Here is a 57,671-nt window from a genome sequence, read left to right as displayed (position 1 = left end):
ATCGCGTTCTTCGCCGACAGGCCGATGATGGTGATCAGCCCGACCTTGAAGAATACGTCGTTGGGCATCCCGCGCAAGGTCACCGCCAGCACCGCACCGAGCACCCCCAGCGGCACCACCAGCAGCACCGAGGTCGGGATCGACCAGCTCTCGTACAGCGCCGCCAGGCACAGGAACACCACCAGCAGCGACAGCGCCAGCAACATCGGCGCCTGGGCGCCGGACAGGCGCTCCTGCAACGACAGCCCGGTCCATTCCAGGCCCAGGCCCTGCGGCAGTTGCTGCACCAGCCGCTCCATCTCCTCCATGGCCTGGCCGGTGCTGTAGCCCGGTGCCGATTCGCCGGAGATGGCGATCGCCGGGTAGCCGTTGTAGCGGGTCAACTGCGCCGGGCCCTGGGTCCAGCGCGCCTGGACGAAGGCCGACAGCGGGACCATCTTGCCGTTGCTGTTGCGCACGTGGATCTTCAGCAGATCCTCGACCTGGGCACGCTGGTCGCCTTCGGCCTGGATCACCACCCGCTGCATGCGGCCCTGGTTCGGGAAGTCGTTGACATAGGCCGAGCCGACGGCAGTGGAGAGAATGCCGCCGATATCGGCGAACGACACGCCTAGGGCATTGGCCTGCTTGCGGTCGACTTCCAGTTGTACCTGCGGTGCTTCGGCCAGGGCGCTTTCGCGGACGTTGGCCAGCACCTTGCTCTTCTGCGCCGCTTCCAGCAGTTCGGTGCGCGCCTGCATCAGCACCGGGTGGCCGACACCACCGCGGTCCTGCAGGCGGAACTCGAAGCCGCTGGAGGTGCCGAGGCCATCCACCGGTGGCGGCAGGACGGCGTAGGCCACCGCATCCTTCAGTTCGCTGAAGGCGATGTTCGCCCGCTCGGCGATGGCCGCCGCCGAATCCTCGGCACTGCGTTCCGACCAGTCCTTGAGGGTGGTGAAGGCCAACGCGGCGTTCTGCCCGCTGCCGGAGAAACTGAAGCCGAGAATCATCGTGGTGTCGCCCACGCCCGCTTCGCTGGCGTCATTGGCCTCGATCTGCTCGACCACCTTGACCGTGCGGTTCTTGCTCGCACCCGGCGGCAACTGGATGTCGGTGATGGTGTAGCCCTGGTCCTCCACCGGCAGGAACGAGGCGGGCAGGCGGCTGAACAGCAGCCCCAGCAGCACCACCAGCAGGCCGAACAGCAGCAGGTAGCGGCCGCTGCGCTTGAGCGCACTGACCACCCAGCCCTGGTAGCCGTCGCTCATCTGTTCGAAGCGCCGGTTGAACCAGCCGAAGAAGCCGCCCTTGGCGTGGTGCTCGCCCGGGGCGATCGGCTTGAGCAGGGTCGCGCACAGCGCCGGCGTGAGGGTCAGCGCGAGGAAGGCCGAGAACAGGATCGAGGTCGCCATGGACAACGAGAACTGCTGGTAGATCACTCCCACCGAGCCCGGCATGAAGGCCATCGGGATGAACACCGCCACCAGCACCAGGGTGATGCCGATGATCGCGCCGCCGATCTGGCCCATGGCCTTGCGGGTGGCTTCCCTGGGCGGCAGGCCTTCATGGGCCATGATCCGCTCGACGTTCTCCACCACGACGATGGCGTCATCCACCAGGATGCCGATGGCCAGCACCATGCCGAACATGGTCAGCACGTTGATCGAGAAACCCAGGGCCAGCATGGTGGCGAAGGTCCCCATCAGCGCCACCGGCACCACCAGCGCCGGGATCAGCGTATAGCGGATGTTCTGCAGGAACAGGAACATCACCGCGAACACCAGCACCATGGCTTCGAGCAGGGTGTAGATCACCTTGGTGATCGACACCTTGACGAACGGCGAGGTGTCGTAGGGGATCTTGTACTCCACGCCGGCCGGGAAGTAGCGCGCCAGTTCATCCATTTTCGCCCGTACCAGGGTCGCGGTCTTCAGCGCGTTGGCGCCCGGCGACAATTGCACGCTGAAGGCGGTGGTCGGCTTGCCGTTCAGGCGCGTCGAGTACTGGTACTCCTGGCTGCCGATCTCCACCCGGGCGACATCGCCGATGCGCACGGTGGATCCGTCCGGGTTGGCCCGCAGGACGATGTCGGCGAATTCCTGGGGCGTCGACAACTGGCCCTTGACCAGCACCGCCGCGGTGATTTCCTGGGTCGACGGCCCCGGCAGGTCGCCGATGCTGCCGGCCGAGACCTGGGCGTTCTGCGCCGCGACGGCGGCACTGACATCGGCGGCGGTGAGGTTGAAACCGACCAGCTTCTGCGGGTCGATCCAGATCCGCAGGGCGCGTTCGGCCCCATACAACTGGGCCTTGCCGACGCCGTCCAGGCGCTTGATCTCGTTCATCACGTTGCGCGCCAGGTAGTCGCTGAGCGCGGTGTCGTCGTACTGGCCGTCACTGGAGGTGAGGGTCGCCAGCAGCAGGAAGCCGGCGGACACCTTTTCCACCTGCAGGCCCTGCTGGGTGACGGCGGCGGGCAGCCGTGGCTCGACCGCCTTGAGGCGGTTCTGCACGTCGACCTGGGCCATTTCGGGGTGGGTGCCGGGCTGGAAGGTCGCGGTGATGGTGGCGCTGCCCAGGCTGCTCTGGGACTCGAAATACAGCAGGTGGTCGGCGCCGTTGAGCTCCTGCTCGATCAGGCTGACCACGCTTTCGTCCAGGGTCTGGGCCGAGGCGCCGGGGTAGGTCGCGACGATTTCCACTTTCGGCGGCGCGACGTTGGGGTACTGTGCCACCGGTAGCTGCGGGATGGCGAGGACGCCGGCCAGCAGGATGAACAGGGCGACCACCCAGGCGAAGATCGGGCGGTCGATAAAGAAGTGCGGCATGCTCACTGTCCTTTGGACTGGGCGAGGGAAAGGGGGCTGTCATCGATCTGCACCGGCTCGCCGGGGCGGGCGTGCTGCAGGCCTTCGACAATGATCCGGTCACCGGGCTTGAGGCCGGCGTTGACGATCCAGCGGTCGTTCTGCGCGGCGCCGAGGCTCACCGATTGCAGGCTGACCTGCATGTTCCCGTCCACCAGCAGCACCTGCGGCACACCGGCGCTGTCGCGCTGGATAGCCCGCTGCGGGATGCTGATGCCTTCGCGGTTGACCGCCTGTTCGACGCGCACCCGCACGAAGCTGCCGGGCAGCAGGTCGAGTTCCGGGTTGGGGAATTCGCTGCGCAGGATCACCTGGCCGGTGCCCGGGTCGACACTGATGTCGGTGAACAGCAGCTTGCCCGGCAGCGGGTAGGCGTTGCCGTCGTCCTGGATCAGCGTGGCCTTGGCCTGGTTCTGCCCGACCTGCTGTAGCTGGCCGGCGCGGAAGGCCCGGCGCAGGTCGTTCAGTTCGCGGGTCGACTGGGTCAGGTCGGCATGGATCGGGTTCAACTGCTGGATCAGCGCCAGGGCGGTGGTCTCGTTCTGGCCGACCAGCGCGCCCTCGGTGACCAGCGCACGGCCGATACGCCCGGAGATCGGCGCGGTGACGGTGGCGTAGCCGAGGTTCAGCCGGGCCCGTTGCACCGCCGCCTGGTTGGCGGCGACGTCGGCGGCACTCTGGCGGGCGGCGGCCTGGGCGTTGTCGTAGTCCTGGCGGCTGATGGCGTTGCTCTCCACCAGTTCGCGGTAGCGCTGGTGCTGCAGCCTGGCCTGGAAGGCATTGGCCTCGGCCTTCTGCAGGGCGGCCACGGCGCTGTCCAGGTCGGCCTTGAACGGTGCCGGATCGATCAGGAAGAGCACGTCGCCCTGCTTGACGTCGCTGCCTTCCTGGAACAGGCGCTTGAGCACCACGCCGGCGACCCGCGCGCGTACTTCGGCGATCCGCGGTGCGGCAATGCGGCCGCTCAGCTCGCTGCTGATCGACAGGGGCTGGGTGTGGATGGTCTCGACCCGGACCTTGGGTGCGGGCATGGTCTCGGGCTCGCCGGCGGACCGGTCACAGGCGGTCAGCGCCAGGGCCAGCGCCGACAGGCAGAGCGGGGCAAACAGCTTCTTCAACATAATCGAGTCCCAATGATGACCCGGGCATGCTAAGGGCGGCCGTCAAGCGCTGCTGTGAAGCAATGTAGGTGGTTGGTGAAAAAGTGTGAAGCGAATGCTCGCGCACGCGTAAGGGCGTATATCCTTCACCTTTTCCTTCATTTCGTAGTTATTTATGCCGACGATTCTCCTGGTCGAAGACGACACCGCCCTTGCCGAACTGATTGCCAGCTACCTGGAGCGCAACGGCTATCAGGTCAACGTGCTGGCCCGTGGCGACCAGGTGCGCGAGCGGGCCCGGCAGGAGCCGCCGGACCTGGTGATCCTCGACCTGATGCTGCCGGGCCTCGACGGCCTGCAAGTGTGCCGCCTGCTGCGCGCCGATTCGGCGAGCCTGCCGATCCTGATGCTCACCGCCCGCGACGACAGCCACGACCAGGTGCTGGGCCTGGAGATGGGCGCCGACGACTACGTCACCAAGCCTTGCGAGCCGCGGGTGCTGTTGGCGCGGGTCCGCACCCTGTTGCGCCGCAGCAGCCTCAGCGAACCGCAGGTGGCCAGCGACCAGATCCTCATGGGCAACCTGTGCATCGACCTTTCCGAGCGCACCGTGACCTGGCGTGGCCAGCAGGTGGAACTGTCCAGCGGCGAATACAACCTGCTGGTGGTGCTGGCCCGGCATGCCGGCGAAGTGCTCAGCCGCGACCAGATCCTGCAGCGCCTGCGCGGTATCGAGTTCAACGGTACCGACCGCTCGGTGGACGTGGCGATCTCCAAGCTGCGGCGCAAGTTCGACGATCACGCCGGCGAGGCGCGCAAGATCAAGACCGTCTGGGGCAAGGGCTACCTGTTCAGCCGTTCCGAATGGGAATGCTGAGCCGATGCTGAAGATCCTCATCCGGCTCTACCTGATGACCATCATCACCTTCAGCGCGGCGATCTACCTGGTGCCGGACCTGGTGGTCGGGGTGTTTCACGAGCGCTTCCTGAACTACAACATCGACCAGGCGCGGGGCATGCAGGACCTCCTGGTCAAGCAGTTCAAGACGGTGCCGAACACGCGCTGGCCGGCGGTGGCGGCCGAGCTGGACCAGAGTTTCGCGCCGCTGCGGGTCTCGCTGATCCGCATCGACGACATCAGCTTTAGCGAGCCGGAGCAGAAGCGCCTGCGCCATGGCGAGAACGCCATCCGTGTCGGCGACTGGGGCGCGCCGGACCTGGTGGCCTCGCCGCTGGATGGGCAATTGGCGGTGCAGGTGGTGATACCGCCGGACCCGCTGGACGTGAAGCTGCTGTACTGGAGCATGAACGTGCTGGTCGGCGCGGCGCTGCTGGGCTGCCTGTTGTTCTGGCTGCGCCCGCACTGGCGGGACCTGGAGCGCCTCAAGCAGACCGCCCGGCAGATCGGCCAGGGCCAGTTGAGCGAACGCACGCGGATCTCGCCGCGCTCGAACATCGGCGAACTGGCGCAGGTGTTCGACACCATGGCCAACGACATCGAATGCCTGCTCAACCAGCAGCGTGACCTGCTCAATGCGGTGTCCCACGAGTTGCGCACGCCCCTGACCCGGCTGGATTTCGGCCTGGCCCTGGCGCTGTCCGACGAGTTGCCGCCGGCTTCACGTGAGCGACTGCAGGGATTGGTCGGGCACATCCGCGAGCTGGATGACCTGGTGCTGGAACTGTTGTCCTACAGCCGCCTGCAGAATCCCGGGCGGCTGCCGGAGCGGGTGCTGGTGCCGCTGCACGAGTTCGTCGACAGCATCCTCGGCAGTTTCGACGAAGAACTGGAGGCGCCGGATATTGTGCTCGACGTGTTGATGCAGGGTTCCCAGGAGCATTTCTCCCTGGACCCGCGGCTGACTGCGCGGGCGGTACAGAACCTGCTGCGCAATGCCATGCGCTACTGCGAGCGGCGCATCCAGGTGGGCATCCAGGCGACGACCGAGGGCTGCGAGTTGTGGGTGGATGACGATGGGATCGGCATTCCCGAGCAGGAACGCGAGCGGATCTTCGAGCCGTTCTATCGGCTGGATCGCAGTCGTGATCGTTCCACGGGCGGCTTTGGCCTGGGCCTGGCGATCAGCCGGCGCGCGGCGGAGGCCCAGGGGGGGACGCTGACGGTCGAGCAATCGCCGCTGGGTGGAGCCCGATTCCGCCTCTGGCTACCGGTAACCTGATCGTTCCCACGCGGAGCGTGGGAACGATCGGTTGTGAGGGCAGGTCGGTAGAGCTCTACAACCCCTGGCTCGCGCGGATCAGGTCATAGGCCCGGCGCACCAGCGGGTTGACCGTATTCGGCCGGATCCACAGGTGATAGGTCACATCCGGCAACCGCGGCAATCCGTCGTTCTCGCCCAGCACGCGCATATCCGGCCCCAGCAGTTCCATGCTGCGCGGCGTCACCCCCAGCCCCGCGCGTATCGCCGCCTTGATGCCGATCAGGTTCGACGCCAGGTATGCCTGGCGCCAGGCGATCCCGGCGCGTTCCAGCGCCTCGATGGCATAACGCCGATAGATACTCGGTTCCTCCACCAGAATCAGCGGCAATGGCTCGCTCGGCACATGGATGTACTGCGCCGAGCAGATCCACCACACCGGTGAGGTGCGCAGGGCAAAACCCTGCAGCCGCGAGTCCTCGCGGGTGGAAATCACCATGTCGATCTTGCCCCGGTGCAGGTCTTCCATCAGGTAGGGGCTGCGGCCCACGTCGATCTCCAGGCGCAGGCGCGGGGCCGAGCGGGCGATGTGGCTGAGGATCGGCGGCAGGATGGTGTCGGCGATGTCGTGGGGCGAACCGATGCGCAGCACCCCGCTCAGATGGCTCTCCTGCAGCGAGTTGAGCACTTCATCATTGAGCGAGAGCATTTGCCGGGCATGGCGCAGCAGCTGCCGGCCCGGCTCGGTGAGCTGTTTCTGCCGCCCCTGTTTCTGGAACAGGCTGACCCCCACCTGGTGCTCCAGGCGCTGCATCTGCTGGGTCACCGACGACTGGGTGCGGGCCAGGTGCTGGCCGGCTTCGGCAAAGGTGTGGTGGTCGACCACCGCGACGAAGGTGCGCAGCAGTTCCAGATCGAGGGTGGGCGAGGGCATGGGCGGCTCGAATTCATATCAAGGGTGGTTCGCAATAGATTACGGATTTTTATGTATATGGCGAGATAAAAATGCAAGTCCCCAATAAAGGCCCTGTAAATACGGGTTATGCCATTTTTTCAAAAACCTAATAACCAGAAAGTTATAACAATATTAGATATTTGCATTTCCGTTCGTGGAGGGCCGTCCCTAGCATGCGGGGCAACGAGGCCGGGAGACGCCGGCCGCCATCGAGGGGATAACCATGCAGTTCACGCGCACACCGATCCATCGCTTCCTGCCCACCGTGCTCGGCGCCTTGCTGGCCTGTGGCGCGAGCGCCGCGGCCCAGGCCGACGCCACCCTGGACAAGATCCAGCAGCGGCACAAGCTGGTGGTCGGCGTGGTGCTGTCCGGTGGCCCGTTCGGCTCCATAGACCCGGCGACCCAGGACCCCAAGGGGCTCAACGTCGACCTGGCGAACGCCCTGGGCAAGGACCTCGGCGTGGCGGTGGAACTGGTGCCGGTGCTGCCGGCCAACCGCGTGCAGTTCCTGCAGCAGGGCAAGGTCGACCTGCTGATCGCCAACATGGAATGGACCCAGGAACGCGATGCGATCCTCGGCCATGTGCCGACGCCGTTCTACAGGATCGGGGGTGCCGCCGCGCTGCCCAAGGACAGCAAGGTCGCCCGTTGGGAAGACCTCAAGGGCCAGCCGGTGTGCACTTCCCAGGGCAGCAGCTACGTCAAGCCGCTGACCGAACTGGGCGCCGACATCAAGGCGTTCAAGAGCTCGTCGGAGTCCCTGCTGGCCCTGCGCGGCAACAACTGCGTGGCGGCGGTGCACGACTCGACGCTGATCAACCCGCTGGTGGCCGGCAACCCGGAGTGGAAGGACTACCGCGTGCTGACCCCGGAGCTGAACCCGGCGCCGTCGGTGATCTGGACCCGCACCGGCGAGACCGACACCCAGAAGCGCCTGGACAGCGTGGTGCAGGGCCTGCACCGCAGCGGCTGGCTGATCGAGGCCGAGACGCGCAACCACATCGCCCCGGCGTCGCCGGCGCTGGTGGAGTTGCACGAGAAATACAAGGGCTGATGTTCAGCCGCTGAGTGTTTGTGAGGTTTGGGGGCCTCCCCACCATCCAAAGGACATACCGCGATGCTCAAGTACATGCCGCTGGCCCTGGCGCTGCTCACCGGCCTGGCCCACGCCGACGCCACCCTGGACAAGATCCAGCAACGCCACAGGATCAGTGTCGGGGTGATCCTCAGCGGTCCGCCGTTCGGCACCATCGACCCCGCTACCGGTGCCCACCTGGGCTACAACGTCGAACTGGCCAAGGGCATCGCCGAACGCCTGGGCGTCGAACTGGAAACCGTCTCGGTTCTGGCCCCCAACCGCGTGCAGTTCCTCCAGCAGGGCAAGGTCGACGTGCTGGTCGCCAACATGCAACTGACCGAAGAACGCGCCGAAATCCTCGACTACGTGCCCACCCCCTACGAGGAAGTCGGCGGCGCCGCGCTGATCCGCAAGGGCGCCGGCATCGCTCGCTGGGAAGACCTCAAGGGCAAGCCGGTGTGCGTGTCCCAGGGCAGCAACTTCATCAAGCCGCTGCAGGAAACCTACGGCGCGCAAATCAAGGCCTTCCGCAGCCAGTCCGAGTCGCTGCTGTCGCTGCGCGGCAACGGTTGCGTGGCGGCGGTGCACGTCAGCCCGACCATGCACAGCCTGCTCGACGAGGCCGAGTGGAGCGGCTACGAGATTCCCTTGCCCGACGACCTGATCCCGTCGCCGTCGGTGATCTGGGTCCGCAAGGGTGAGCGGGACACCCAGGCCCGCCTGGACGCCATCGTCCGCGACTGGCATCGCAGCGGCTGGTTGATCGAACTGGGCAAGCGCACCGGCATGCCGCCGTCCCAGGCCCTGCTCAAGCTGCATGAGCAATACCGCAACAGCGCCCCCCTGGCGGCCGCGCCATGAGCCTGCTGTTCAGCCAGTTGCAGCAGTTGCTGGGCGCCGCCCATGTCCGCGACGGTGCCGACGGGGCGGCCTGGTTGAGTGACAAGCACCGGGTCTATCACGGCAAGGTGGTGGCGGTGGTGCACCCGGCCAGCACCGAGGAAGTCGCCGCCGTGGTGCGTGTGTGTGCCCACCATGGCGCGCCGCTGGTGGTGCAGGGCGGCAACACCGGGCTGATGGGCGCCGCCACGCCGGACGACAGCGGCCGCAGCGTGCTGCTGCGCCTGGACCGGATGAACCGCATCCGCCAGCTCGATACCGACAACGACACCGTCACCGTCGAGGCCGGTTGCATCCTGCAGCACCTGCAGGATGCCGCCCGCCAGGCCGACCGTCTGTTCCCCCTGAGCCTGGGCGCCGAAGGCAGTTGCACCCTGGGCGGCAACCTCGGCACCAACGCCGGCGGCACCGGGGTACTGCGCTACGGCAATACCCGCGAGCTGACCCTGGGCCTGGAAGTGGTCACCGCCGACGGCGAGATCTGGAACGGCCTGCGCGGCTTGCGCAAGGACAACACCGGCTACGACCTGCGTGACCTGTTCATCGGCAGCGAAGGCACCCTGGGTATCATCACCGCCGCGACCCTCAAGCTGTTCCCGCTGCCCAAGGCCCGGAGCACCGCCTTGCTGGCCTTCGACTCGCTGGCCCAGGCGGTGAGTTTCCTGTCCCATGCCCGCGCCGGTTTCGGCGCCGACCTGACCGCCTTCGAACTGATGTCCGCGGCCTGCCTGGCGTTGCTGCGCCAGCAGTTCCCCGACGGCCCGCAGCCGTTCGCCACGGCGCGGCAGCCGTGGTTCGCGCTGCTCGAACTGTCCGACAACCACAGCGCCGAACACGCCCGCGTGGCGTTCGAGCGGGTACTGGGCGAGGCCTTCGAGGCCGGTCTGCTGGCCGATGCGCTGATCGCCGAGAGCCTGGCCCAGAGCACGGCGCTGTGGCAGTTGCGCGAGAACATGAGCGAGGCCCAGGCCCGCGAAGGGCGCAACATGAAGCACGACATTTCGCTGCCGATCTCGCGCATCGTCGAGTTCGTCGCCAGCACCGATGCCTTGTTGCAGGAACATTTCCCCGGCGTGCGCAACCTGACCTTCGGCCACCTGGGCGACGGCAACCTGCACTATAACGTCGCCGCACCCCTGGGCCAGCCGGTTGAGGCGCACATGGCCCACTACGCCGCCCTCAGCGAGCTGGTGCACCGCAACACCCACGCCTTCGGCGGCTCCATCAGCGCCGAACACGGTATCGGCCAGCGCAAGCGCGAGCTGCTGGCGCAGGTCAAGAGCCCGGTGGAGCTGGACCTGATGCGTCGGATCAAACAGGCCCTCGACCCCCGCGGGCTGCTCAACCCAGGCAAGGTGCTGCCATGACCGTTCAACTTTCCCGGCGGGTACAGAAGGTCTCGCTGTCGGCCAATGCCGCCGCCAAGTCCCGCGCCACCGAGCTGCGCGAGGCCGGGCGGGACATTCTCGACCTGACCACCGGCGAGCCGGACTTCGACACCCCCGGGCACATCAAGCAGGCCGCCTGCGCGGCGATTGCCGCCGGCGCCACCAAGTACACCGCCACCCCCGGGGTGCGCGCCCTGCGTGAAGCGGTACGGCGCAAACTGGCCGAGGAAAACCGCCTGGACTACCCGCTGGCCGGCATCGTCATCGCCAACGGTGCCAAGCAGATCATCTTCAACGCCTTCGCCGCGACCCTAGACGAGGGCGATGAGGTGCTGGTGCCGGTGCCGTACTGGCCGTCGTTTCCCGACAGCGTGCGGATCAACGGCGGCGAGCCGGTGTTCGTGCAGTCGAGCCTGGAGCAGGGCTGCAAGCTGACGCCCGCGCAGCTCGAAGCGCTGATCGGCGAGCGTACCCGCTGGCTGATCCTCAACAGCCCCGGCAACCCCAGTGGTGCGGTGTACAGCGCCGCCGAGCTGCAGGCGCTGGCCGAGGTGCTGCGCCGGCATCCCAAGGTGCTGGTGCTGCTCGACGAACTCTACGAACACATCCGTTTCGACGGCCAGCCACCGCTCAACCTGCTCAATGTCGCGCCGGACCTGCAGCCACGTTGCCTGCTGGTCGGTGGGGTGTCCAAGACCTACGCCATGACCGGCTGGCGCATCGGCTTCGGCGCCGGCCCGCAGGTGCTCACCGCGGCCATGGCGGTGGTGCAGTCGCAGTCGGCTTCCGGGGCGTCCTCGGTGAGCCAGGCTGCGGCCTTGGCCGCCTACCAGGGCGGGCTGGATTTCCTGCCGGCGCAGGTGGCGGCCTATCGCGAGCGGCGCGACGTGCTGGTGGCCGCGTTGAGCGGGGTGGACGGCTTGCAGGTGCTGGTGCCCGAAGGCGGTTTTTTCCTGTTCATCCGCTGCGCCGGCCTGATCGGCTGGCGCCGTCCCGACGGGGGCCTGATCGCCAGCGATAACGACCTGGTGGATTACCTGCTGGAGGCGGGCGTGGCCGCCGTGGCCGGTAGCGCCTACGGCCTGTCGCCGTGGCTGCGGCTGTCGATCGCCACCGCCACCGACAGCGTCCGTGAAGCCGGCCGGCGGATCGCCGCGGCCTGCGCCCGGCTGGTCGAGGATCGCGGTTGATGGAAACGTTCGTGCAATGGGCCGCGCAACTGGGCCTCAACTATCGCTTCCTGCTCGACGCCTACCAGCGCGGCAGCCTGCTGGAGGGGGCCTGGACCACCTTGCTGCTGTGCGGGCTGACCCTTGTCGGCAGCCTGCTGGCCGGGGTGGTCCTGGCCGCCATGCTCACCAGCGCCAGCCGATGGCTGGCGCGTCCGGCGCGGGTCTTCGTCGAGGTCACGCGCAACACGCCGACCCTGGTCCAGCTGTACTGCGCCTTCCTGGTGCTGAACATGCTGCTGACCCAGGCGGTGGGCGCGGCCAACCCGCTGACGCCGTTCGCCTGGGTGGTGATCGTGATCTCCCTGCACAAGGGCGCCTTCCATGCCGAGGCGCTGCGTGCGGGGATCGAGGCGGTGCCGCCGGTGACCCTCGAAGCCGCCAGCTCCCTGGCCTTCAGCCGCCGGCAATTGCTGTGGAACGTGCAATTGCCGCTGGCCCTGCGCTTCGCCTTGCCGGCGCTGGTGAACAACCTGATCGACCTGGTGAAGATGACCGCCGTGGCCTCGGCCATCGCTGTCGGCGATATCACCTACGCCTCGATCATGATCTGGACCCAGAGCGACAACGTGCTGGAACTGATGATCCTGATCCTCAGCTTCTTCGGCCTGCTCAGCTTTATCGTCAACTGTGTCGGCCGCTACCTGGAAGCGCGCCTGAGGATGCCCGGCTATGGCCATTGAAACCGCGGTGGTCGAATCGTTGCTGCGCTGGAGCCCGGCGCTGGCGGCGGGCTTCGGCCAGAACATCCTGATCAGCCTGCTGGCGATCGCCCTCGGCTCGCTGCTCGGCCTGTTGATCGGCGCCCTCGGCCTGTCGCCGTTGCGGCTGTTGCGCCTGCCGGCGCGGCTGTGGGTGCAACTGTTTCGCAACGCGCCGTGGCTGGTGCTGATCTACTTCACCACCTACGTGTTCCCGTTCGAGATCCACGTCGGCGGCTACTACCTGCCATTCCCCGACTGGGTGAAGGTCACCCTCGGCCTGGCGTTGCCGGCCAGCGCCAACGTCGCCGAGATCTTTCGCGGTGCCATCGGCTCGATTCCGTCGACCCAGTGGGAAGCGGCGCGTTCGCTGGCGTTCAGCCGCGGCCAGCTGTTTCGCTCGATCATCCTGCCGCAGTGCTTCAAGCGCATGCTGCCGCCGTGGATGAACCTCTATGCGGTGATCACCATGGGCACCGCGCTGGCCTCGCTGGTGGGCGTGCACGACCTGATCGACACCGCGCAGATCGCCAGCAACACCGTCAACCGGACCGGCTTCACCGTGCTGATCTACTTCAGCGTGCTGGCGCTGTTCTTCGCCTATTGCTACCCGATTTCCCGCCTGACCCAACGCCTGGAGCGCCGCTATGCCTTCTACTGAACCCCTGGTCAGCCTGCGCGACCTGCACCTGTCGTTCGGCGCCAACCCGGTCCTCAAGGGCATCGACCTGGACGTGCAGCGCGGCCAGGCGGTGTCGGTCATCGGCCCGTCCGGCTCGGGCAAATCGACCATTTTGCGCTGCATCACCGGGCTGCTCAAGCCGCAGCGCGGCAGCATCCGTGTCGGTGACACCGAGGTGCACCGCCTGCAGCGCGAGGCCGAACTGATCGAGCTACGCAAGCGGGTCGGTTTCGTCTTCCAGCAGTACAACCTGTTCCCGCACCTGTCGGTGCTGGAGAACCTGCTGATCGCCCCCTGCAAGGTGCTCGGCCGCAGCCGTGCCGAGGCCGAGCGGCAGGCCCGGCAACTGCTGGCCAAGGTGCGCATGGAGCACAAGGCCGAGGCCTACCCCGGCCAGCTCTCCGGCGGCCAGCAGCAGCGGGTGGCGATTGCCCGCACCCTGGCGATGCGCCCGGAACTGATCCTGTTCGACGAAGTGACCTCGGCCCTCGACCCGGAAACCGTCGGCGAAGTGCTGACGGTGATCCGCGAGCTGACCGAGGAAGGCATGACCTGCGTGCTGGTGACCCACGAAATGCGTTTCGCCGAGGAGATCAGCGACGTGGTGTATTTCACCGAGAACGGCCGGATCGTCGAATCCGGCAGTGCGCAACGGATTTTCCAGCAGCCGCAAAGCGAGCGGACCCGCGAGTTCCTCCGGCATGCCCTGGGCGACAACCGTCGTCCGGTACAGGCCGACCCGTACCGCCTGACCAATATCAGCCCCTTCAGCCTGTCCATCTGACGCACCTACAAGGAACCTGCCATGAGCACCACCGAACGCGCCAACGTGATCGAAACCTTCCTGGTGAAGATCCGCGCCATCCACCAGCGCGGCGTCGACCGTGCGGCCCTGCAAGCCATCGTTGCCCTGCTGGAAGAACTGGCCGAGCGCCGCGATCTGTTCAACTTCGATCATTTCCCGGCGCCGGTGGCGGGCGAGGGCAACACCGCGTTCCGCTACCGCCTCAACGACGACGGCGAAACCCCGACCCTGTACCTGAACTCGCTGCTGCCGGGCAAGAGCACCATCGCCCACAACCACGAGACCTGGGCGGTGATCAGCGCCGTCGAGGGCCAGGAGCTGAACCGTGTCTACACCCGCCGCGACGATGGCCGCGACCCGGCCCGCGCGGTGCTGGAACTGGAGCGCGAGGTGGTGGTGCAGCCCGGCACCTCGATCGCCTTCCTCGGCGAGGACCTGCACAGCATCCGCGTCGACGGCGAACAGGCGACCCTGCATTTCCACCTCTACGGGCGCCCTCTGGAATCCCTCGAAGGCCGCTACGGCGTGCAGGACGACGGCACCGTCCTCAACTACAACAAGTCGCAGATGGCGCCTTCGATCAAGGCCTACGCCTGATGATCGACCTCTACTACTGGCCGACCGCCAATGGCCTGAAGATCGGCATCCTGCTCGAAGAGCTGGGCCTGGACCACCGCCTGCAACCGGTGAACATCCGCGCTGGAGAGCAGCGCGCCGCGGCATTCCGGCAGATCAGCGCCAATGGCCGCATTCCGGCGATCGTCGACCACACGCCGAGCACCGGCAGCGAGCCGCTGAGCCTGTTCGAATCCGGGGCTATCCTGACGTATCTGGCGGACAAGGCCGGGCGCTTCCTGCCCGCGGCCGGCAGCGTCCAGCGCCAGCGCGTGCAGGAGTGGCTGTTCTGGCAGGTCGGGCATGTCACCCCGTACCTGAGCCAGTGGCAGTTGTTCCGGGAAAAGGCCCCGGAGCCGATTCCGTTCGCCCTCGACCTGCTGCAGGGCGAGGCGACCCGCCTGTACGAGGTGCTGGAGCGGCGCCTGGACGGGCGCGACTACGTGGCCGGCGACTACAGCATCGCCGACATGGCGATCTTTCCCTGGATCCAGCCGCGCCGCCAGGGCTTCGACCTGGCCGACTACCCGGCGATCCGGGCCTGGCGCGAGCGCATCCAGGCCCGGCCGGCGGTGCAGCGGGCCTATGTCCGCGGCCGCGAGGTGGCGCCGGCCGAACGGTCGCTGGTGCTGGAATGACATCTTTATCCCGAGACGAGGCTTTCGTGAGCACAACCATTACCCCGGCACAGTTGCAGACGTGGCTGTTCGATGGCCGGGAAATCGCCCTGTTCGACCTCCGCGAACACGGCCAGTACGGCGAGGCGCACCTGTTCCATGGCGTGCACCTGCCTTATAGCCGCCTGGAACTGGAAGCTCGGCGCCTGGCGCCGAACCCGGCGGTGCGCCTGGTGATCTACGACCAGGACGGCGGCGAGCTGTCGTTGCGCGCGGCCCGGCGCCTGGCCGACCTCGGCTACCGCCAGGTGCATCGCCTCGAAGGCGGCGCCGATGGCTGGCAGGCTGCCGGCCTGCAACTGTTCGCCGGTGTCCACGTGCCGTCCAAGGCCTTTGGCGAACGGGTGGAAGAGGCCTGCCATACGCCCCATCTCAGCGCCGGCGAACTGGCGGCCTGGCAGGCCGAGGGCAAGCCGCTGGTGCTGCTCGACGGCCGGCCGTTCGACGAATACCGCAAGATGACCATCCCCGGTTCCATCTGCTGCCCCAACGGCGAGCTGGGCTACCGCCTGCACGACCTGGTGCCGGACGAGTCGACGCCGGTGGTGGTCAACTGCGCCGGCCGCACCCGCAGCATCATCGGCGCGCAGACGCTGATCAACCTGGGGGTGAAGAACCCGGTCTACGCCCTGGAAAACGGCACCCAGGGCTGGTACCTGGCCGACCTGCCACTGGAACATGGCAGCACCCGGCGCTACCGCGACGAGCAGGCGCCGGCTGGCGTCGAGCAACAGCGCGCCGCCGCCCGGCATCTGGCGCAGCGTGCCGGCGTGCCGAGCGTCAGCGCCGCCGAGGTCGCAGCCTGGGCCGCCAGCGCCGCGGGCAGCCTGTTTCTCTGCGATGTGCGCAGTGCCGAGGAATTCTCCCGTGGCAGCCTGCCCGGCGCGCAGCACACGCCTGGCGGCCAACTGATCCAGGCCACCGACCTGTATATCGGCGTGCGCCAGGCGCGGCTGGTGCTGTTCGACGACGATGGTGTGCGGGCGCCGATCGTTGCCAGTTGGCTGCGACAACTGGGCCACAATGCCCAGGTGTTGGCGGAGGGCTTGCACAGCGGCCTGCAACTGCCGGTGACGACGCTGCCGTCGTTGCCCGAGCTGCCGCGGATCGAGCCCGAGGTGCTGGTGCGTGAGTGGGCCGAACGGCGGGTGGCGCTGATCGACCTGCGGCCGAGCATGAGCTTTCGCAAAAACCATGTGGCCGGTTCGCAGTGGTCGATCCGCCCGTTGCTGGCCGCCGAGCTGGCCGGGGAAGGGCGGCCACTGGTGCTGATCGCCGACGACCCGGCAGTGGCGCGCCTGGCACTGCTGGAACTGCCGGCGGCGCAACAGGCCGGTGCCCGATTGCTGGCGGGCGACCTCGCCCGTTGGCAGGCGGCCGGCCTGCCGCTGGTGAGCGACGCGGCGGCCTTGCCTGATGAGCGTTGTATCGACTTTCTGTTCTTCACCCACGACCGCCACTCGGGCAACAAGGACGCGGCGCGCCAGTACCTGGCCTGGGAGACCGGCCTGCTGGGGCAGATGACCGCGGCCGAAATCGCCAGCCTGAAGCCGCTGAAACCGGCGGCTGCCAGCGCTGTGCGCACCCGCCTGGTCCACGCGGCCCGTACTGCGGCGGGCAGCGGGGCACGGGCGGTGAACGTGCCGGTGACGCGCCTGAGCACGGTGCTGTTCGACAACGTCGCGCAGATGCGTGATGCCCGCCGTCGGCGCGACCATGAACAGGTGCTGAGCTACGGCGCCCGTGGCAACCCCACGGCCTTCGCCCTGGAGGACCTGGTGAGCGAACTGGAAGGCGGCTACCGCACGCGGCTGTTCGGCACCGGCCTGGCGGCGGTGGCGCAGACCCTGCTGGCCTACCTGCGGCCGGGCGATCATGTGCTGATCACCGACGGCGTATACGGGCCGGTGCGCACACTGGCGAAAGAGTTTCTCGGGCCGTTCGGCATCGAGGTCGAGTACTTTCCGGCCGATGGCCAGGACCTCGCCGCGCGGCTGCGGGCCAACACGCGGCTGGTCTACTGCGAGGTGCCCGGTTCCTTGCTGTACGAACTGGCCGACCTGCCGGCGATCGTCGCCCTGTGCAAGCCGCGCAACATCCTGGTGGCGGTGGACAACACCTGGGGCTCGGCCTACCAGTACCGGCCGCTGGCGCTCGGTGCGGACATCTCGATCATGGCCCTGACCAAGTACCTGGCCGGCCACAGCGACGTGGTCATGGGCAGCGTTTGCACCACCCAGGCGGCCTGGCCGGCGTTGGCGCGCATGAGCGACAGCTTCGGCAACACGGTCAGCCCGGACGACGCCTACCTGGTGCTGCGCGGTGCGCGGACCCTGGCGGCGCGGCTGGAGGTGCACCAGCGCCAGGCCCTGGAAATTGCCCAGTGGCTCAAGGCGCAGCCGCAGGTGCGGCGGGTATTCCATCCGGCGTTGCCGGAGCATCCGGGGCATGCGCTGTGGCGGCGCGACTTCAGTGGCAGCAATGGGTTGTTGTCATTCGAGTTCGCCGAAGCCGACAGGCGCCAGGCCGAGGCGTTCATCGATGCCTTGCAACTGTTCGGGCTGGGGGCATCGTGGGGCGGTTACGAGAGCCTGGTGACCCTGGCCGACCTGGGCGATCGGCAGTTCCCGGTGACGGCGAGCCATCCGGTGATTCGCCTGCATATCGGCTTGGAGGCGGTGGAGTCATTGATCGAGGATCTGCAGCGCGGCTTTGCGGCCCTCTGAGCCAGGCAGGCTGGGGCGGCAGTCGTCCAGGCGAAGGCGGCGGGTATCAATCCGCCGCCTCTCGGACCGAATGGCAACAGCCCGTGCCGCAAGACCCTGCGCTTTCCCACCGGTGGACACGATCAGGGGCTACTGGGCCCGGCGCTGCCTCAGCAGGCGCTTGACCCCTTCGAGCACCAGCACCGCCACCGCCAGCCAGATCGGGATGTAGGTCAGCCATTCGCCCGGGGCGATGCTTTCGCCCAGCAGCAGGGCGACGAACACCAGCAGCACCGGTTCGACATAACCGAGCAGGCCGAACAGGCCGAACGGCAGCTTGCGGCTGGCCAGCAGGTAGCAGATCAGCGCCGCGGTGCTGATCAGCCCCAGCCCGGGGATCAGCGCATACAGCGCCGGGCGCTGGTCGACCACGGCGAAGCCCTGCTCCCCGCTGTGCACGAACCACCAGGACACCGGCAGCAGCAGCGCCATGTCGAACCACAGGCCACCGAGGTTGTCGGTGCCGATGCGCCGGCGCAGCACGAAGTACACCGGATAGCCGCCAGCGACCACCAGGGTGGTCCAGGATACCCGGCCCACCTGGTACAGCTCGTTGAGCACGCCGCCAAGGGCGAGCAGGGCGGCGAGCAGTTGCAGCCGCGACAGCCGTTCGCCGTAGACGATGCGCCCGGTCAGCACCATGGTCAGCGGCAGCAGGAAGTAGCCCAGGGACACGTTCAGGCTGTGGCCGTTGAGCGGCGCCCAGAGGAAGATCCACAACTGCACGCCGAGCAGCGCCGAGGAGGCCATCAGCGTGAGCAGCAGCGCCGGCTGCCGGGCGATGCGTGCAAAGAGGGTCGGCACCAGTTTCCAGTCGCCGGAAATCAGCATGAACACGGTCATGCAGGGCACGGTCAGCAGCATGCGCCAACCGAAGATGTCCTCGCCGTTGAGCGGCGACAGCAGGGACGTGTAGAAATACATGACGGCGAACAGGCAGGACGCCGATACCGATAAAACGATGCCTCTGGACACAACAGCCTCGCGGTTGGGCAGATAGATTAATGAGCGTTCCCACGCGGAGCGTGGGAACGATCGGTCAGTCAGGTAGTTGAATATAGGTTTCTTGTTGGTCGACAGCTTGCCGATTCGCGACATGTGACGCAAACCGCCTGGGCGTATCGGGCGAACGGGCCAGCCGGCTCGCCCCGGATGTTCAGGCCTGGCCGGGATGTAGCCGGAACACCAGGGCCTTCAGGCCACAATCGGCATCGCTGTCGGGAAACTCCGGCGGATTCTCCAGCCGTTGTTCGAAGCGCAGGCCCGGTGCCTCGCGGGTCACGCCCTCGATGAGGAAGTCCGGACCCAGCGACGGGTCGTTCATGCAGGCCAGCACCATGCCGCCTTCGGCCAGCAGTTCCGGCAGGCGGCGCAGTACCCGCTGGTAGTCCTTGGTCAGCAGGAAGCTGCCTTTCTGGAACGACGGCGGGTCGATGATCACCAGGTCGTAGGGGCCGCCATTGATCACCTTGCCCCAGGACTTGAACAGGTCATGGCCGAGAAACGCCACCTTGCCCAGGTCGTGGCCGTTCAGGCGATGGTTGTCGCGACCGCGGCTCAGCGCCGCGCGGGACATGTCCAGGTTGACCACGCGCTCGGCGCCACCCTCGATGGCCGCCACCGAGAAACCGCAGGTGTAGGCGAACAGGTTGAGCACCCGCTTGCCACCGGCCTGGGCGCGGACCCAGTCGCGGCCGTAGCGCATGTCGAGGAACAGGCCGTTGTTCTGCTTCTTGCCGAGGTCGACCCGGTACTTGAGGCCGCCTTCGGTCAGGGTCCACTCGTCGATGGGCTCGCCCAGCAGCCATTCGGCCGGGCTCAGCGGCAGGTAGCGGTGCTGCAGCAACAGGGTATGGGCGCCACTGGCCTGCCAGACCGGCGAGCGGACCAGTTCGCCGAGCATGGTTTTGAGCGCGTCCAGTTGTGCGGCCTCCGGCTCGCGGAACAGCGAGACCATCAGCACGCCCTGCAGCCAGTCCACGGTCAGTTGCTCCAGCCCCGGCCAGCAACGGCCACGGCCATGGAACAGCCTGCGGGTCTCCGTGGGCGGGTTCGCCAGGGCGTCGAGCAGGTGGGCATGGAGGGTGGACAGGGCTTGCGGATTCATCGGGCTAACGTCGGCAGTCGGAAAGGGCCGGGCAGTTTAACGCCATGGCGGCGGAAAATCGTCGGGTTTTCCGGGTTAAGTACTGTCAGTCTGCCAGCTTTTCGCCGATTCCTACGCTCGTTGCAGGATTTTCTTGTCCTTTGCCGGCAGTGGATGGTAGAAGCCTCGCCGAGCCCCGACCTAGAGGGCTTTGCAGGATTTTTTTCGACCCTCCCGAGTAAAGAAGCGACGCATGAAACCAGGCAAGTTAGCAGTCGGTTTGTCAGCCCTTTTGTTGTTTACCAGCGGCGCGGTGCAGGCGCGCAGTGTGCTGGATTTTCTCGACACGCCCGCGGCACACGAAAAGTCGGGGCACCGCGCAGGCTCCATCAGCCAGAGCGCGGCCCTCGACCTGTATTCCAGCCAGGAGCGCCAGGCCTCGTTCGACGGTTGCGCGCAACTGTTCCCGAACGCGCGGCCGATCAACCTCGGCAGCGTACCGGCGAGCATGAAACCGATGGCGCTCTGCTCCGACACCTTCGCGGTGCTGTACTCGCAGACCAGCAAGACCCCGCTGGTCGTCGTTGAGCGCCTGAACGCCGCGCAGCTCAAGGACGCCAAGGGCGAGGAACGCACCAACCAGTTCTACCCCGACCCGCGCATTCCCAAGGGCGGCCGCGCCGAGCTGAGCGACTACCGCGCCCAGCAGCCGGCGGTGGACCGCGGGCACCAGGCGCCGGCGGCCGATGCGCCGACGCCGAATGCCATGGCCCAGTCCTTCGCCCTGTCGAACATGGTGCCGCAGGACCCGACCAACAACCGCAAGATCTGGAGCAAGGTCGAGGCCGACGTGCGCAAGTTCGCCCAGCGTGCGGGCGGCAACGTCTATGTGTTCACCGGCCCGCTGTTCGACGAAGGCCATGGCACGGTCGGCGACAACAATGTCTGGGTGCCGACGCGCCTGTTCAAGCTGGTCTATGACAGCGCTTCGGGCCGCGCCTGGGCCTACGTGCTGCCGAACGCCGAAACCCGCATCGAGCGGCCGATGGACTACGCGACCTTCGTGAAAACCACTGGCTTGCGGCTGCTGGACAGCCTGCCGGTGTCGGGGTCGCTGGCCAAGGGCTGATCGCTGTAAGAAACAACCTTCAACACAATCCAATATGTCCCACGACAATCAGGCGTGGGACACTATGGTGTGCGCCAAGGTGCTGGGAATACAGTCCGCAGGTCGCTGCAAATTCAGCGACGCGGGTTTTGCAGCCCGGATGCTTGAGGCGCACAGCGCCGCGAAAGCGGCATTTTTACGCTCGTGTCATGGCGAGCTGTGCGCAGGAGGCTTCGGCCTACCGGGAGGGTTCCTCAAGCACCGGTCTGCAAACCTGCGCATGGCTTGCCACCTTCCGTGTTGCAGCGTGGGTGACAAGCTCCTTTATTGCTTGAGGAGCTTTACGCAATGACCAAGAAACTCACCCCCGATCCCCCGTCAGAACACGACGCCGACGACTCACTCGACCCCCTCACCGTCACCCGCGCCAAACCCGTCACCGCCGAATCCCCCGGCAAACCTTCGCTGTTCGCCATCCAGCCGGGCGTCAATGCCTATGACGCGCTGACCCACGTCTCGCGCCTGCTCGAATCGGCGCAGCTCAATGGCGACGAACTCAGCCTGCACACCGACCCCTTCGAACGCTCGCTGTTCTGGAGCCTGCTGCACTCGGTGGAAATGGCACGGGCGGTGGTGGATTCGCTGCTCGAAGGCGACCGGGCGTCCGGCCAGCGCTTGCCGGCCGGCTGATTTGCGGCGCCTGGGCTTCTGGCCATGATCGGCCAGAAGCCACCGTTCAGCTTCAGGCCGACGGCTGCGGATGCGGCCACACCACGTCATCGGAGAAGATCGAGCTGTTGGGCGGTGCCGTCACCACCTGCCCGCCGGACACCGCGACCTGGTCGATCAGGTCGTCGTACACGGCTTGGTTCTCGACGCCGTCCCAGGTGTCGTGCTCGATGCCGGCGGCCTGTTCGCCCGCCGCCTCGTTGATCGCGTGCACGTTGGCGGCGCGGGTCTGGCTGGAGTTGACCAGCCAGACCCGGTCGGCACTCAGCCCCAGCGCCGGCACGGAGATTTCGCCTTCGATGTCGTCGTTGGGAAACAGCCCCTGGGGACCGGCGCTGTTGAAGAACTCGTTCTCCTGGCCGGGGACCACCTCGATGCCCCGGGTGTCGATCATGTACAGGAACGCCACGCTCTGGCGCAGCCGGCGCGGGCTGTAGCCGCGCTCGCGGTTCCACTCGTCCGGGCTGCCGGTATCCGAGCCGCCTTCCATGTCGCTGTCGGCGTCTACCTCGGTGTCCATCTCGGTATCGGAGTCCCCTCTGCCCGGGTAACGGTCGAACTGGCTGTTGTAGCGCAATTGCCCTTCACCCGGGCCGCCCCCCAGGCCATAACTTTTGGCATCGTCGAGGCTGAAACTGGCGCTCAGGGCCTCCTCGGTGGTCGCGCGTTCCTCGCCGGGTGCCTCGCGGGCCAGCAGGGTGTTGTCGCGGGCCAGTTCGAACGGGGTACGGTCGTCGCTGCGGAACATCGCCGGGATGTCCGTGCGGTACAGGCAATTGCGGATATTGCGCTGGTAGCCGATCTTGAGCAGGAAGGCGTCGAGAAAGTCCTGGGTGTAGTAGTCGGGGAAATCCCGGTCGAGTTCGAGCTTGGCGAGCTCGAAGTTGCGCAGATGGCGGATCTGCGGGACCACCTCGGCCTGCAACAGGTCGAAGCGTTGCAGGTTGCCGGCGTCCTGCATCTGCATCTTGTGCCTTTCGGCCCAGTCGGGGATCCGGCCGGTGTCCTGCAGGGCCTTTTTCAGCAGCGGCCACTGGCTGGGCAGCAGGTTGTAGCCCTTGAGCAGCTCGGCACGCTCCGGGGTGGTCTTTTCCGGGAACGCCCACTTGAGGTCGCGCAGCAGCCGGGTCCGGGCGCGCTCGTGCGAACCCGGATACTCCCAGGCGGGGCTCTTGCCGGTGAGGGCGGCCTGGTTGCGGAACGCGTCGGCGGCCGTGCCCTGCAGCCGGTAGTGCTGCCAGATTTCGCCGTCGGTCCAGGACGGCAGCTGCCTGGGGGAAACCAACTGGCCAGTGGCATCGAAGCGGCCCGGCGGTGGGGTGACCGGAGCCCAACTGCCGTCCTCGTGCTTGAAGGCATACAGCGTGTCGCTGCCAGCCTTGAAGCGGTAGTAACCCTGGCTGTCGGGGCCGAGCGCGGTCGCGTAGTTGTCCAGCAGCCGCAGGTAGCGGATGCCCGGCAACTGCCGAAACGCCGGGGCCAGGTGCGGCAGCAGGTGGCTGGAGGCGTCGATGCGTTCCAGCTTGGCGAAGTGGCCGAGAAAATCCGTCAGCGTCGACCAGTCCTCCAGCTCCAGGTGTTCCAGGTGCACCGCAGTGACCTGGTCGAAACTGGCCGGGAGCACCGGCAGGCGGCCCAGGTTGCCCTTGAGCTTGAGCAGGCCGATGGCGCCGGGCTCCATTTCATGGCGCCAGCAGCGGAGGATCCCGGCCATGGCCCGGCCTCTGTTGAAGGCCTGGATATAGCTCTGCGGTTCGCGTTGCCAGGCTTGCAGGGTGGTTTCCAGGGCGCGGTATTCGGCTTGCAGGGCCTCCAGCCGGGCCAGGGCTTCGGCCGGGCGCAGGGTGCCCAGATCGTGCAGGGCCTCCACCTGCTCGACGGACAGGTTCGGGTACAGCTGGCGCGCCAGGCCGTCGCGTCGGCTCAGGCCTTCGCCGCGCCCGCTGAGGGCGTAGCCGACCCGGCCGTCGGCCAGGCGCATCGGCGGGCGAAAGCCCGGCTTCAGCGACGCCAGGGCCAGCAGGCGGGCCAGGTCCTCGCGCGGCAGCGGCGGCAGGGCGCGCAGGGCCTGTTTCAGTTGGGCGCCCTGGCCGACATGGGCAAAGCCCAGCGCGGCGCGTTCGGTATCGGGCAGGGCGTGCAGCACACTGGCATAGAGGTCGTCCGGGCCGTGCAGTTCCTCGCCGTCGGCGTCATGGGCCAGGTATTGCTCGCCGTCCCTGACCAGCACCTTGCGGATCGGCGCCGTGTCCGGGCCGAGGCTGTCGAGCAGCGGGCCGCCAAAGAAGCGGTCGCGGATTTCCAGGCGCACCTGGCTCGACCAGCCCGGCAGCTTGCGCAGCATGCTCAGGACGATACGGTAGGCCTCGGCCTGGCTGGCCGAGTCGAGGTACAGCAACTCGTACTGACGCGCCAGGCGCACGTTGCGCAGGTAGTGGCGGGCTTCCCGGCCCAGGCGCGCCGGCAGGCGCCCGCTGATCAGTCGTTGGCGTTCCAGGGCATCGGCGCCACGGGCCAGCTCCGCGGCGATCGGGTCCGGCAGGCCGGGGAAGTGCTGCTTGAGCACCCCGGTGCCCGGTTCGCCACGGCTGCCGGCGGTGCGGTAGCGGTAGTGCGACTCGAACAGGTCGGCGCGCCGCTTCACCGCATCTCCGGCCAGGCGCCGGCGCAGGGACGCGACCCGGGCCGGGAGGCTGGTGGTGGCCTGGCCGAATTCCTCGCGCAGCAGGCTGCGGATCTCGCCCTCGTCGAGCTTGCCCAGCACCTGCTGGAGCAGGCCGTCGGCGTCCAGGTCCGGCCAGCGCACGTCGATCCGCGGGACCTGGGCGTCGACGCTCGCCGGGTACTCCTGAATCGTCCGTCCCGCGGCGTTGAACAGCCTGAGCACCTTGGTACGCGGCCAGACCGGGTCGGTGGTCAGCAGTTGCAGTTCCATGTGCAGTTCATCGAGGCTGCCACTGGATGCACCGCCGTTCTGCAGGCGTTGCACCAGGCGGCCGAGGTCGCGGTCGAGGGCGAAGCGGGTCACGCTGTCGCTGAGCAGGGCCGGTGGCCGCTCGACGTTCTGGTGGGTGGCGCGCAGCACATCGCTGTCGACGCCGCTGATGTGCTGGAGGCGGCGGGCGGTCGCGGCGTCGAGGCTGGCGGCCTCGGCGCCCAGCCGCTGGAACAGGCGCTCGTCGCTCCAGCCCAGGGGCTGCTCGAGTTCGTGTTGCCAGGCGCCGGCGCCGTTGCTGCGAAATTCGGGGGCATAGGGGTTGAGCAGTTCGGCGGCCTGGCTGTGGCGGGCGCGATAATAGCCCGGTCCGATGGCGTCCAGGCGGTGGTAGTGGCCCTCCAACTGCAGGTAGGCCCCGTCCGCCGCCTCGTGCAGGCCCAGTTCATTGGCTTGGCTGCGGGCTGGCAGGTTCGGTTGGTGCCGGTAGGGTGCGAGGTCGGGCTTCCACAGCCGCGAGACGCCTTCACGGACACTCACCGGGATCAGTCCGTCGACGAAGGCCGAGGTGTCGACATGGGGCAGCACCACGCCGGCGGTGCCGATCAGGGCCAGGTTCACCGCCACGCCGAGCAGGTGGGCCCAGGCCTGGCGGGTGTCGCCGGCTTCCCAGGCCTCGATGCCCGAGTACACCTCGTGGAGCAGGCGGGTGCCCATGGCCAGCAGCATCACCTGGCCGAGGCCGGGGACGAACACCAGCAGGTTGAGCAGGTCCATGGCCGCATCGACGAAGCCCAGGAAGCGGGCGATGCGCGCCTCGCGATCCTCGTCGTCGGTGGGCACGGCCAGGGCGCGGGCGTCGCCGAGCAGGCGGCCGATCTTCAGTTCGCACTGGTCCTTGAGCGCCGTCTGCAGGGACGGGCGGGTACCGACCCGCAGCGACTGCTCGACCAGGTCCAGCCCGACGTGCCGTGCGGGGTCGACGGTGTAGTCGTCCCACAGCGCGTGGCGGTCGGCGGGGTCCAGGCGCTTTTTCAGGGCAATGAAGAATGCCGCCTGTTCACGCACTGGCACGAACTGGGCGAAGAAGCGCCGGTAGCGGGCCTGGTGCAGGCGCGTGCGCAAGGCGACCATGAAGTCGGCGCTGGAGTCGTAGTGGCGCACGGGATGCTGGTCGTCGCCGGGGATGTAGACCACGCAGCGCCGCGGTGACGGGCCGGACTCGGGGCGCAGGAAGAGGATGTCGCTCAGGTCGACACCGAGCATGCGCAGGCAGCCGGGGTTCACGGCCTGATCGCCCAGGCGGATATCGGTGCGGCCGGCCAGCCACTGCCGGAGCATCTGGTAGGCGTCGTCCGGGATGTGCGCCTGCATCCGCGCCAGGTGGACAGCCTCGGCCAGCTGGTTGTGCAGGTGCGTGGTCCAGGTCTGGCGCACCAGGGCCTTTTGCGCGGTATCTTCGGGGTTGAGCACCGCGGTGAGATGCGTCTGGTAGCGTTGGCCCAGGTCGAGGGTGCGGCACAGCGTGGCGAAGCGCTCCGGCGCCAGGGGCAGGGTACGGTCCTTGTCGTAGGCGCCGATCCGCACGTCGGCGGTGCTGTGGTCGTGGGTGATGAACTCGTCGCCCTCGTTGGGCGGCTGGGCCGCTTCGCCGGCGGTGAAGTTGTGCAGGGCGGCCTCCAGCAGCGAGACATCCCAGTACCAGGTGCGCAGCTTGGGGTCGCCGGCGGAAAAGTCGAACAGCCCGCCCAGGCTGGACGGGCGCCGTACGTGCAGGCGGCGCACGAAATAGGTGTTGCGCACGTCCAGGTCCAGGCCGGTCTCCTGTTGGATCGCCGTTTTCAGCAGGGGGGCGGCGAAGGTCTCCAGGGGCGTGATGCGGCCGAGCAGGCTTTCGAGTTGATGCTGGCTGGTGCAGCGCGCCAGTTGGCTGTTTTCCAGGGCGCTGCGCAGGCTGGCGTCGGCCCGGCTGTACCAGGCCGGGGTGGTGGGGGTGATGTCGAGCAGCGGCTTGAGGCAGGCCGAGCCGGGTTGCGTCAGCGGCGCCGGCAGGCGGCTGGCGATAAAGGCCTGGTGGCGGTTGAGAGCCGGGGCAGGGGAGCCGGCAGCGTGGTCGCTGCCGGTTGTTGCGGTCGTTGCGGTCGTTGCGGTCGTTGCGGTCATGGGAGCGGGCCCGATGGTTGATTCGAAGGGGCAGGGTAGGTGCCCTGCCGCCAGGGCCTGCGGTAACTGTGCATGGCGCCGTCCGGGGGCCGTGCCTCAGATTTCCAGCGGCTCGGTCAAGGCCCCCCGGATGGCCCGCTCCAGGTCGCCGAGGGTGGAAAAGGCCCTGTCGCTCACCGCCGACCAATTGGGGTCGCTGTTGACCACGAACAGCTTGCCGGCTTCGCTGACGATAGGGACCCTTTTCGTTTGTGCCTCGTGCAAGGCCCGGTAGAAAACCGCGATCGGTGCGCCTTGCGGGGAGCGTTCGACCTCGTAGCTGGCGGCGGCCAGGGCGGGGGTGGAGACCAGGGTGATATTTTCCGTCGCCAGCGTCTGCCGGAACCCGCCGAACCGCCGTTGCAGGTCCTGCTCGAGCTCATCGAAGCTGGCATAGCGCTTGTCCAGCATATCCGGCCACCATTGCTCCTTGACGTACCACTGGCCCGCGTCCCTGAAGACGGGGGTTCTCTTGAGCTTGAAGAACGACCAGTTGAGGATCGCAACCGGGTCTCCGGTCGCGGAGGTTTCGACCACGTAGTTGCGATGCCGCAGGCGTCTCCAGAAACTGGAAGTCCTTTCGACCAGGGTCGAGGCATTTTGCAGTCGTTGCCGCAGTTGTGGCTCGTCCAGGGCCTTGAGGATGTTGATCTTGCGGCTGTTGCTGAACAGGTAGATGGCCGAGCTGGGGAGCGGGAGGGTATCGGTATCGATGCACTGGACGATGAGGCGGAATTTCTCCACGGTAATGCTCTGGTCCTCCAGGCACTCAAGGAAGGTGTCCAGCTTCCTCTGGCTCAAGGGCAGGTGCTGCAGGTCGAATTCGTGGGAGTTGAAGAGAATCTCCGCACGCTCGCGGAGGTCGGGATAACGTTCGTCGATCACCGTCCGCACGGTGTCGCGCACCGTGGCCCGCTCGGAAAGGAGCAGGCGCAGCTGCCGGGCGGTCAAGCCGTATTTGAACAGGATGCGCCGGGTGTAGCTGGCCAGCCTGAGGCTCTGCCGGTGGCCGAGGAGGAAGGTGAGGTCATCGGCACTGCTGGGCGGCACCAGGATCTTGTCGAACAGCGCCCGGGTGCTGGCCTCCTCATCCAGGTGCAGCGTCGGGTGTGGTGGGCGGGTGAACTGCTGTCTGATTTCATCGAGCATTTCATTCGGCAGCGGGTGGTCGATGTCCTGCAGGGGGAGCCGGGAGGCGTCGTCGCGGACCATGCGGCGGATGGCCTGCCAGTCGGTGTAGCTCTGGGCCGGGCCCCAGAAACCATGGGGGTTCGCTCGTTCCCGGGTGTAGATGGCCTTGAATTCGGCCAGTGATTGCTCATGGCTCAGCCAGGTTTCCAGGTTGACCACCTCAGCGGCGAAGGCTTGTTGGCGCTGAGTCTTGGAAAGCGCGAACAGCACCGTGTCACTGGCCGCAGACTCGTCCGCGGGGGCGGCGGGGTGCATCTCGATGCCCACCTCGGTTTCGCTGACCGAGGCGTAGCACAGTTTTCCAAGGCAATGCCCGCCCCCCTGGAGCCCGCGCAGCCTTTGCCACCTGCCACTGCCATTATGCACCTGGAACAGCGGGCTTTCGCTGTGCGGGTCGATGACCGTGCGCTGTTCCGGGCCGAGCAGGCTGCTTCGGCTTTGAAAGACCTGCTCCTTCACCCGGATATACGACTTGCCCGCCAGTTCGAGCACCGAGCCGTCATCCTTGACCTGCGCCACCACCGTCGTTTCGGTGACGACCACGGACGGGAGGGCGGGTGGCGGTTGCCGCGTGTCGGGCTCGACGCCGGTTTCCCGGTCCTCGACCGCGGATTCGACCCCGACGACGTCGAGGGTTTCGGCCTCCAGGCTGAAACGCCACTCGCTGCCCTGTGGATTCACCTTCCAGCCGAACCCGGGGCTGCCGGTGTCTTCCAGGGGGGTGGTGCCGGCGACGATCGCCGGCACCTCATGGGCCAACTGCAGGGTCGAGATCAGGATGGCGACACTGCCGCCCAGGCGTTCCTGGGCACTCATGCCGGCATTGAGCTCATGGACGCCGAACACCAGGTTGCCGATGTTGCCGACCACGGGAATGTAGCCGAAGGTGCTGGCCCAGATCTTTTGCGCCGTGCGCCAGTGGCGCTGGGTACTGCTGAACAGCTGGGTCTGGCTGCGGGCCTGGGCGTTCCTGGCGTTGAGCTGGGTATACAGGCTGGCGATGGTGTCGAAGGGCGCATACTTCAAGCGGTATCCGGCGGTCGCCGACCCCGTGTAGTTGAAGGCCTGCCGCACCGGGAAACTGCCCTGGAACACTGGGCGCTCCAGTTGCGCGGAAGGGTTGTCGATCAGCGTGTCGAGCAGGTTAGGCGCGCTGGGCCAGTGCGCATCCCGGCCGCCCTGGGCGTCGCAGCTGTTGAAGCGTTGCAGCAGCGTGCCCTTGTGGTTTCGGGCCCAGTGCGCGAACGCCGGGTCGCCGTTGATGGCGCTGATGGTGACGTTGCGCAGGTCGAGCATCAGCCCGCGATTGGGGCGGTGGACCTGGTCATACGGCTGGTAGGGAATGAAGGCATAGCCTTCCAGCGGATAACCATAGAGATTGGGAATGATCACCTGCCCGTTGTAGTCCAGTGTGCGGATCACGGCTTTCTGCGTGGCGGTGGAGGTTTTCCCGAACAGGACGAGGTCCCGGCGCAGGCTCGCCAGCATGGCCTTGACCTGATACGCATCGGCCTCCCCGGAACGCCGGGCCTGGGCGTCCGTCACGTCGTCGAGGGCGGCCAGCACGTCCTCCTGCCAGTGGTCCCTCAGGCCCTGGCCGAGCGATTCCAGGTCCCTGACCCGCTGCCGGTCCTGTTCCGACCTGAACTGCTCGTATTGGAAGTTCAGCACGCTGCCGCTGTTGTCCGGGGCGTCGTGCTGGTGCAGGCCGGCGGCGATCTCCCAGGCGGCGTAGGTGCGCTCGTAGCGGCTGGAGGTGCGTTCCTCGTTGGCGAGGGTGCGGGTGGCGCTGGTGTAGATGATGGGAATCCTTTCCTGGGGATCGAGGCTGGCGGCGAGCAGCCCGGCGCTGATATAGCCCTCGGGCCGGGTGAAGGGCTGGTGGGTCATGAAGTGGCTGTTTCTCTGCGCTTCACTGCCTCTTTCCGTGTTGGCCAGGCTGGTACGCACGCGGGTGGCGTAGGCGTCGAGGCGCCGTTCGCGTTCGGCCAGGGTCAGGCCCGGGGTGGGCGGTTGCGCGGTGAGGCTGCCGTGGATGATGTCGGCCTGGACTTGTCGGATATCCGGCGTGAGCCCGATGGGCGTCGACGGGTGCTCCGAGGCGAAGTGCCGCGACAGCAGGGTGACGAAGGCCTGGACCCTGGGGTTGTTCTCGACCCCGGGACTGTCGTCGAGTGCCGAGTGGACAATGCTCTGCACCAGCGCCGCAGCCTTCTGGCTGTTCACCTCGCCAGGGCTCAGCCAGGACCACAACAACTGCGAAGGGCTCAGGTTGGCGAGGCTGTCCTGCGAGAACGTCCGATGGGGCAGCGCCGATTGCAGGAACTTCAGCGTCAGTTCGGCGATGCTGGTGCCATCGGCCTTGAAGGCCGGGCTGGGGAGAAGGTTGTCGCCCGGCGGGAGCTCGATGACGTGGCTCTCAAAGGCCGAGCTGACAGCGGACAGCTCCGCTGCCAGGGTAGTGCTGCGGTTCTCGTGGTTCATGTGGGCGGCTTCGTGGCTCAGGTTGACGGGGTGGAGCGGGGCTCTTCCAGGGGTTGAAACTCCACCGGCCGGCCCAGGTGGGTGATCAGCAGGGCCAGGGAGTCGGCGTTGTTGAGAATCACATCGGTGCGCTTGCCCGCGTCGGAGTAAAAGACCCGCCGGGCGCTGTCCAGGTCGCGGGTGCCGGTGAGGCTCAATGCCCGCTGCCTGAGGTCGCCTTCCACATCGTTCCAGCGCAGCTCGTAATCATCGAGGGTCTTGAACAGCTCGTTGCCCGGTGTGGTGGCGGACAAGGCATTCTGTTGCAGTTCTTCGAGCACCAGGTGGCGAAGCCGTCCATCGGGTGTGCTGGTATCGATCAGGTCGACGAACGGACGGCTGGGGTCCAGGTAGGCGAAGTCCAGGGTTTGGAGGGTCATGTGGCTGATTTCGTGCAACAGCACCGTGGCCATGTGGTGCCCATAGGCGTCGAAGGTGCGCGGGCGTATGGGCAGGTACACCTCCAGGCCTGGCTCGAAGAAACGTTCGGTCAGGTAGATGTTCCCACCCCTTTCCCGCCTCACGGTAAAGGCCTGGTTGCCGTGATCCGGCTGCCGTCCCGAGCCGACGATGTAGCGGGACGAGTGCTGCGGGTTGAGCGAGGGCTTGAGCAATTCGTCGAGCATGACGCCCATGCGGATCTTGAGTTTGCGGATGATGTCGTTGTCGACCTGGGCAACGCCGAGGCATTTTTCGATGAAGCGACGACGCTTGGTGTCCAGCCGCTGGCCGTTGAACAGCCGGTCCACGTTGTACAGGGCGTTGTTGAGGTATGCCACGGCTTGGCGATGGGCATGGGCGAGCATGCGGGCGCGGTTGGGATAGAGTTGCCGGATGTCGTGGATGCCGACGGCCTCCACCCGCAGTTCTTCGCGGATCGCCCATTGGCCGATGCAATGATCAAGCATTTTCATGGTGAGCCTCCTTGAGGCAGCGGTCGGCCAGGTCGAATGACCACTGTCCCCGGGAATCCTGGCGCAGCCAGGGGCCCTGGCCGCTGTCGGTGACGATGCGCCAGCGCTGTTGCTCCTGGCGTACCCGGAATACCCGACCGCCGATCGCCACGAAGGTCTGCTGGCTGGCCGGGTCGGTGTAGAGGTCGCCGGCGCTGTTCGGGGCCATGTGCTGCAGGGCGACGCGCTGGGCCTGCAGGCCCAGGAGCATGGCCTTCTGCCCGGGTGTCAGGCGCTGGTCGCCCCAGGCCTGGCTGGGGAAGGGCGATTCGGCGGGGGCGCTGGCGGGGGGCTGCGCGGCACCGCCGAGGTCGGACTGGACCCAGCCGCGGCGCGCCATCGCCAGCTTGGCCAGGGTCATGGCGAACGTCTCGATGGCCTCGCTCCAGCGACCTTGCCAGGCTTTCTGCCCGGCGTCCCTGAGTTGCGAGAGCGACTGCCAGACCAGCCACGGCAGGCGCAGCCGGCCCAGCAGGTGGGTCGCACCCTGTTGCAGTTCACCCTTGAGCCAGGACAGCGCCTTGTTCCAGAGCGAGCCCCGGCCTGCCAGGTACTGGCAACCGAGCAGGTGCTTGAACAGGCCGGTCATGTCCTGGTACAGCCGATGGAACAGATTGCCGCGCTCGGGGTGGTCGCCGAGCTTCAGGGCGCCCTTGAACGCCTGCTGCGCGTAGTGCGCGTAGCGTGCCAGGGGCAGCCGTTCCAGGACCTGCTGCTGCAGGCTGGTGGAGCGCCCGAGGTCGCCGAGCAGCGCCGCTTCGCTGGGGTACTCCTGGAACACCGGTCGATCGCCCTGGGGGCAGAACAGGACACGCGGGCCCGGCTGGCTGGCGTGCGGACCGATCAGGTAGAACCCGGCCACCGGGTCGGCCGGCGTCTGCGCGCCACTTTGCAGTTGCAGTGGCTTGAGTTCGATGTGCTGCCCATCGAGCGGCAGGCGCGCGACACCGTCCGGCATGGCCAGCAGGTGCTTGATGTAGGCGTGGGCCTTTTCCGAGAGGGTGTTGCGCAGCCGTTGCACGAAGGCGTGCAGCAGGCCCTGCCAGAAGCTGTGCCGGCTGAACGCCGGACGGCGATGGGCATTGTGCAGCACGTCGGGCGACAGATGCGATTCGAGCAGTGCGGCGTAGTGCTGGCCGATGTCCGCCTCCTGCACCAGGGCCTTGATCCGCTCGTCGGTCAACGTGCCGGGCAGGCTGCCTGCGTCGCTGCTGAGGCTGATCGCGCGCGGCCTGATGTCGTCGACATGGCGCAGGGCGAATTCGCTCAACGGTTCGCTGAGCGGCAGCGCCGCCTCGCGCGGAGTCAGCCAGACGGTGATCCGCTGCGGGTCCAGGCCGGCCTGGGGAAAGTCCCGCGCCAGCAGGCTCTTGAGCTTGGTGCGGGCGGTCTCGCGGATATCGGGAATGCCCTGGTGGTAATCATCGGTGGTCGCGGCGTCCTGGCGATAGCGGTCGAGCAGGGCGGCCAGGGCGAACTGCTGGCTGTTGCCGGCGCTCCTGAGCCAGGGCGGCAGCGCCAGGTGGGTGGCGCTGTTCTGCGCCGCTTGCAGCGCCCGTTCGAGCATGGGCACGGTGGCGTGGCTGTCCAGGCAGCTTTGCAGGTGCTGGTGCAGGTTGTCACCCTTGTAATCCGAGGTGACGGCATGGTTCAAGTCGGCCAGCGCCTTGTCGATCAGTGAGTTGTAGCGATTGTTCTGCAGGCCGTTGTGGATCAGCTCGAAGCCCAGGCTCGGGTAGGTCCGGCGGTTGCCGCGCTGCGGCGTGACGATGGGCAAATGCGGGGGCCTTTGCTCTTGCGTGGTGTTTTCCAGCAGGGACAGGCGCTCCACCGGGTCATGCAGGCGCCGCTGCAACTCGTTGTCGGCGCTGTGCAGCGAGTCGAAGGCTTCGGCGCCCTGGGCCGGAGTCCAGAGCAGGGTTCTGCCGGAGTGCTCCTGGTCCAGGCCGCCGTGGGCGGTGAGCAGGAAGCAGTTGTGCAGCCTGATCGGCGCGGCTGCGGTGTCGGGTCTGTAGGTGAGGGCGAAGGCGTCCGGGATGAACCCGTGCAGGCCCGGGCGCTCGTCGCGGCGATGGCTGTCGAGCAGGTTGTCGAGCAGGTCCAGGTCGCCGGCGTTGAGGGCGCCGCGCATTTCCTTGAGTTGCACTTCCTGGCGCAAGCCACTGCGGATCGCCTCGTGCAGGGTGCCGGACAGCTCGCCATAGAGCGAGCGTTGCCGGCGCAGGTACTGGCCGAGCAGGTCCGGCAGCAGGGCGGCGACGATCCGGTTGAACGGTTCGATCTCCAGGTTGGCCACCCGTGACCAGCCGCCGTCGGCGGTTTTGCTGAACAGGCCGCTGGTGGTCTGGTCGGGTTCGCCGCTGCCGTCGGTCAGGCGTTCGAGCACATGGTCCACCACGCTCCGCGACGTCAGCGGGGGCAGGCTGGGGTCGCCGACCTCGGGCAGTGCCGAGGCGTAGTGGTTGAGGTAGAGGTTGTCGGGCGAGAGATTGTGCAGTTTCGCCTGCTTCAGCGCGCTGGACAGCTCGCCGCGGATGAAGTCCTTGAGTGACGGACGTTTTTGCAGGCCCTCGCTGAGCCGGGCCTTGAGCTGTTCCAGGGTCGCCAGTTGGTGCCGGGCGGTCTCCAGGGTTGGCCGCAGGGTTTTGATCAGCGGCTGTGACGCCGGTTTTTCGCTGGGTGACAGATCCAGCCGATGGCTCCAGCGCGGGCCCGTGGCCAGGGCCGGCAGCCGGGGGGAGATCAGGCCGCGGATATCCAGTGCGCTGTCGAAGGCCGCCGGCAGCACCAGGGCGCCGTCGCTGTCGCGATAGCGCTTGAGCACGTAGCTGACATTGTCCAGCAGCTTGCTGATGACGCGGCTGAACAGCGTATCGAAAATCGACAGGGAACTGGCGATCAGCGCGACGCCGGTGAGGGACGCGCTCTGGAGTTCGGCGCGTTCGCGCAGCGACAGGCCCAGGTGCCAGTCTGGGTCTTGCCCGGGCTGCTGTAGTTGCGTCCTCACCGATTCCAGCAGCGCCGCCTGGCTGTCGAAGGCCTGCAGCCGATCGGCTCCATACAGCAGGTATTCGGCGGAGCGGCGGCCCAGGTTGTGGACCACGAAGGCGTTGGCCAGCGGGTACGAGCCGGCGCTGGACTGGACCATCAGGGTGTACAGCGCCACGGCGCCGAGCCGGGAGCGGTCCAGCGGATAGAGGGCGCTCAGCACCGGGTAGTCGTCGGCGGCGATTTCATTCAGGTCCTGTTCCCGGTGCAGCAGCTCGGCACGAAAACGGCTGCCCAGGGCGTCGACGAACAAGTGCCGGCGCGGCTGGCCGATAGCCAGCGGAGCGTCCCAGAAGGCGTTGAGCCGGTTTTGCAGATGGCCTGGCAACTGGCTGGCGAGGGTGAGCAGGGTGTTTTCCCAGACCGCGGTGTCCGCTGCCTGCGCGGTGTAGCCGGGGGCGAGGAACTCGTGGACCTGGTCGCCGGGCCACGGGCCGTGGTTGTAGCGCTCCAGCAGGGTCTCGGTCAGGGAGTGGGTCGAGAGGGCGCGCAGCGGCAGCCCGCTGGTCGATTCCGCCGTGCTGGGGGCCTGGTGGCTGATCACCCGCAGGGCCTTCAGGTTGGCCTGGGGAAAGCGCTTGCCCAGGGTGCTGTCGAACAACTGATTGAGCAGGGACTTGAGGCTGGGCAGTTCCAGCAGTTCGTCCTGCAGGTCTTTGAGGGTGATGTCGAGGTAGGTGTTGATGGCCTGGCGCCGGTCATCCAGGACGATGCCATGGATCGGGCGGGTGATCAGCGCCGGCAGTGGCTCCAGGCCGATGGCGTTGCGGATGTGCAGCGGGACGAAGCGCAGCAGTTCATCGCGCTGGGCCGGGACGGCCAGGCGTTCGCGTACTTTGGCCAGGGCCAGGTCGCGGGAGCCGAAGCGTTCCAGGCCGAATGCCGGGGTGCAGAGGAACACCGCGTGGCCGGCGGCGCCGCTGGCCAGGAAGCTGCCGGCCAGGTCCGCCGTGGTCGCGCCTTGGGCGACGATGAGCAGCTTGTCGACGTACATCGGCTCATCGAGCGCCTCGCGGGCGTCCTGGTTCGCCAGGTACAGGTTGCTCAGCCAATTGCGCTCGGCGCTGCCGATGGACAGCGCCTGTTCTTCGGCGCTGAGGGTGCTGCGCAACTCCGCGGCCTGGGACAGCAGGTAAAAGGGAGGTTGATCGGGCATGTAGGGTACCTTGATGGGGGGAGCGGCCCCGCCGCGCGGAGGCGGGGCGGGGCCGCTGGAGTGCCGGCCACGCTACCGCGACCGGCGCGGGCGGGGCGGTAGATAGTGCTGGCGCTGGCTCACAGCCCGTGCTGTTGGCGCAGTTGCTCGGTCAACTGCGCCAATGCCCGCTGGTAGGTCCTGGCGATACGTTCGGCGTGGCTTTTGTAGGCACTGTCGCTCATGGCCCGGAGGAACGCTTCGGTCTGGGTCAGGCCCAGGGTCCGCGCCGACTGGCTGATGGTCTGTTGCAGTGCGTTCTTGCGTGCCAGGTCCAGGGCATCGCCGGTGAACCATTCGCGTTGGGCGTCCAGCAGGTCATCGAGCGCGCCGATCATGTCGTCGCGTTGCTCCCTGGGTTCCTTGAGCCGGGTCTGGCCGTAGCGCTCCAGCAGGTATTCTTCCCAGAACGGCTGCTCCAGCAGGCGCCTGGCCGCTTCGCCGGGCAGGCGCTCTTCGGCCAGGATGGCCCGACTGGCCTGTTCCAGTGTCGCCCGGTCGACGTTCGCCTCCTGGCTGTAGAGCATGCTCCCGGCCTGCCAGGGCAGGTCCAGCCGGTCGGCCAGGCCGATGCGGAAGGCCAGGTGGATTTCCGCTTCATGCACGGCTTCCTGGCTGTTGCGGCGCGCCTCGATCACCTGGCGGGCCCGCTGCTTGACCTGGGCCAGGCGGGCCTTGCCGCGCGCCAGCCGCAACAACGGCTCTTCGCGCTGTTCGAGGGGCAGGGCCCGGGCCTCGTGCAGCAGCACTTCCAGGCCCATGTCGTCGAAGGTCACGGTCATGCCGTCTTCACAGGTATCGGCCTCGATCATGCTGCCGCTGGTGTCGACCGCGCGGTTGGCCATGAGGTACAGCCGGTGGCGCAGGCTGCTGTCCTGCTCGGCGGCCTTGACCATGCGCCAGACCCGATCGAGCAGTTGCGGGCGGTGGGCGCCGTGGCCCTGGAGGTAGTCGGCGGAGTTTCGCAGGTCGGCCAGCACCTTGAAGAAGGCTTCGGAGGCCTCGATATCGTCGCTGGCCAGGCGCAGCCAGGTGTCGCGCCGCAGTTCGTGCTCGGCGGTGTCCGGGCCCGGCAGCCAGGGCGCGCTGTCACGTGGCACCGGCGAGGCGCTGCCCCAGCGGTTGTGGTGCTGGCTGGCCTGGGAGTGCGGGCGCGAGTTGTTGCTCGACTCGGAAAGGTCGTCACTCTCGGGCAGCACTTCCAGACCCAGGTCGATGCCGGTCTGCTGGCGGTAGCGGGCGATACGTCGATGCAGGTCGGCGGGGATCAGGTTGGCGTCGAGGTTGATCGACAGGTTGAGTTGCTGGCGGGCGGCGCTCAGGCCGAAGACTTCGTCGGGGACCTGGCTGATGCGGTTGTCCCGCAGGTCGAGGCGGCGCAGATCGGGCAAGCGGTCATAGCCCTGTGGGATCTCGCGCAGGCCGGTATTGCGCAGGTTCACGAAGCGCAGGGCGGCCAGCGGGCGCAGATCGGGCAGGCTGCCCAGGTCCGGGTTGTTTTCCAGGTTGAGGGTTTGCAGGTGGCGCAACGGGCTCAGGGGGCTCGTGCCGGCGGCGGGGATGACCAGTTGGTTGTTTCTCAGCTCCAGGTGCGTCAGCCGGCTCATGTGCGCCAGGGCCGCCGGCAGGCGCGTGAGCAGGTTGCCCGAGAGGTTCAGCCGCAGCAGGTTGGGGAACGCCTCCAGAAACCGCTCCAGCGACGGCGAGTTCTGCAGCGTGATCGAGCGCAGGTGCAATTCGGCGACATGCACGAAGCGCCCGGACAGCAGCGGCAGGCTGTCCAGCGGGTAGCCGGTGAGGGTGAGTTCATGGCCGGGCACGCGCGTGCCCTGGTGGTCGAGGACGATCGGGTCGCCTTCGTGGTCGATGGCGCGATCGGTCTCGTGGCGCCAGCAGCGCTTGAGCTGGACGGCGAAACGCAGTTTGCCGTTGCCCTCGGTGCCCTGGGGCTCGCCGACCCAGGCCTCCAGCTCGTTTTCCAGGGTGCGGTATTCGCCTTGCAGGGCCCGCAGCCGGCCGATCGCCGCGCCCTGGCCGAGGTCGCGCAGGCCGTGCAGGGTTTCCACCTGCGCCAGCGACAGGTTCGGGTACAGCTCGCGGGCCAGCCGGCTGACGAGGGATGTGCCCGGACCGTTGCCCGCGCCGCGGCCGCTCAGCACGTAGCCGACCCGGCCATCGGCCAGGCGCAGTGGCGAACGCCAGCGTGGCCTGATGGGCGGCAGCGACAGGTGCCGCGCCAGTTCCGCGCGGGGCAGCGGCGGCAGGGCGCGCAGTGCCTGTTTCAGTTGCGCGCCCTGGCCGACATGGGGAAAACCCAGTGCCTGGCGCTGGGTATCGGGCAGGGCGTGCAGCACACTGGCGTACAGGTCGTCGGCACCGTGCAGTTCCTGGCCCTGATCGTCATGGGCCTCGTAGCGTTCGCCGTTTCTCACCAGTACCTTGCGGATCGGCGCCGTCTCGGGGCCGAGGCTGTCGAGCAGGGGGCCGGCGAAGAAGCGGTCCCGTACCTCCAGGCGGACCTGGCTGGACCAGCCCGGCAACTTGCCGAGCATCTGCAGCACCAGGCGATGCCCCTCGGCCTGGCTCACCGAATCGAGATACAGCGGCTCGTACAGGCGCGCCAGGCGCACGTTGCGCAACAGGTAGCGGGCCTCCTCGGCCAGGCGCAGCGGTACCCGGCCGGCGGCCAGGCGTTTGCTTTCGTTGCCGTCGGCGGCGCGGGCCAGCTCCTCGGCCAGGCGGTCCGGCAGGCCGGGGAAATCGCGCTGCAACAGGGCGGCCCCCGGTTCGCCACGGCTGGCGGCCGTGCGGTGGCGGTAGTGGGATTCGAACAGGTCCTGGCGGCGCTTGAGCGCAGCCCCGGCCAGGCGTCGGCGCAGGGCCGCGACCCTGGCCGCCAGGCTGGTGCTGCCCTGGCCGAACTCCTCGCGCAGCAACAGGCGGATTTCGCTGTCGTCGAGCGGGTCCAGCACCTGGCGGAGCAGGTCATCGGCCTCCAGCTGCGGCCAGCTCACCTCGATCCGCGGTACCTGGGCGTCGATGCCCGCCGGGTATTCCTGAAGCGTGCGCCCGGCATCGTCGAGCAGCCGCAGGACCCGGGTGGCCGGCCAGACCGGGTCGCTGGTCAGCAGTTGCAGCTCCATGTGCAGTTCGTCGAGGGTACCGCCCGAATTGCCGCCGTTCTCCAGGCGTTGCAGCAGGTGCGCCAGCTCGCGGTCGAGGGCGAAGCGGGTCACGCTGTCGCTGAGCAGCGCGGGGGTTCGCCCGTGGTTGTGATGCAGGGCGCGCAGCACGTCGTTGTCGACGCCGCTGATGTGCAGGACACGCTGCGCGGCGCTGGCGTCGAGGCGCGCGGCCTCGGGGCCGAGGCGCTGGAACAGGCGGGCGTCGGACCAGCCCAGGGGGCGTTCGAAAGCGTGGCGCCAGGCGCCGGCGCCATTGCTGTGGAATTCGGGGGCGTAGGGGTGCAGCAGTTCCTCGGCGCGGCCATGGCGGGCACGATAGCGTCCGGCCCTGCGCGGGTCGGCGTGCAACTGGTAGTAGCCGTCGTCCAGCGGCAGATACTGATGGTCCAGGTACTCGTGCAACCCCAGCCGATCCGGCTGGGAGCGGGCCGGCAGTTGCAGCGGGTGCCGATAGGGGCCGAGGTCGGGTTTCCACAGCCGGGTGATGCCCTGGCGCAGGCTGACCGGGATCAGCCCGTCGACGAAGGCCGAGCTGTCCAGATGCGGCAGTACCACGCCGGCGCTGCCGATGAAGGCCAGGTTCATCGCCACGCCGAGCAGTTGGGCCCAGGCCTGGCGGGTTTCCCCGGCCTCCCAGGCCTCGATGCCGGCGTAGACCTCATGCAGCAGGCGGGTGCCCATGGCCAGCAGCATCACCTGGCCGACGCCGGGGATGAACACCAGCAGGTTGAGCAGGTCCATGGCCGCGTCGGCGAAGCCGAGGAAACGCGCGATACGTGCCTGGCGATCCTCGTCGTCGGTGGGCACCGCCAGGGCCCGGGCGTCGCCGAGCAGGCGCTCGATCCTGGATTCGCACTGCTCCCGGAGCAGGGTCGGCAGCGAGTGTCGGCTGTCCGTCGGCAGGTACAGTTCGATCAGGTCCAGCCCCACGCGCCGTTCGGGATCGACGGTGTAGTCGTCCCACAGCTCATGGCGATCGCCGGGGTCCAGGCGTTTTTTCAGCGCGCTGAAGAACGCCGGTTGTTCACGCAACGCAATGAACCGGGCGAAGAAACGCCGGAACCGGGCGCTGTGCAGGCGCGTGCGCAGGTCGATCATGAAGTCCGTGCTGGAATCGTAGTGGCGCAGCGGATGCAGGTCGTCGTTGGGCAGATAGACCAGGCAGCGCCGCGGTGACGGGCCGGCGTCGGGGCGCAGGAACAGGACTTCGTCGAGGTCGACGCCGAGCATCCGCAGGCGCGCGGGCTGCACCGGGTGGCCGCCCAGGCGCAGGTCCGTGCCGTCGGCCAGCCAGTGCGTGAGCATCTGGTAGGCATCGTCCGGGATGTGCGCCTGCATTCGCGCCAGGTGCACCGCCTCGGCCAGTTGGTTGTGCAGGTGAGTGGTCCAGGTCTGGCGGACCTGGGCCTTTTGCGTGGCATCGGCCGGGTTGAGTACCGCGTGCAGGTGTTCCTGGTAGCGTTGCCCCAGGTCGAGCTGGCGGCACAGCGTGGCGAACTGCTCGGGGCGCAGGGACAGTGCGCGCTCCCGGTCGTAGGCGGCGATCCGCACCTGCTCGGTGCTGTGGTCGCGGGTGATGAACTCGTCGCCTTCGGTGGGCGGCTTGGCCGCTTCGTCGGCGGTGAAGTTATGCAGCGCCGCCTCCAGCAGCGTGACATCCCAGTACCAGCCACTGACCTTGGGGTCGCCGGCGGAGAAGTCGAGCAGCCCGCCCAGCCTGGCCGGACGCGGCGTTTGCAGGCGGCGCACGAAATAGGTGTCGCGCACATCCAGTTCCAGTCCGAAGGTCTGCCGGATCGCCAGTTGCAGCAGCGGCGCGGCGAAGGCTGCCAGCGGGGTGATCTGGCCGAGCAGGCTTTCGAACGGGTGCTGGCTGGCGCAGCGCGCCAGTTGGCTGGCCTCGAAGGCGCCACGCAGGCTGGCGTCGGCCTGGCTGTACCAGGCCGGGGTGGTGGGGGGGATGTCGAGCAGCGGCTTGAGGCAGGCCGAATGCCGTTGCTTGAGCGGCGCCGGCAGGCGGCTGGCGATGAACGCCTGGTGGCGGCTCAACTGGGTGGCAGGGGAGGCGGCACCAGGGGTGGCGCCGCTCGTAAGGCTTGCAGTGGTGGTCATTTGGGGTGGCCCCGATTGGTGGTTCGAAGGGGCAGGGTAGGCGCGGTACCTCCATGGGTTGCGGTAGCTATTGCAGTGCTCGTCAGCGGGTGGACTCGGCACTTTTCAGGGTCTGGATCTGCTCGTGACTGTAGCCGTGGTTCAGGCGCAGTTCCTCGTCGGCCTTGACGACCCGGGAGGTGAACAGCGCCGTGATGAAGTAGCGGTCCTTCTCGATACAGCCGTCATGGGTGCGGATGTCGACGGGAAAGGCCATGGCTTGGACGTTGTAACCGCTCCTGGCCTGCCTGACGGGCACGCCGTCCTCGTATTCGAAGATCGTGTTGATCCGCGACAGGATGTTGTCTGCGGTCAGGCACGGCAGGGCCGTCTGCAGCCGACCGTCGCGCAGGCGCATCAATTCCAGCGAGCGGTCCACCTCGACCCAGGTGGCAAAAGGGTCGCGACGATGGTGGCAGAGCAGCAACGGAATCAGCATGCCGCCGTAGACGCCGAGCAACTCGCCACTGGCCAGGTCGCGGCGGGCTGCGACGCGGAAGCGGCCAACCAGATGCTGCTCGTGGGCGGACAGCATGTGCCACGGCTGGAAGCGCCGGATGCGCAGTTTGCTCTCGTAAAGCCGTGCCACCTCCACGCCCTGCCCGAGGTAGGCAAGCAGTTGTTGCGCCCGTGCCAGGGTCTGGGGGGCATCCTCGGCGTTGGAATAATGCAGCCGGGTGATGGTCATGGGCCTGCCTTCCAGGTCCCGCAGCGGGTAGCGGGCGTTGTCGACACGGTCATAGGTCAACGGCGAATTCGCACAGGAATGGTAGGATTTGGCGGTTTGCAGGCGCACGCGTTGGGCCTGGGTGAACATCTTCTTTTGCAGGCGTTCGTCGCGGGTGTCGTTGTCCGCCGGTACTGGCAGGCTGTCGGGCTGTGCCAGCAGTCGCGGCAACTGGTCCGGATGATGAAGGGTCCACCTGGGGTCGGTTTTGCTTCTGCGCTGCAACAGCGGCTGGTAGAAACCGTAGGGGTTGCTGGCGTTCAGCAGTCGCCAGCCCTCGGGCGTCCAGGTCACCGGGTAGTAGCGATAACGTTCGAGAATGTAGTGCCGATGGTCATGGTTGGCGAGCGGGTGACGGTTGAGGTTCCAGTAGATCCCGTCGTCACGCAATTGCAGGCCGGACACCAGGCGGCCGGGGACGGCGAACTGCACCGGCAGGGGCGCGGCGGAGGCGCTGATGGGCGGTGCCAGGAAGTGCTGCAGGTTGCGCACCGCGGGAGCCTGGCCGCGCAGCCTGGCGGCCTGCCCGAACAAGGCCTGTTTCAGATCGGCGGTACTCCTGTCCTCTTCCAGGCTGATCTGGTGGTGTTGGCTCACCTTCCTCTGGGCCGGGGTCGGCAGCACCTGCCACAGGGCATTGTAGAAGTCGGCCGTGCTCGAGAGTGTCCTGCCCTGTCGGTCCTGGATCTCGTAAAAGGCGCCCTTTTTCAGCAGCCGCCGGTGGTTCAGGCTGGTGATCGCTCCGATGCCCGACGCAGGCTGGCACGGCCTGGCTTCGTCGTCCACGAACTCAAGACGCATATCCTCTGGCCAACCCGCCAATGTTTCCAGCAGGGAAAAGGCCAGGCGTTCACTGTGTTGGGCATGCGGCCAGTCCGGATGCAGCCCCTCGAATGCCCGTGATACCTGCACCTGCTCCAGGGCCCGGTTGATTTCCCTGTTCAGGTTCGGCAGCGCCGTTTCGGTCGGTGCCAGAACCTGCCGGGTAAAATCCAGATCCTCCAGGAAGCTCAAGGGCAGTTTGGGGTGTTCTTCACGCAGATGCCGCTGTGTGGTGGCGCTGGGGTGATCCAACTGCTGGTACAGGTGCTCGAGCAGATCGGGCAGCCAGTACGCTTCATCGACGTCGACCCAGCGCGAGCCCTTGGGGTACTGGATGAACTTGCGCGAGTTCTGCTCCCTGAACCGCAACTGTGTGCCGGCCGGCACGTCGGACAGCAGTTTCTCCAGGTATGAGCGGATGGCCGAACAGAGTGTGGAGCAGGCATTGTCGCGGGGTTGATCGAGGTTGAAACCCTCGATTTCCTTCAGGATCCACAGGCGCTTGAGGCTGTCGAGCAGCAGCGGCGGGGTGCGGCGGTGGTGTTTGTGAAGTTGTCGCAGGGTGTGCAGGTTGGTGTTGCCCAGAGGCAGCAGGGCATCGGCCAGTGGGCGCGGCAACTGGGCTGCCAGCGGGGACAGGCGTGCGATCAGCCTGGCGTCGGACCATTGCCTGACGTCCTCGTGTATCGTGCGCCAGGCACCGACGCCGTTGTGCCGCAGCGGGGGCGAGTAGATCTCCGGCTGGGTCTGGCCGAGGATGTGCCAGTGGCCGTGATGTCCGTCGTAGCGGACCTCGTAATACGATTCGTCCAGCAGCAGATAGTGCTTGCCCGCCACTTCATGAAGCCCCAGGGCGTTGGTCTGCCATTGGCCTTCGGGCAGGCGCAGGGCTACCCGGTAGTGGCTTGGGTCGGGCTTCCAGAGGCGCGTCCCGCCCTTGGCGCGAACGCGGATCAGTTCGGGCAGTGAGCGGCCCTCGGTGTGCATCGGTTGCGTCACCTGGCCGCTCGCCTGGGCCTCGACGATATTGAGCAGATGGAGGGCGGCCGCCAGCCGCTCGGCCTTGCCCCAGGTGTGGAGGTCCTGAAAGATGGCGTTCGTACCGACCATCTCCGGTGGGGCCGCCAGCGTTCGCTTGAACCGGGGGATGCGGTCCTTGAGGCTGGACAGCAGGTCCAGGCCGGCCAGCTTGAACTCATCGAGCAGTTGCTCACGCCGCTCGGCGTTGACGTCTTTGGCCGACGGCGCCAGCCTGCCGAGGTCGCTCATCAGGTGCAGCAGCCGCAATCGGTGGGTTTCCTCGAACACATCCTCTTCGATCCAGCCGGACAGGCTGACGAGCTGGGTGTCCGGTGCGCTGGAACTCTGCATGGCTTTTTTCAGCTTGGCCAGCAGCAGCGGCTCCTGGTGATCGAGCGGCAGGAGCTGGCCCAACTGCTGTCGCAGGTTTGCCGAATTGAGTTGCGCCATCAGCGCGACCTGGAACATCCTCAGGGAGCTGTACTCCCTGACCGGGTTGGTGGGGTGCCCGGCGAAATAGACCGCGCAGCGCCCCTGGTCATTGTCAGGGTCGGCCGCGAAGTGGATGAGACCGGGAAGGATCTGCCCCAGCAGTTTGACCCGGTGGCAACGCAGGCGTCTGCCGTAGGTGGCGTCGTAGTGCAACAGGAACACCTTGAGCGCCTGGAGGCTTTCCTGGGTGAGGTTGCCACTCAGGTAGGCCATCTGCAGTTCGGCCTGGAAGCAGTTGCGCTGATGCCTGATGAATACCTGATGCTTGCTCCCCGAGCCCAGCGGCTCGTTCGCCGGGTTGGTGTCGTCGAGCACCTGGATGAGGTGTTGCAGGTACTTGTGGCCCAGGTCGAGTTGTCGGCAACGTTGGGCGAACTCCTCGGGCAGCAGCTCGCTCCGAAGGCCCTGGGCCTTGCCTGTGAGGTAAATGGTCGAACCCTTGCCAAACGCACTGCGGCGGGTTTCCCAGTCTTCGAAGTTGTAGAGGGCCGCCTCGAGCAGACTGTGCTCGGGGCTGCTGTCGTAGATGGCCTGCCAGAGGAACGTGTCGCGTTGCCAGCGCTTGTCCAGGGTGGCCCGTTGCATGTCGCGCAATTGCGGATGACTGGCCTTGAGCTCCAGTTCGAGGATGGGCTCGGCAAAGCTGTCCAGGCTTTTGAGGGGGGCGAGGAGGCTGCTGGCCCTGGCGGCGGACCGGTGCGCGGTCGCCAGGGCTTCGCGCAGCTCGGCGCGCTGCTCGGCGTGGGTGTCCTTCAACCAGCGTGGCAGGCGGTTCAGGATGAAGCGCGCGTGAGGCAGGTCGAGGACGGGGGGCAGAGGTGTGCGCGGCATGTCAGGCGACCCTCGGCTCGAGTTCCTGCAGGGCCTGCTGGGTGAGGCGCTCCAGTTCGTCTTCGTACTCGCGGGCGATTGCCTCGTAGAGGGTCTGGTACTCGGCGTCGGTCATGCTGCGGGCGAACACCGCCTGGTCCGACATGCCGAGGATACGGGCCGCGGCCTGTATGGCCGACTTCAGCCGGGCCTTTTCCGCCGCGGGCAGGCCGGCGCTGGCGAACCAGCGCTGTTGCGCGCCGTGCAGGTCATCCAGGGCACCGCCCTTGTTGTCGCGCAGGGCCCTTTTCGCATCCAGTTCCTGCAGGTACTGGATGTCCAGGTAGTCCCGCCAGAACCCTTGCCGCAAGGCTTCCCTGACCCGATCCAGGGGCTGTCGTTCGAGGTCGAGGATGCTGGCGTAGGCCCGGTCCAGCTGGTCCTGGTCGATGTTGGCGATCTCGCCGTATTGCATGGTCGAGGCCTGCCAGGGCAGGTTCAGTCGTTCGACCAGGCCGGTGCGGTAGGCCAGGTAGACTTCCGCCTCATCCGGGTTGCGCCCCTCGGCCTTGCGCCGATTGATCTCCGCCCGCGCCTGCTGGTTGACCCGGTTCAGGCGGGATTTGCCCCGGGCCAGTTCCAGCAGGCTGGCTTCGATCTGCTGCGGGGTGGGCTGGGCATAGGCCTCGTGTTCCAGCACATCCAGGCCCATGTCGCTGAACACCACGGTGATGCCGTCTTCGCAGGCATGGGTATCCGGGGCGTTGGCCTTGAGCAGCAGCTTCTCGCGCAGCGCGGTGTCGGCGACCATGGCGCGGACCATGCGGCGGACCTTGTCCAGCACCCGCGGGCGCAGGCGGGTGTCCAGATAGTCGGCGGACTTTTGCAGGTCCTGGATCACCCGGAAGAACGCCTCGGACTGCTCCGCCGGCTCTTCATTGGCCAACAGCAGCCAGTCATTGTGAAAGGCTTCCTGCTCCTGGGGCGCCAGCCCCTGCAGCCAGGCCTCCCCATCCCGGGACACCGGGCCGCGGGGCAGGTGCGGGTTGTGGATGGGCTCATCGTCGAGTGACAGGTCATCGTCCTCCGAGTCGATCGGCAGCTCCAGGTTGAAGTCGATATCGGTCTCTTCGTAGTACTCGACGACGTCATCGAGGTTGTCGATGGGGTTGTTGAACAGGTCGAGGGCCCTGGCGATCCGCTGTCCTTCCTGGCTGGTGCGCAGCAGCGCCGACGGCACATGGGTCAGGCGGTTGGAGCGCAGGTTCAGCAGGTTCAGCCCGTGCAGTCGTTCAAAACCGCTGGGCCAGGTCGCGAGCCCGCAGTCGTTGAGGTAGAGGTAGACCAGTTCGGTCATCGCGCTGAAGTCCGGTGTGCGTCCCAGTGCCGGGTTGCGGCCCAGGTTCAGGCTTCTCAGGCGGGTCAGGGCGGCGAGTCGGCTGGCGTCCTGTGGGGTGAGGACGATGCGGTTGCTGCTCAGGTCCAGGTGGGTCAGTTGCGTCATCGACTCCAGGCGCGCAGGCAGTTCCTGGAGGATGCCGCCGCGAATGCTCAGTTGCTGGAGCCTGGGGAAGCGCGCGAGAAACCCGTCGATGTTGCTCGGGGCATTCGGGAAACCATGCAGCAGGGTCAGTTCGCTGACATGGCTGAAGTCCGCCGAGAGCGTGGGCAGGGGCGTCAGGTCGCCCATGGTGAGGAAGTTGAACTGGACACCGCCCAGGGTGGAACTGGTGGAAGGGGCGCGGCGCCAGCAGCGTATGAGACTGTCCGCCAATTGGCTGCGCAACTGCTGGTTGGCGATGGACCCCGGGGCGGCCGTCGACCAGGCATCGAGTTCGGCGCAGAGGGTGTTGTATTCGGCCTCCAACGCTTCGAGACGGCGCACGGCCGCGCCTTCGTTCAGGCCCTGCAGGCCGAGAAACCTTTGCACTTCCTGCCAGGCGTGATCCGGGTACAGGCGCTCGGCCAGTTCGGTGAAGGCCGCCGAGCGTGAGCCCAGGGACCGTCCGCCGGCACCGCTGCCACTGAGCGGATAGCCGAGCCGGCCATCGGCCAGGCGCATGGGCGGTTGGTAACCGGGGCGGATGGGCGGCAGGCCGGGCAGTTTTTCCAGCTCCCGGCGCGGCGGCAGCGGCTGTTGCAGCAGGCGCTGGCGCAGGCCCTCGGCCTCGTGGGTGCCGGGAAAGCCCAGGGCCTGGCGTTCGGCATCGGGCAGGGCGTGCAGGACGCTGGCATACAGGTCGTCGGCGGCGTGCAGTTCCTGGCCCTGGGCGTCGTAGGTGTCGTAACCGCCGCCGTTGCGCACCAGGATCTTGCGGATGCTCGCCGACTCGTCGCCGATGCTGTCCAGCAGGGCGCCATTGACGGTGCGCTCGCGGATCTCCAGCCGCACCTGCCGCGGCCAGCCGGGCAGCCTTTGCAACAGGCGCAGGATCAGGCGGTCGCTGTCGGGGTTGGGCCTGGACGCGAGGTAGAGCCCTTCGACGGCACGCGTAAGGCGCTGGTTGCGCAGGTAGTGGCGCGCCTCTTCGGCCAGGCGCAGCGGTACCCGGCGGGCGTTGAGCAGTTGCTGCAGTTCGAGCGGGCGGGCGTTGCTCGCCAGCTCTTCGGCGATGGGGCTCGACAGCCCGGGAAAGTCGCGCTGGATCACCGCGGCCGCGGGCAGCTCCGACTGGGTCCGGTAGCGGTAGTGCGAGGTGAACAGGGCCTGGCGCTGCACGCTCGCCTGGGAGGCCAGCTTGCGCCGCAGGTTGGCGGTGCGGGTCTGGAGGCTGAACGGGCCGGCGCCGAACTCCTCGTCCAGCAGGGTGCGGATTTCACCCTCGGTGAGGTTTTCCAGCACGTGGCTCAGCAGGCGGTTGGCATCGAGGCCCGGCCATTGCAGGTCGATGCGGCTGACCTCCGGCGGCTGCCCGGCCGGGTATTCCTGGATCTGCGCACGCTGGCGGTTGAGCAGGCGCAGGACCTTGGTGCGCGGCCAGACCGGTTCGCTGGTGAGCAGTTGCAGTTCCATGTGCAGCTCGTTCAGCGAGCCGTCGGCCGCGGCGCCACTGCTCAGGCGCCGGATCAACTGGCTCAGGTCCTGGTCGAGCCGGAAGCGGGTGAGGCTGTCCTGCAGCAGCGCGGGCGGTGCCTGGCGGTCCATGTGCATGCGCCGCAGCAGGCGTTCGTCGATGCCGCTGGCCTGCAGGACGCGGTTGGCCGACTCGCTGTCGAGGCTGGCGGCCTGTGGGTCCAGCCGGGCAAACAGCTGCGGCTGTTGCCATTGCTCGGGCCGTTCGAATTCCAGTTGCCAGGCGCCCTTGCCGTTATGCCGCAGCAGCGGCGCGTAGGCCTCGGCGCGGTTGGGGTGGCGCAGGCGGAAGCGATGGCGGCCGTTGTCGGGGCCGACCCGGTAGTGGCGGCCTTCCAGTTTCAGGTAGGCGGCGCCCTGGTGGTGAGTGAGGCCGGTGGCGTCGGGGTGCGCCCGGCCGAGCTCGGGCAGGGTCTGTTCGTAGGGCGCCAGGTCGGCTTTCCAGAGTGCCTGTTTGCCGGGCTCGGGGCTGATCGGGTGCAGCCCCTCGATGAAGTCCGCGCCGTCGAAATCGACGTGCATCGCGGTCGCCAGGCCGAGCAGTTCGAGGTTCAGCACCACGCCGAGAAAACCGAGCACGGCCTGTTCCTGCTCATGGTGCCGCCACTGCTCGATGCCGTTGAAGAGCTGCACCAGCAGTTGCCCGCCGGCCACCGCGAGCATGGCTTCGCCCAGCCCGGGAACCAGGAACAGCAGGTTCTCGGTCCAGTTGAGCAGGGACTTGAGGCGGGCGTTGCGGGTTTTCCGGTCCTCGTCGTCGGTGGGGACCGCGGTGACCCGCGCGTCGTCGAGCCGCTTCACGGTTTGCAACACGCAGAATTCGTCCAGCGGGTCATCGCCGAGGGAGCCCAGTTGCAATTGCAGGTCGGCATTCGTTGCCGGCTTGCGCTGGCCCGTGAGGCGGTCCAGGGGGGCCAGGCATTCGGCCAGCGCCTGGAAGAACGCCGGTTGGCTGCGCACGTGCACGTAGCGCCGGAAGAAGGTCTGATAGTGGCTGTCGCGCAGGCGTTCGCGCAGGTCGTCATGCACGGCCTGGCGCGAGGCGTATTGGCGCACGGCCCCTTTCGGCTCACCGGCGAGGTAGAGCACGCAGGGGGCCTCGCTGCTGCCCGACGGCGCCTGGCGTTCGATCAGCAGGACCCCCTTGAGCAGGGCACCGTAGCTGCCGCTGGGGTTGGCGAAGTCGAGCAGGGTCAGGGTGTTGCAACTGATCGGGCGCTGGTCCCAGCTGGGCGTGCGGTCCGGGTCGAGCAGGCTCTGCAGCATCTGGTAGGCGGCCTCGTCCAGCTGGCCCTGCAGCCGGGCGATTTCCGTCTGCAGGGCCAGTTCGTCGCGTTGCTGGCGCTCGAACAACTGGCGGTAGCCGGCGCGCTGACCCGGCTCGGCAGACAGCAGAAAGCCTTCGATGTGTTTCTGGTACTGGCCGCCCAGGTCGAGTTGGCGGGCCAGGCTGGCGAAGTCCGGCGGGGTGATCGCGTGCTTGAGCGGCAGGCTGCTGGTGCGCAGGATCGCCGAGCCGCGGTCGAAACCGAAATGGCCGGTTTCGCTGCTTTCGAAATTCTGCAGCGCCGCCTGCAGCAGGCTCTGGTTGACGATCTGTTCCTGGCGGGGGCTGCCGAGGGTGGCGGCGGCAAGGATGTGGACGTGCTTGAGCCGATCCTGGTGCACGTCCAGGCCCGGGCCGTAGTGTTTCAGCAGGGCCCGGGCCAGCAGCGGGGCGGCAAATTCCCTGACGCTCTTGAAGCCGTCGAGGTGTTTGGCCAGGGCGGCCTTGGACGCCTGGCTGCGCTTGAGGCAGGCGGCGAAAGCCTGGCGCCGTTCGAGGCTGGCACCGGAAAGCCAGGTGGGCAATTGGTCGATGATCAGGCGGCGGTTGCGCGCCGAACGAGGGGCTGCGGTGGCAGGAAGAGGGTCTTGGGGGGAGTTGGGCATGGCCTGTGGTCCGATTCGTGGTTCGAATCGGACACACTAGGGGCGGGGCCACGTGCGGATGTGGTAGGTATCTATGGCATGGCGTAGCTTCGGCACAGTTGCTCGAAGGCGGGCAGGTCATCGGTCACCGCCTGCGCTTCGTACAGGGTGTCGCAGAGGCTCGGCAGGTTGCCTGCATCGAACGAGCAGAGCAGCGAGGACAGCGCCCTGGCCTGTTCGAACCCGCCCAGGGCCTGCTCCGAAATCTCCCCTTCATCGGCGAGGCGAAAGTACTGTTCGTCCAGTTCATCGGCCTTGGCGCCGAGCAGGGCGCGGTCCTGCGCCGTGGCGTGGTAGCCGGGTTGCAGCAGGCGTTGCAGCGGGCCTTCGCCCAGCAGCCCGGCCACATCGGTCCTGGCGCAGGCCCATTGCGCCACCGCGCAGGCGAGCGTTCGGCGGCGGGCTGCCGGCAGGCTTTCGGCCCAGTTCACCAGTTCTGGCGCTACCGTGGCGAGTCGAGTGTTCATGTTCATACCTTCTTCAGCGATGTGGCGGGAACGGCCTGGGCCGCTTCGATCAATTCGGCACAGGGGCGGCAGATGGGCCGGCCGGCGCCGATCACCGCCACCTGGTACTGGTGCTGGGCGGCCCATTCGAGGATGTCGGCTTCGGCGTGCAGATTGCCACGGACGAAGTGCTCGTGTTTTTTCACGGTGACCCCCTTGGGCAGGTAGCCCCTGGGATTGCTGGAGGCGATGGCGGTGATCTGTCGACCGTCGGGGTCGTCCAGCAGCGCCACGGCCATGGTGGTCTTGTCCTTTGTGTAGGACGGCAGTTGCGATTGCAACTCCAGCACACGGTGGGCCACGTATTTTTTCGCCTCGGCCGGCGACATCGCCGCCTTCGGCGCGTACCGGCCACGTTTGGCCGGCGGTCCCTCGGCTGATGCCGCCTGGGCGGGCGGTAGCGCTGGCTGGCCGTCTGGCGCGGCGGCGCGCTGCCGGGCGGCGGCGTTGACCTTGAACAGCCCGATGTCCTTGAGTTTGCCGTTGGTGTAGCTGAACTGGTGGAAGCTCTTCAGATCGATCTGACGCTCCAGGGCGAACCGGTGCCAGGGCATCAGCTTGCGTTCGGCCCTGGACAGGTCTCGCCAGGCGACCAGTTCTTCGGCGGTCATCTCATGGAATTCCACGCCATTGGCCTTGTCGACGCGAAACTGCCCTGGAGGCTTGAGTTCACCGGAGGCCTGGGCCTCATCGGCGAATACCCGGGGGTTGAGTTCGCGGGCGATGGCGAACTTTTTCCGGTTGGTCTGCTTGCGTTCCGCTGCCGACAGGTCGCGCCAGTCGACCAGGTCCTGGGCGGTGAGCGGCCGGAATGTTTCATCGCCGGGCCGGATCTTGACCTCGCCGACCGCCGTCAACTCGCCGTTGGCCTTCACATGGATCTGGAAGCCCGGCACGTCGATGCGCCGGTCGAGGGCGAAGCGGTCGCGGGAGGTCTTTTCGCGTTCGGCCCTGGGCAGGTCCCGCCACTCGATGATCTCCTGCACGGTGGGCTCGTGGTATTCGATACCGGCGGCCTGGTTGACCCGGAACTCGCCGAGTGGCTTGAGTTCGCCCTGTGTGGTGATGTGCCTGCCGAGGATGTTCGGGTTGATGTGACGAGCCACCGCGAACCGTTCCCGGCTGGTTTGCTTGCGTTCGGCCGGTGACAGGTCGCGCCAGGCCTGGATATCCGCGGCGGTGACGTCGCGCAAGGTCTGCCCGGTCTTCTGCTTGATCGAATGTTCGCCCATCACACTCAGGGCACCGTCCGCTTTGTGGCCGCGGTTGATCAGGCGGGAAAAGGTCTTCGGGTTGATGCTGTGCTCGCGGGCGAACTCGTACCAGGGGATGGCATGGCCCGGGGTCAGGTTGCGCCAGGCGTTGAGGTCATCCGCAGTGGGCGCGTGGAAGATTCGGCCTTCATCCAGGTCGACGGCATATTGCCCCTGCCAGTTCAGTTCACCGGTTTTCCTGGCCTGGCGGGCCAGGGCGCGCAACTGGATGCCGTGGTCCATGGCGAACTGGAATTGCGAGGTCTTGCGGCGGACGGCGGCGGGCATGTCCCGCCATTCCCGCAGTTGCTGTACGGTGGGCGGGCTGAAGGTGCGGCCCGCGGCCTCGGCCTGGAGGAATTTCCCCTCATCGGCCAGTTCGCCATTGACCGAGACGTACTCCCACAGGCTTCTGTCCTTCAGCCCGTGGGACTTGGCAAACTGCGCCTGGAATTTCAGCGTGGCCTTGCTGCTGTCGGTTTTGACCAGGTCCTGCCACTGCTGGATGATCGGGTAGGTGATCTTGCGCCCATTGCTGGGCAGCACGCCACCCTTGGCCGCGAGCCGCTGCCAGGTTCCCGCCTGGTTGCCCACCGTCAGCACGGTTTTTCGGCTGATGGGGTCGATGATCTCCACGTAGTGGTTTTGCGGCTTGAAGCTGCCCTTGATCTCGTAGACCTTTTCGCGGCGCGTGTCATCCGTGTAGCGGATCAGCCAGCGGTCGGCGTTGCGGCTGTCCCTGGCGTGGTAGAGGCTGGCGCTGCCATTGAAGCGGTGCGGGCGGGCCTGACGGAGCAGGGCTTCGCCATCCTCGACGACGTAGGCACTGAGGTTGCCAAGGTTCGCCGGCCGCAGGCGGTTGGTCAGCACCTCATCGATCAGCCGCGTGGCCTTTTCCCTCAGTTGCGGGCCCGGCAGCCATTGCCAGAGCTGCTGGCTGCGCTTGCCGAACCAGCGCGTGTTGGGCAGGGGGACCGGCGAAATATTCAGCAGCGTTTCCCCGGCGGCCTGGGTCAACTGCAGGCCACCCGCCCGCAGGCCCTGGCGAAACAGCGGCGACGCGGTGGCGTTAATTACCCCTTGCAGGCCGCCGATCACGGTCTTGAGCGTGAGCCCCTGGCCGAGGGTTCGCAGCAGGCCGGCCCGCGCGGCGCTCAAGGCCGCCTGGGCCAGCAGCGACATGGCCCGGCTGGCATGACCGGCGCCGGGCGCGAACAGGGTGCCGACGTCGAACAGGGCCGAGCGATGATCCTCCTCGCCGCGCTCGGCAACGGGTTTCTTGAAGTAGTCGTAGAGCGGGATCAGCGACCACAGGCTGAAGCTGGCGCCGCTCTGCCAGGGGGCACGGCCTTTGCGGTCGACCTCGTGGGCGGCTTCCCAGACCATGGGGTCGAGCCACAGGGGCTTGGCCAACTGGCGTGCCAGTTGCCAGGCCGCGCTGCCGGGGTCGAGCGGGTGCAGGCTGGATCGGTCCGCCGCCGGTTTACCGTCCTGCCAGGCGCCGGGCTCCAGGCCTATCCCCTCGACGGGCACATCCTGGGCCGCTTCGCTGATGACCTTGATGATCTTGCCGCCCAGGTGCACGACCAGGTTGTATTTGAGTAGCGTGTCGAGGGGGCCGCCCTGTTCCTTCTTCCGCATGTCCTGGACATTTTCCGGGCGCAGGAAGAACACTCCGGACGGGTCCTTTCGGGCCGCCAGGTAGAGGGCCGGTCGCTTGCCCTCGGGGGCCATTTCCACCACGGCAAAAATCCCTTCCTGATAGAGCTGGGCGTTGCGCGAAGACAACTGGTGCACGCGCCAGCGCCCGCTGTCGAGGCGCTTGAGGGTTTGCGGCGCCAGTTGCTGCAGGATCTGCGAGATGCGTATTTCCACCAGGGGCAGGCGCGCGTTGGCGTACCGGGCGATCTGCTGTTGGTACTGGCCGACCACCGTGGCGCGCTCCTCCTCGAAAATCCCGGCATCCTTCATCAGCAAGCGCTGCACGGCCGACACCGTCCAGGTCGGGTCGGGTCTGCGCAGCACCTGATTGGGGGAGGGGGAGAAGTTGAAATAGGTGTCCGCGTGTTCGGTGACCTGGACCCGTTCGTCCGGGTCGGCCTTGCGCGCGCGCAGGGCCTGCCTGGCCAGTTTCGTCAGGTCCGGCGGTTTTTCCGCGCCGAGGTGCTCGAGCAGGCCCCGATGGTTCTGTTCGACCCGGTTCAGGGTGTCGAGCAACTGCGCGGCGTTTCTGGCCTGCCAGACGCTGCCCCAGGCCTGGGTGGACTCGGCCAGCAGCAATCCGCTGAGGGTGCCGAGTTCATTGGCATCGGCGGGCCTTGCCTGGCCGGTGCCCGGGTCCAGCGCGCAGACGCCGGCGAGCTTTTCCAGCGCGCCGGCCAGGCGCACCACTTCGCCGAGGGGCTTGCCCAGGGTCGAGCGCGGCGCCAGCGCTTCGCACAGGCGGGTGACGTAGCGCCAGGTGATGGAGGCCACGTCCCGGGCGTAGTCGTTGTGGATGGTCTCGACGTCCTCGAGAAACCATTCGGGGCGCTCGCGCTGCAGCAGCAGGCGGGCGAGGAACTTCGCCTGTTCCGGGTCATCGACACTGTGCCGGGCCAGCAACTGCTGGCCGATGTCGCGCAGGGCGCTGTCGCGTAGTACGTGCCAGCCCTGGCCGGCGACGGCGTCCGCAGTGCCCAATTCGGTACCGAGTGGCCACAGGTCGCTGACGTCGGTTTCCACCGTGGCCAGCAGCGCCTGGATCAGCAGGTGGGCCTGTTGCCCTGGCGAAGCCGGCGTGTCGGTCGTGCCGTCGCCCATCCTTGCGGCCAGCGTCTGGAAGTGCGGCAGGGCACGCAGAAACTGATAGTCCTCGACGGTACTCCAGTGCGTGGGGATACGGGTCGACAGGTCGTAGACCCCCAGGTACGCCAGCAGGGCCGAGGCCAGTGGTCGTGGGGGCGTGGTCGTCGGCAGCAGCGCGCTGAGCAGCGCCAGGTTGGCGCCTGGCTGGGCACTGTCCGCCAGCCGTGCAGGGCTTTCCAGGGGGGGCGGCGGCGTGCCCACGCCGCTGGCGGGGGCCTCCGGGGCGGCGTAGTTCCGGGTCAGCAGGACGCGGATGAATACGGCCTGCAGGAAGTCGATCCGCTGTTCGCCGAGCCCGGGCGCAATGAAGGCGGCGATCGACGCCTGGCCGTTATCCCTGGCCCAATCGGCGCTGATGCCGGTGGCGCGCACCAGGCTGGCCAGGGCGGCCCAGGCGGCCCCGCCGGAGGGGAGGGGCGTGCCGCTGATGTCTTTCAGGGCCTGCAGCAAGGTCGGCTGACGGCACAGCCGGGACAGCGTGGCGCGGGCCTCGTCGACCGTTCGCGCGTTGTTCAGGGCCTCGCGTATCTCCGTCGGGACCATCAGGTTCAGCAGGTGGCCGGCGCTGCTGATGGAGTAGTCGTATTTTTGGCTGGCGGCGGCCAACAGGACCTCCGGCCGGGTGGGGGCAACGGGCAGGTTGGTGGGGGCGTTGGACATGAGCGTGGGTCCGATACGTGATTCGAATCGGCTACGCTAGGCGCCGTGCCTGCCCGGCGTGAGGTAGATAGGTAGGGTGTGCCCGGCGCTACCGGGAGACGGGATTGCACCCCGCGTCGATGGCCGCCTGCTGGGATACGTCAGGGCGGAAAGGTTCCAGATTCCACGGGGCCTTCTGGCGGGCGATCGCCAGGTGACAGATCAGTTGGCGCCGCATGCCACCGCCATCATTGTTTTTCCAGGCCGGATCGTTGCCGTAGGTCTGGAGCAGTTCGGCATAGGCCTTGTCGCTCTGGTCCGACTGGATGTTTCTGCCGCACTCGGTGGGCAGCACCGACAGGGTCCATTCATTTTTCCCGGTGCCGGGGTCGTAGCGCTGGATCCAGGTGGCCGAGTCGATGTACTGGGTGCACTGGGCGCGATTGTAGGTTTCTGCCTGATCGCTGGCCGCAAAGTTGAAACGCTCGCTGGGCGCGGCGCGGAAATTCAGCTGGACGATCGGCACCGATGGGTAGCCGGCCTGGCCCAGCTTGCGCTGGAAGTTCCTGGCCGAATCGAGTGAGCCGGGTTGGGCGTTGACATCGAAATAGATCGCCTCGATGGCCTGTGCGTTCAGCGTCGTGTTGCTGGCCGCATTGTTCAGGCGCAGCTCGTTGTGGCCGGGTTTGTACCAGCTGGCGTCGATGCCGCTTTGCGGATCGATCTGGGAATAGGGGGTGATGTCGGATTGGTGGATCGCCAGCATGGCATTCCAGCTGGTCTGGCTGTCGACGTTCCAGGAACACTGGTTCCACAGGGCGTTCTGGCCGACGGCGAAGAACTGCAGCCATTGCTCCCGGGTGGTGATGCCCAGCTTGTCGCAGGAGCCGAACGCGTAGCCGCTGTTGCCGGTTGGCGGGCGTGGGGCCGGTGAGGGGTTGAAGGGCCAGCCGGCCGCCGCGGCGACTTGCGCGGTAATGCCATCACAGTCCTTGCCGCTGTTGGTCCAGCCGTCGAAAGGGTAGAGGCAGGTCCAGCCCACGGAAATGCCCGGCAGCCCCCGGATGGCTGCATACAGCGGCGAGCGCAGGATGAAGCCGACGGGGCGGTAGAGATGGTCGGTGCCGATGTCCTTGCGGATCCATGAGTACGAGGTCGATCCGGTACTGGGGCGCTCCCAGGGGTTGTAGTTGCCATCGGTGGTGGCGCGGATGATGTTCCCGCTGCAGTAGTAGTGGCCCCGGCGCGCACGGCTGCCGTATTCCAGGCAATCGTTCTTGACCTCGTTGTAGTTGTCGTTGAGGCGCTGGGCGATGGGGTTGGACAGATAGCGTATGCGGGTGCCGTTCCAGCGATTGCTGGCGTACTGGTAGACGAAGGCGTAGCTTTCGCCCCGGTTCATGACCACGGGGTCGCCGGTACCGGGCGGTGGCGAAATAGTGGTCGAGTAGGTGGCATCGGACCGGACCAGGACGATGTTGCCGTCGCCGGCATTGCCGGGCAGGGTGACGTTGTCGGTCCAGTCACCATCGCCCAGGCTGTAGCGAATGACCCGTGGCGAGGTGAAGTCGGGTATGACCGCGCCGACGGTGTTGGGGGTGTATTCATGGGTCTGGACCTTCCAGCGTTGGCTGGCGCTGTCGTAGAGGAATGCCAGGCTATCGCCGCGGTTCATGGAGATGGACTGGACGCCGATGTCGGTGTTTCTCAGGGACAGCACGCTGGGGTAGCTGGCGCCGGTGCTGACCGTAAGCTGGGCTGCGGCGGGCGCCAGGTCGGGCAGGGACAGGTCGCTCGCCCAGTCGCCGTCGCCGGTACGGAAGGTCATGGGGAAGTTGTAGGCGGGGTCGCCGCCGGGCGTGTTGCCATAGGCGCCGGGAATCCGGCCGCGGCCGTTGGTCTGGCCGGGAGTCAGGTCGATCGCGTGGGCACAGGGCATGAGCGAGAGCATCAGTAGCAGGCAGGTAGTGGGCTTCATGGCAACAGTCCTCGGGGGACCATGGGGGGCACAGGCTCAATACGGCTTTGCTTGAGGTTCTTGATCCGCTTCCATGTTGGGCTGCCAGGGCGTGGGTGGCTACTGTCAGAGTTGACAGTTCTTCAGGTCGTTTCGAAATAACGCCCGCTGGGTTCCGGGCCTGTGGTTCGAGTCCTCGGGCAGGCCCGCTCCTACAGGTCGGTTGCCGCGTAGGAGCGGGCTTGCCCGCGAAGGGGCCGGCGGCCTAGCCATCGCTGCAATGGCGATCACCTAGGCTATGTACGAAATCGCTTGAAACTTGGTTATGCGGCGTTAAAAACC

General features: G+C 67.2%; 29 protein-coding genes (1 of these 29 only partly in view). 14 read left to right on the top strand and 15 right to left on the bottom strand.

The features are described from left to right. Positions 1 to 2,810, bottom strand: partial view of an efflux RND transporter permease subunit gene (locus PF66_RS07925; RefSeq protein WP_054062355.1) — the 5' portion only. 283 nt of this gene lie to the left of the window's left edge; the window shows 2,810 of its 3,093 coding nt (coding positions 1-2,810); its start codon is at positions 2,808 to 2,810; the stop codon falls past the left edge of the window. A gap of 2 nt (positions 2,811 to 2,812) precedes the next feature. Beyond that, positions 2,813 to 3,970, bottom strand: a complete 1,158-nt coding sequence (locus PF66_RS07920; RefSeq protein WP_054062354.1) for an efflux RND transporter periplasmic adaptor subunit — start codon at positions 3,968 to 3,970, stop codon at positions 2,813 to 2,815. A gap of 154 nt (positions 3,971 to 4,124) precedes the next feature. On the opposite strand from PF66_RS07920, the gene PF66_RS07915 reads away from it, so the two are divergent. After that, positions 4,125 to 4,826 carry a response regulator transcription factor gene (locus PF66_RS07915; RefSeq protein ID WP_054060660.1) on the top strand — a complete coding sequence of 234 codons (702 nt, stop codon included), beginning with the start codon at positions 4,125 to 4,127 and terminating at the stop codon, positions 4,824 to 4,826. A 4-nt stretch (positions 4,827 to 4,830) separates the two neighbouring features. Further along, positions 4,831 to 6,129, top strand: a complete 1,299-nt coding sequence (locus PF66_RS07910; RefSeq protein WP_054062353.1) for an ATP-binding protein — start codon at positions 4,831 to 4,833, stop codon at positions 6,127 to 6,129. 55 nt (positions 6,130 to 6,184) lie between these two features. On the opposite strand, the gene PF66_RS07905 is transcribed toward PF66_RS07910, so the two are convergent. Next, the gene (locus PF66_RS07905) at positions 6,185 to 7,042 is read right to left on the bottom strand and encodes a LysR substrate-binding domain-containing protein (protein WP_054060662.1); all 858 of its coding nucleotides are present in this window, start codon (positions 7,040 to 7,042) and stop codon (positions 6,185 to 6,187) included. Between the two features lie 244 nt (positions 7,043 to 7,286). Here PF66_RS07905 and PF66_RS07900 point away from each other — a divergent pair, with 244 nt between their 5' ends. The 10 genes from PF66_RS07900 (at position 7,287) to metC (ending at position 17,867) form a co-directional block, all read left to right on the top strand. Further along, a complete protein-coding gene (locus PF66_RS07900) occupies positions 7,287 to 8,120 on the top strand; it encodes a transporter substrate-binding domain-containing protein (RefSeq protein WP_054060663.1) in 834 nt (277 codons plus the stop codon). Between the two features lie 63 nt (positions 8,121 to 8,183). Beyond that, positions 8,184 to 9,005, top strand: coding sequence for a transporter substrate-binding domain-containing protein (locus tag PF66_RS07895; protein WP_054062352.1), 822 nt, complete (start codon positions 8,184 to 8,186; stop codon positions 9,003 to 9,005). Continuing rightward, on the top strand, positions 9,002 to 10,411 hold the full coding sequence (locus PF66_RS07890) for an FAD-binding oxidoreductase (RefSeq protein WP_054062351.1): 1,410 nt from the start codon (positions 9,002 to 9,004) through the stop codon (positions 10,409 to 10,411). The genes PF66_RS07895 and PF66_RS07890 overlap by 4 nt, the downstream gene beginning before the upstream one ends. Beyond that, positions 10,408 to 11,622: an aminotransferase class I/II-fold pyridoxal phosphate-dependent enzyme gene (locus PF66_RS07885; RefSeq protein WP_054062350.1), complete on the top strand. Its 1,215-nt coding sequence runs from the start codon at positions 10,408 to 10,410 to the stop codon at positions 11,620 to 11,622. The genes PF66_RS07890 and PF66_RS07885 overlap by 4 nt, the downstream gene beginning before the upstream one ends. Beyond that, complete coding sequence (locus tag PF66_RS07880) at positions 11,622 to 12,344, top strand: amino acid ABC transporter permease (protein WP_054061549.1); 723 nt, start codon at positions 11,622 to 11,624, stop codon at positions 12,342 to 12,344. Before PF66_RS07885 ends, PF66_RS07880 begins: the two co-directional genes overlap by 1 nt. Continuing rightward, on the top strand, positions 12,334 to 13,023 hold the full coding sequence (locus PF66_RS07875) for an amino acid ABC transporter permease (protein ID WP_054061548.1): 690 nt from the start codon (positions 12,334 to 12,336) through the stop codon (positions 13,021 to 13,023). Before PF66_RS07880 ends, PF66_RS07875 begins: the two co-directional genes overlap by 11 nt. After that, entirely contained in the window at positions 13,010 to 13,828 is an 819-nt protein-coding gene (locus tag PF66_RS07870; protein WP_054062349.1) for an amino acid ABC transporter ATP-binding protein, read from the top strand. Before PF66_RS07875 ends, PF66_RS07870 begins: the two co-directional genes overlap by 14 nt. Positions 13,829 to 13,849: 21 nt before the next feature. Further along, positions 13,850 to 14,446, top strand: coding sequence for a cysteine dioxygenase (locus PF66_RS07865; protein ID WP_054061546.1), 597 nt, complete (start codon positions 13,850 to 13,852; stop codon positions 14,444 to 14,446). Next, entirely contained in the window at positions 14,446 to 15,102 is a 657-nt protein-coding gene (locus tag PF66_RS07860) for a glutathione binding-like protein (RefSeq protein WP_054062348.1), read from the top strand. The genes PF66_RS07865 and PF66_RS07860 overlap by 1 nt, the downstream gene beginning before the upstream one ends. Before the next feature lie 26 nt (positions 15,103 to 15,128). After that, a complete protein-coding gene (metC, locus tag PF66_RS07855; protein WP_054062347.1) occupies positions 15,129 to 17,867 on the top strand; it encodes a cystathionine beta-lyase in 2,739 nt (912 codons plus the stop codon). Between the two features lie 129 nt (positions 17,868 to 17,996). Here the strand turns inward: metC and rarD are convergent, their stop codons facing one another. Further along, the gene (gene rarD, locus PF66_RS07850; RefSeq protein WP_054062432.1) at positions 17,997 to 18,881 is read right to left on the bottom strand and encodes an EamA family transporter RarD; all 885 of its coding nucleotides are present in this window, start codon (positions 18,879 to 18,881) and stop codon (positions 17,997 to 17,999) included. Between the two features lie 181 nt (positions 18,882 to 19,062). Then, a complete protein-coding gene (locus PF66_RS07845) occupies positions 19,063 to 20,013 on the bottom strand; it encodes a class I SAM-dependent methyltransferase (RefSeq protein WP_054062346.1) in 951 nt (316 codons plus the stop codon). Between the two features lie 232 nt (positions 20,014 to 20,245). On the opposite strand from PF66_RS07845, the gene PF66_RS07840 reads away from it, so the two are divergent. Both PF66_RS07840 and PF66_RS07835 read left to right on the top strand, forming a co-directional pair. After that, entirely contained in the window at positions 20,246 to 21,121 is an 876-nt protein-coding gene (locus PF66_RS07840; protein ID WP_054058291.1) for a DNA/RNA non-specific endonuclease, read from the top strand. 327 nt (positions 21,122 to 21,448) lie between these two features. Next, positions 21,449 to 21,790 carry a hypothetical protein gene (locus PF66_RS07835; RefSeq protein ID WP_054058292.1) on the top strand — a complete coding sequence of 114 codons (342 nt, stop codon included), beginning with the start codon at positions 21,449 to 21,451 and terminating at the stop codon, positions 21,788 to 21,790. Positions 21,791 to 21,842: 52 nt separating this feature from the next. Here the strand turns inward: PF66_RS07835 and PF66_RS07830 are convergent, their stop codons facing one another. The 10 genes from PF66_RS07830 to PF66_RS07785 form a co-directional block, all read right to left on the bottom strand. After that, positions 21,843 to 26,927 (bottom strand): dermonecrotic toxin domain-containing protein, encoded by a 5,085-nt coding sequence (locus PF66_RS07830; RefSeq protein WP_054062345.1) that lies wholly within the window; start codon positions 26,925 to 26,927, stop codon positions 21,843 to 21,845. Between the two features lie 96 nt (positions 26,928 to 27,023). After that, a complete protein-coding gene (locus PF66_RS07825; RefSeq protein ID WP_054062344.1) occupies positions 27,024 to 30,641 on the bottom strand; it encodes a hypothetical protein in 3,618 nt (1,205 codons plus the stop codon). A gap of 17 nt (positions 30,642 to 30,658) precedes the next feature. Next, complete coding sequence (locus PF66_RS07820; protein ID WP_054062343.1) at positions 30,659 to 31,594, bottom strand: hypothetical protein; 936 nt, start codon at positions 31,592 to 31,594, stop codon at positions 30,659 to 30,661. Next, positions 31,581 to 35,837, bottom strand: coding sequence for a dermonecrotic toxin domain-containing protein (locus tag PF66_RS07815; protein ID WP_054062342.1), 4,257 nt, complete (start codon positions 35,835 to 35,837; stop codon positions 31,581 to 31,583). Before PF66_RS07815 ends, PF66_RS07820 begins: the two co-directional genes overlap by 14 nt. Before the next feature lie 119 nt (positions 35,838 to 35,956). Next, positions 35,957 to 41,173, bottom strand: coding sequence for a dermonecrotic toxin domain-containing protein (locus PF66_RS07810; protein WP_054062341.1), 5,217 nt, complete (start codon positions 41,171 to 41,173; stop codon positions 35,957 to 35,959). Positions 41,174 to 41,255: 82 nt separating this feature from the next. Next, positions 41,256 to 45,104, bottom strand: coding sequence for a dermonecrotic toxin domain-containing protein (locus tag PF66_RS07805; protein WP_054062340.1), 3,849 nt, complete (start codon positions 45,102 to 45,104; stop codon positions 41,256 to 41,258). Between the two features lies 1 nt (position 45,105). Then, complete coding sequence (locus PF66_RS07800; protein WP_054062339.1) at positions 45,106 to 50,088, bottom strand: dermonecrotic toxin domain-containing protein; 4,983 nt, start codon at positions 50,086 to 50,088, stop codon at positions 45,106 to 45,108. 71 nt (positions 50,089 to 50,159) lie between these two features. Continuing rightward, positions 50,160 to 50,594, bottom strand: coding sequence for a hypothetical protein (locus tag PF66_RS07795; protein ID WP_054062338.1), 435 nt, complete (start codon positions 50,592 to 50,594; stop codon positions 50,160 to 50,162). Between the two features lie 2 nt (positions 50,595 to 50,596). After that, a complete protein-coding gene (locus tag PF66_RS07790; protein WP_054062337.1) occupies positions 50,597 to 55,393 on the bottom strand; it encodes a hypothetical protein in 4,797 nt (1,598 codons plus the stop codon). Between the two features lie 88 nt (positions 55,394 to 55,481). Beyond that, positions 55,482 to 57,350 carry a DUF2599 domain-containing protein gene (locus PF66_RS07785; protein WP_054061144.1) on the bottom strand — a complete coding sequence of 623 codons (1,869 nt, stop codon included), beginning with the start codon at positions 57,348 to 57,350 and terminating at the stop codon, positions 55,482 to 55,484. Between the last annotated feature and the right edge of the window lie 321 nt (positions 57,351 to 57,671).

This window comes from Pseudomonas asplenii (genome assembly GCF_001293465.1).
Classification (GTDB): domain Bacteria; phylum Pseudomonadota; class Gammaproteobacteria; order Pseudomonadales; family Pseudomonadaceae; genus Aquipseudomonas; species Aquipseudomonas fuscovaginae_B.
The sequence above is the reverse complement of the archived record's forward strand: the minus strand, read 5'-3'. Positions and strand labels throughout refer to the sequence as shown.

What these genes read in the sequence shown, in the direction of transcription:
- PF66_RS07880 (WP_054061549.1), top strand. Translation starts at nt 11,622, where the DNA reads ATGGAAACGTTCGTGCAATGGGCCGCGCAACTGGGCCTCAACTATCGC.
- PF66_RS07915 (WP_054060660.1), top strand. Translation starts at nt 4,125, where the DNA reads ATGCCGACGATTCTCCTGGTCGAAGACGACACCGCCCTTGCCGAACTG.
- PF66_RS07860 (WP_054062348.1), top strand. Translation starts at nt 14,446, where the DNA reads ATGATCGACCTCTACTACTGGCCGACCGCCAATGGCCTGAAGATCGGC.
- PF66_RS07795 (WP_054062338.1), bottom strand. Translation starts at nt 50,594, where the DNA reads ATGAACACTCGACTCGCCACGGTAGCGCCAGAACTGGTGAACTGGGCC.
- PF66_RS07910 (WP_054062353.1), top strand. Translation starts at nt 4,831, where the DNA reads ATGCTGAAGATCCTCATCCGGCTCTACCTGATGACCATCATCACCTTC.
- PF66_RS07875 (WP_054061548.1), top strand. Translation starts at nt 12,334, where the DNA reads ATGGCCATTGAAACCGCGGTGGTCGAATCGTTGCTGCGCTGGAGCCCG.
- PF66_RS07900 (WP_054060663.1), top strand. Translation starts at nt 7,287, where the DNA reads ATGCAGTTCACGCGCACACCGATCCATCGCTTCCTGCCCACCGTGCTC.
- PF66_RS07920 (WP_054062354.1), bottom strand. Translation starts at nt 3,970, where the DNA reads ATGTTGAAGAAGCTGTTTGCCCCGCTCTGCCTGTCGGCGCTGGCCCTG.
- PF66_RS07885 (WP_054062350.1), top strand. Translation starts at nt 10,408, where the DNA reads ATGACCGTTCAACTTTCCCGGCGGGTACAGAAGGTCTCGCTGTCGGCC.
- PF66_RS07800 (WP_054062339.1), bottom strand. Translation starts at nt 50,088, where the DNA reads ATGCCCAACTCCCCCCAAGACCCTCTTCCTGCCACCGCAGCCCCTCGT.
- PF66_RS07830 (WP_054062345.1), bottom strand. Translation starts at nt 26,927, where the DNA reads ATGACCGCAACGACCGCAACGACCGCAACGACCGCAACAACCGGCAGC.
- PF66_RS07820 (WP_054062343.1), bottom strand. Translation starts at nt 31,594, where the DNA reads ATGAAAATGCTTGATCATTGCATCGGCCAATGGGCGATCCGCGAAGAA.
- PF66_RS07890 (WP_054062351.1), top strand. Translation starts at nt 9,002, where the DNA reads ATGAGCCTGCTGTTCAGCCAGTTGCAGCAGTTGCTGGGCGCCGCCCAT.
- PF66_RS07810 (WP_054062341.1), bottom strand. Translation starts at nt 41,173, where the DNA reads ATGACCACCACTGCAAGCCTTACGAGCGGCGCCACCCCTGGTGCCGCC.
- PF66_RS07805 (WP_054062340.1), bottom strand. Translation starts at nt 45,104, where the DNA reads ATGCCGCGCACACCTCTGCCCCCCGTCCTCGACCTGCCTCACGCGCGC.
- PF66_RS07870 (WP_054062349.1), top strand. Translation starts at nt 13,010, where the DNA reads ATGCCTTCTACTGAACCCCTGGTCAGCCTGCGCGACCTGCACCTGTCG.
- PF66_RS07895 (WP_054062352.1), top strand. Translation starts at nt 8,184, where the DNA reads ATGCTCAAGTACATGCCGCTGGCCCTGGCGCTGCTCACCGGCCTGGCC.
- PF66_RS07865 (WP_054061546.1), top strand. Translation starts at nt 13,850, where the DNA reads ATGAGCACCACCGAACGCGCCAACGTGATCGAAACCTTCCTGGTGAAG.
- PF66_RS07835 (WP_054058292.1), top strand. Translation starts at nt 21,449, where the DNA reads ATGACCAAGAAACTCACCCCCGATCCCCCGTCAGAACACGACGCCGAC.
- PF66_RS07840 (WP_054058291.1), top strand. Translation starts at nt 20,246, where the DNA reads ATGAAACCAGGCAAGTTAGCAGTCGGTTTGTCAGCCCTTTTGTTGTTT.
- PF66_RS07815 (WP_054062342.1), bottom strand. Translation starts at nt 35,837, where the DNA reads ATGCCCGATCAACCTCCCTTTTACCTGCTGTCCCAGGCCGCGGAGTTG.
- PF66_RS07825 (WP_054062344.1), bottom strand. Translation starts at nt 30,641, where the DNA reads ATGAACCACGAGAACCGCAGCACTACCCTGGCAGCGGAGCTGTCCGCT.
- PF66_RS07785 (WP_054061144.1), bottom strand. Translation starts at nt 57,350, where the DNA reads ATGAAGCCCACTACCTGCCTGCTACTGATGCTCTCGCTCATGCCCTGT.
- PF66_RS07790 (WP_054062337.1), bottom strand. Translation starts at nt 55,393, where the DNA reads ATGTCCAACGCCCCCACCAACCTGCCCGTTGCCCCCACCCGGCCGGAG.
- PF66_RS07905 (WP_054060662.1), bottom strand. Translation starts at nt 7,042, where the DNA reads ATGCCCTCGCCCACCCTCGATCTGGAACTGCTGCGCACCTTCGTCGCG.
- PF66_RS07845 (WP_054062346.1), bottom strand. Translation starts at nt 20,013, where the DNA reads ATGAATCCGCAAGCCCTGTCCACCCTCCATGCCCACCTGCTCGACGCC.